Origin of the sequence: Rhizobium cerradonense (assembly GCF_030182455.1) — a bacterium.
Classification (GTDB): domain Bacteria; phylum Pseudomonadota; class Alphaproteobacteria; order Rhizobiales; family Rhizobiaceae; genus Rhizobium.
On record NZ_JAQJCK010000026.1, the window covers coordinates 1 to 53,065 of the forward strand.

49 protein-coding genes and 5 pseudogenes are annotated in these 53,065 nt (G+C 56.1%); 28 read left to right on the top strand and 26 right to left on the bottom strand.

Features of this window, described 5'->3' with window-relative positions:
* The coding region (locus tag PH547_RS30550) for a LexA family protein (RefSeq protein WP_285170285.1) at positions 1–263 on the top strand (263 nt) is incomplete at its 5' end.
* A 120-nt stretch (positions 264–383) separates the two neighbouring features.
* On the opposite strand, the gene PH547_RS30555 is transcribed toward PH547_RS30550, so the two are convergent.
* From PH547_RS30555 to PH547_RS30575, 5 genes are all read right to left on the bottom strand, one after another.
* Positions 384–1,535 carry a KamA family radical SAM protein gene (locus PH547_RS30555; RefSeq protein WP_210320778.1) on the bottom strand — a complete coding sequence of 384 codons (1,152 nt, stop codon included), beginning with the start codon at positions 1,533–1,535 and terminating at the stop codon, positions 384–386.
* A 666-nt stretch (positions 1,536–2,201) separates the two neighbouring features.
* Positions 2,202–3,095 carry a MurR/RpiR family transcriptional regulator gene (locus tag PH547_RS30560; protein WP_184805595.1) on the bottom strand — a complete coding sequence of 298 codons (894 nt, stop codon included), beginning with the start codon at positions 3,093–3,095 and terminating at the stop codon, positions 2,202–2,204.
* A 787-nt stretch (positions 3,096–3,882) separates the two neighbouring features.
* A complete protein-coding gene (ectB, locus tag PH547_RS30565) occupies positions 3,883–5,157 on the bottom strand; it encodes a diaminobutyrate--2-oxoglutarate transaminase (protein ID WP_184805598.1) in 1,275 nt (424 codons plus the stop codon).
* A gap of 249 nt (positions 5,158–5,406) precedes the next feature.
* Positions 5,407–6,390, bottom strand: coding sequence for a helix-turn-helix transcriptional regulator (locus tag PH547_RS30570; RefSeq protein WP_184805601.1), 984 nt, complete (start codon positions 6,388–6,390; stop codon positions 5,407–5,409).
* A gap of 353 nt (positions 6,391–6,743) precedes the next feature.
* Positions 6,744–7,523, bottom strand: coding sequence for a hypothetical protein (locus PH547_RS30575; protein ID WP_246802341.1), 780 nt, complete (start codon positions 7,521–7,523; stop codon positions 6,744–6,746).
* Between the two features lie 357 nt (positions 7,524–7,880).
* Between PH547_RS30575 and PH547_RS30580 the strand changes: the two genes are divergently transcribed.
* Positions 7,881–8,711, top strand: a complete 831-nt coding sequence (locus PH547_RS30580) for a winged helix-turn-helix transcriptional regulator (RefSeq protein WP_246802342.1) — start codon at positions 7,881–7,883, stop codon at positions 8,709–8,711.
* 293 nt (positions 8,712–9,004) lie between these two features.
* On the opposite strand, the gene PH547_RS30585 is transcribed toward PH547_RS30580, so the two are convergent.
* The 12 genes from PH547_RS30585 to PH547_RS30640 all read right to left on the bottom strand — a co-directional run bounded on the left by PH547_RS30585 (position 9,005) and on the right by PH547_RS30640 (position 20,873).
* A complete protein-coding gene (locus PH547_RS30585; protein WP_184805604.1) occupies positions 9,005–10,018 on the bottom strand; it encodes a 1-aminocyclopropane-1-carboxylate deaminase in 1,014 nt (337 codons plus the stop codon).
* A 358-nt stretch (positions 10,019–10,376) separates the two neighbouring features.
* Positions 10,377–10,640: an exopolysaccharide production repressor protein gene (locus PH547_RS30590; RefSeq protein ID WP_184805607.1), complete on the bottom strand. Its 264-nt coding sequence runs from the start codon at positions 10,638–10,640 to the stop codon at positions 10,377–10,379.
* 15 nt (positions 10,641–10,655) lie between these two features.
* Positions 10,656–10,985: a ferredoxin III, nif-specific gene (gene fdxB, locus PH547_RS30595; protein WP_184805610.1), complete on the bottom strand. Its 330-nt coding sequence runs from the start codon at positions 10,983–10,985 to the stop codon at positions 10,656–10,658.
* Positions 10,982–11,185, bottom strand: coding sequence for a CCE_0567 family metalloprotein (locus tag PH547_RS30600; RefSeq protein ID WP_184805613.1), 204 nt, complete (start codon positions 11,183–11,185; stop codon positions 10,982–10,984). Before PH547_RS30600 ends, fdxB begins: the two co-directional genes overlap by 4 nt.
* Positions 11,186–11,209: 24 nt before the next feature.
* Positions 11,210–11,698: a NifX-associated nitrogen fixation protein gene (locus PH547_RS30605; RefSeq protein ID WP_184805616.1), complete on the bottom strand. Its 489-nt coding sequence runs from the start codon at positions 11,696–11,698 to the stop codon at positions 11,210–11,212.
* A gap of 12 nt (positions 11,699–11,710) precedes the next feature.
* Positions 11,711–12,211, bottom strand: a complete 501-nt coding sequence (gene nifX / locus PH547_RS30610; protein WP_120670842.1) for a nitrogen fixation protein NifX — start codon at positions 12,209–12,211, stop codon at positions 11,711–11,713.
* Positions 12,177–13,568: a nitrogenase iron-molybdenum cofactor biosynthesis protein NifN gene (gene nifN, locus PH547_RS30615; RefSeq protein ID WP_120670840.1), complete on the bottom strand. Its 1,392-nt coding sequence runs from the start codon at positions 13,566–13,568 to the stop codon at positions 12,177–12,179. Before nifN ends, nifX begins: the two co-directional genes overlap by 35 nt.
* The gene (gene nifE, locus PH547_RS30620; RefSeq protein ID WP_246802348.1) at positions 13,568–15,013 is read right to left on the bottom strand and encodes a nitrogenase iron-molybdenum cofactor biosynthesis protein NifE; all 1,446 of its coding nucleotides are present in this window, start codon (positions 15,011–15,013) and stop codon (positions 13,568–13,570) included. Before nifE ends, nifN begins: the two co-directional genes overlap by 1 nt.
* A 112-nt stretch (positions 15,014–15,125) precedes the next feature.
* Positions 15,126–16,667, bottom strand: coding sequence for a nitrogenase molybdenum-iron protein subunit beta (nifK, locus tag PH547_RS30625; RefSeq protein ID WP_184805668.1), 1,542 nt, complete (start codon positions 16,665–16,667; stop codon positions 15,126–15,128).
* Positions 16,668–16,792: 125 nt separating this feature from the next.
* Positions 16,793–18,295 carry a nitrogenase molybdenum-iron protein alpha chain gene (nifD, locus tag PH547_RS30630; RefSeq protein ID WP_120764273.1) on the bottom strand — a complete coding sequence of 501 codons (1,503 nt, stop codon included), beginning with the start codon at positions 18,293–18,295 and terminating at the stop codon, positions 16,793–16,795.
* Positions 18,296–18,398: 103 nt separating this feature from the next.
* The gene (nifH, locus tag PH547_RS30635) at positions 18,399–19,292 is read right to left on the bottom strand and encodes a nitrogenase iron protein (protein WP_184805620.1); all 894 of its coding nucleotides are present in this window, start codon (positions 19,290–19,292) and stop codon (positions 18,399–18,401) included.
* A 606-nt stretch (positions 19,293–19,898) separates the two neighbouring features.
* The gene (locus PH547_RS30640) at positions 19,899–20,873 is read right to left on the bottom strand and encodes a LysR family transcriptional regulator (RefSeq protein ID WP_004126101.1); all 975 of its coding nucleotides are present in this window, start codon (positions 20,871–20,873) and stop codon (positions 19,899–19,901) included.
* A 996-nt stretch (positions 20,874–21,869) separates the two neighbouring features.
* On the opposite strand from PH547_RS30640, the gene PH547_RS30645 reads away from it, so the two are divergent.
* On the top strand, positions 21,870–22,835 hold the full coding sequence (locus PH547_RS30645) for a phytanoyl-CoA dioxygenase family protein (RefSeq protein ID WP_004126098.1): 966 nt from the start codon (positions 21,870–21,872) through the stop codon (positions 22,833–22,835).
* 194 nt (positions 22,836–23,029) lie between these two features.
* Here PH547_RS30645 and PH547_RS30650 read toward each other — a convergent pair.
* Positions 23,030–25,111 (bottom strand): annotated as a pseudogene (locus PH547_RS30650) (prolyl oligopeptidase family serine peptidase).
* A 429-nt stretch (positions 25,112–25,540) separates the two neighbouring features.
* Here PH547_RS30650 and PH547_RS30655 point away from each other — a divergent pair.
* A complete protein-coding gene (locus tag PH547_RS30655) occupies positions 25,541–26,002 on the top strand; it encodes a hypothetical protein (RefSeq protein WP_028755198.1) in 462 nt (153 codons plus the stop codon).
* Positions 26,003–26,143: 141 nt separating this feature from the next.
* A complete protein-coding gene (locus PH547_RS30660; protein ID WP_184805623.1) occupies positions 26,144–26,689 on the top strand; it encodes a hypothetical protein in 546 nt (181 codons plus the stop codon).
* Positions 26,690–26,868: 179 nt separating this feature from the next.
* On the opposite strand, the gene PH547_RS30665 is transcribed toward PH547_RS30660, so the two are convergent.
* The 4 genes and pseudogenes from PH547_RS30665 to PH547_RS30680 all read right to left on the bottom strand — a co-directional run bounded on the left by PH547_RS30665 (position 26,869) and on the right by PH547_RS30680 (position 30,356).
* On the bottom strand, positions 26,869–27,924 hold the full coding sequence (locus tag PH547_RS30665; protein WP_004126087.1) for an LLM class flavin-dependent oxidoreductase: 1,056 nt from the start codon (positions 27,922–27,924) through the stop codon (positions 26,869–26,871).
* A 246-nt stretch (positions 27,925–28,170) separates the two neighbouring features.
* Positions 28,171–29,292, bottom strand: coding sequence for an SDR family oxidoreductase (locus PH547_RS30670; RefSeq protein WP_285170288.1), 1,122 nt, complete (start codon positions 29,290–29,292; stop codon positions 28,171–28,173).
* A 19-nt stretch (positions 29,293–29,311) separates the two neighbouring features.
* Positions 29,312–29,674: pseudogene (locus PH547_RS30675) on the bottom strand (SDR family NAD(P)-dependent oxidoreductase); the annotation flags it as partial.
* A 115-nt stretch (positions 29,675–29,789) separates the two neighbouring features.
* A complete protein-coding gene (locus PH547_RS30680) occupies positions 29,790–30,356 on the bottom strand; it encodes a nuclear transport factor 2 family protein (RefSeq protein ID WP_004126081.1) in 567 nt (188 codons plus the stop codon).
* Positions 30,357–31,355: 999 nt separating this feature from the next.
* Between PH547_RS30680 and PH547_RS30685 the strand changes: the two genes are divergently transcribed.
* Positions 31,356–32,084 (top strand): amino acid kinase family protein, encoded by a 729-nt coding sequence (locus tag PH547_RS30685; RefSeq protein WP_184805628.1) that lies wholly within the window; start codon positions 31,356–31,358, stop codon positions 32,082–32,084.
* A gap of 76 nt (positions 32,085–32,160) precedes the next feature.
* Here the strand turns inward: PH547_RS30685 and PH547_RS30690 are convergent.
* Positions 32,161–32,308, bottom strand: a pseudogene (locus PH547_RS30690) (SOS response-associated peptidase); the annotation flags it as partial.
* Positions 32,309–32,385: 77 nt separating this feature from the next.
* Positions 32,386–33,249, bottom strand: coding sequence for an isocitrate lyase/phosphoenolpyruvate mutase family protein (locus PH547_RS30695; RefSeq protein WP_240535520.1), 864 nt, complete (start codon positions 33,247–33,249; stop codon positions 32,386–32,388).
* A 733-nt stretch (positions 33,250–33,982) separates the two neighbouring features.
* On the opposite strand from PH547_RS30695, the gene PH547_RS30700 reads away from it, so the two are divergent.
* Entirely contained in the window at positions 33,983–34,522 is a 540-nt protein-coding gene (locus PH547_RS30700; RefSeq protein WP_004126073.1) for a peroxiredoxin, read from the top strand.
* Between the two features lie 79 nt (positions 34,523–34,601).
* Positions 34,602–36,044, top strand: coding sequence for an RNA polymerase factor sigma-54 (rpoN, locus tag PH547_RS30705; RefSeq protein WP_120764276.1), 1,443 nt, complete (start codon positions 34,602–34,604; stop codon positions 36,042–36,044).
* A 45-nt stretch (positions 36,045–36,089) separates the two neighbouring features.
* Here the strand turns inward: rpoN and PH547_RS30710 are convergent, their stop codons facing one another.
* Positions 36,090–36,746 (bottom strand): nitrogen fixation protein NifQ, encoded by a 657-nt coding sequence (locus tag PH547_RS30710; RefSeq protein ID WP_004126068.1) that lies wholly within the window; start codon positions 36,744–36,746, stop codon positions 36,090–36,092.
* A gap of 484 nt (positions 36,747–37,230) precedes the next feature.
* Here PH547_RS30710 and PH547_RS30715 point away from each other — a divergent pair, with 484 nt between their 5' ends.
* The 14 genes from PH547_RS30715 to PH547_RS30780 all read left to right on the top strand — a co-directional run bounded on the left by PH547_RS30715 (position 37,231) and on the right by PH547_RS30780 (position 49,268).
* Positions 37,231–37,551, top strand: coding sequence for an iron-sulfur cluster assembly accessory protein (locus PH547_RS30715; RefSeq protein ID WP_004126065.1), 321 nt, complete (start codon positions 37,231–37,233; stop codon positions 37,549–37,551).
* Between the two features lie 25 nt (positions 37,552–37,576).
* Entirely contained in the window at positions 37,577–38,218 is a 642-nt protein-coding gene (locus tag PH547_RS30720; protein ID WP_120764277.1) for an iron-sulfur cluster assembly scaffold protein, read from the top strand.
* 47 nt (positions 38,219–38,265) lie between these two features.
* Positions 38,266–39,492: a cysteine desulfurase NifS gene (gene nifS / locus PH547_RS30725; RefSeq protein WP_004126059.1), complete on the top strand. Its 1,227-nt coding sequence runs from the start codon at positions 38,266–38,268 to the stop codon at positions 39,490–39,492.
* 195 nt (positions 39,493–39,687) lie between these two features.
* Positions 39,688–40,071, top strand: coding sequence for a nitrogenase stabilizing/protective protein NifW (nifW, locus tag PH547_RS30730; RefSeq protein WP_004126055.1), 384 nt, complete (start codon positions 39,688–39,690; stop codon positions 40,069–40,071).
* A gap of 181 nt (positions 40,072–40,252) precedes the next feature.
* Positions 40,253–41,104 (top strand): electron transfer flavoprotein subunit beta/FixA family protein, encoded by an 852-nt coding sequence (locus tag PH547_RS30735; protein ID WP_184805630.1) that lies wholly within the window; start codon positions 40,253–40,255, stop codon positions 41,102–41,104.
* A 12-nt stretch (positions 41,105–41,116) separates the two neighbouring features.
* Positions 41,117–42,229: an electron transfer flavoprotein subunit alpha/FixB family protein gene (locus PH547_RS30740; protein ID WP_004126048.1), complete on the top strand. Its 1,113-nt coding sequence runs from the start codon at positions 41,117–41,119 to the stop codon at positions 42,227–42,229.
* Between the two features lie 12 nt (positions 42,230–42,241).
* Positions 42,242–43,546 (top strand): FAD-dependent oxidoreductase, encoded by a 1,305-nt coding sequence (locus PH547_RS30745; protein ID WP_004126038.1) that lies wholly within the window; start codon positions 42,242–42,244, stop codon positions 43,544–43,546.
* Between the two features lie 12 nt (positions 43,547–43,558).
* Positions 43,559–43,858, top strand: coding sequence for a ferredoxin family protein (locus tag PH547_RS30750; protein ID WP_004126035.1), 300 nt, complete (start codon positions 43,559–43,561; stop codon positions 43,856–43,858).
* A 176-nt stretch (positions 43,859–44,034) separates the two neighbouring features.
* The gene (gene nifA, locus PH547_RS30755; RefSeq protein WP_004126033.1) at positions 44,035–45,783 is read left to right on the top strand and encodes a nif-specific transcriptional activator NifA; all 1,749 of its coding nucleotides are present in this window, start codon (positions 44,035–44,037) and stop codon (positions 45,781–45,783) included.
* 232 nt (positions 45,784–46,015) lie between these two features.
* Positions 46,016–47,497, top strand: coding sequence for a nitrogenase cofactor biosynthesis protein NifB (gene nifB, locus PH547_RS30760; protein ID WP_120670799.1), 1,482 nt, complete (start codon positions 46,016–46,018; stop codon positions 47,495–47,497).
* A gap of 34 nt (positions 47,498–47,531) precedes the next feature.
* Entirely contained in the window at positions 47,532–47,726 is a 195-nt protein-coding gene (locus PH547_RS30765) for a 4Fe-4S binding protein (RefSeq protein WP_184805633.1), read from the top strand.
* Between the two features lie 93 nt (positions 47,727–47,819).
* Positions 47,820–48,143 carry a nitrogen fixation protein NifZ gene (locus PH547_RS30770; protein WP_004126025.1) on the top strand — a complete coding sequence of 108 codons (324 nt, stop codon included), beginning with the start codon at positions 47,820–47,822 and terminating at the stop codon, positions 48,141–48,143.
* Positions 48,140–48,352 carry a putative nitrogen fixation protein NifT gene (nifT, locus tag PH547_RS30775; protein ID WP_004126022.1) on the top strand — a complete coding sequence of 71 codons (213 nt, stop codon included), beginning with the start codon at positions 48,140–48,142 and terminating at the stop codon, positions 48,350–48,352. Before PH547_RS30770 ends, nifT begins: the two co-directional genes overlap by 4 nt.
* A 34-nt stretch (positions 48,353–48,386) precedes the next feature.
* Positions 48,387–49,268, top strand: a complete 882-nt coding sequence (locus tag PH547_RS30780) for an SIR2 family NAD-dependent protein deacylase (RefSeq protein ID WP_004126018.1) — start codon at positions 48,387–48,389, stop codon at positions 49,266–49,268.
* A 198-nt stretch (positions 49,269–49,466) separates the two neighbouring features.
* Here PH547_RS30780 and PH547_RS30785 read toward each other — a convergent pair whose 3' ends face one another.
* The gene (locus PH547_RS30785) at positions 49,467–49,595 is read right to left on the bottom strand and encodes a hypothetical protein (protein ID WP_276307846.1); all 129 of its coding nucleotides are present in this window, start codon (positions 49,593–49,595) and stop codon (positions 49,467–49,469) included.
* Positions 49,596–49,884: 289 nt separating this feature from the next.
* Between PH547_RS30785 and PH547_RS30790 the strand changes: the two genes are divergently transcribed.
* From PH547_RS30790 to PH547_RS30815, 6 genes and pseudogenes are all read left to right on the top strand, one after another.
* Positions 49,885–50,184, top strand: coding sequence for a hypothetical protein (locus tag PH547_RS30790; protein WP_037136675.1), 300 nt, complete (start codon positions 49,885–49,887; stop codon positions 50,182–50,184).
* A gap of 51 nt (positions 50,185–50,235) precedes the next feature.
* Positions 50,236–50,736 carry a hypothetical protein gene (locus tag PH547_RS30795; RefSeq protein WP_246802344.1) on the top strand — a complete coding sequence of 167 codons (501 nt, stop codon included), beginning with the start codon at positions 50,236–50,238 and terminating at the stop codon, positions 50,734–50,736.
* 425 nt (positions 50,737–51,161) lie between these two features.
* Complete coding sequence (locus tag PH547_RS30800) at positions 51,162–51,491, top strand: hypothetical protein (RefSeq protein ID WP_246802345.1); 330 nt, start codon at positions 51,162–51,164, stop codon at positions 51,489–51,491.
* Between the two features lie 250 nt (positions 51,492–51,741).
* A pseudogene (locus PH547_RS30805) lies at positions 51,742–51,952 on the top strand (CsbD family protein).
* A gap of 310 nt (positions 51,953–52,262) precedes the next feature.
* Complete coding sequence (locus PH547_RS30810) at positions 52,263–52,538, top strand: hypothetical protein (RefSeq protein ID WP_184805638.1); 276 nt, start codon at positions 52,263–52,265, stop codon at positions 52,536–52,538.
* A gap of 346 nt (positions 52,539–52,884) precedes the next feature.
* A pseudogene (locus tag PH547_RS30815) lies at positions 52,885–53,065 on the top strand (ISNCY family transposase); the annotation flags it as partial.

Here is a 53,065-nt window from a genome sequence, read left to right on the forward strand (position 1 = left end):
CGTTTGGCAAAGAGCCTCCTGCCGGAGCGCCACAGTTCACGCAGCTGCAGGGCCAATACCTGGCCTTCATTTATGCCTACACCAGGATCTTCAAACGCTCCCCGGCAGAAGCGGACATGCGTCGCCACTTTGAGGTGACCGCACCGTCTGTACACCAGATGGTGATAACCCTGGAAAAGGCCGGTCTCATTCAACGCCAGCCTGGAGTAGCGCGAAGCATTCAATTGCTCGTACAACCCGAAGCGCTGCCAATCTTGCGATAGCTCAACCCGTCAGAATCTCTGCGGAACGGTACTAGACGCAGCACGGGCTTACGCTAAGTCTCACCTTGCCTTCCGAACGGTCGTGAGTGCCATTTGGCCTAGCTCGTCCAGCGCATGAAATCAATATTCAGCGCCGTTTCCATCTGATAAGGGTGGTAAATCGTCCAGCCAACAGGCGCCCTCAACGTATGGGCGGGAAAATATTTTCCCAACCTTTTCCTGAGCCCTGTTCTGATGATATCGCATATACACACGGCCATCGCCTCCAAGGTCAAGTATCTCGATCTTTCCCGTGTAATGGGACATGATATATTTGAATGTCTTCTGGATGCCGCTGAGACGTTGGTTAATCCCGTGCGTAATCTCTAGTCCCCGACGCAGCGGAACCTGAAAATGCGACGCACCTTTCACCGGCCGACCCTGGAAGAGATAGTATGGGCGGACGCCAATCTGATGACATCTGGCGAAGGTCTCAGCCAGGATCCCGGGATCATCGTTGACCTTAGCCAGAAGTACGGACTGATTAAGAAACTGCACGCCTTGCGCACGCAAGAGGCTGATATTGCGCTCCGCGTCTGCCGAGATCTCACCAAAGTGATCAAAATGGGTGACGATGAGTGCAGTCTTACCTGCATCATGAATCCGTTTGAATAAGGTCACCAAGGTAGAGTCTTCGAACCTTTTGGGCGCGTACGCGAGCGCTTTTGTGCCAAAACGAATGGACATCAGATGCGGGAACGGCAACAGATGATCAAGAATCTCATGGAGCCTGCTGGTGCTGAGTACGAACGGGTCGCCTCCCGATACCAGTACGTTCGTCATCTCAGGATGATGTTCAATGTATTGTGCAATTTGCCCTAAGTCAGCTGCAATTTCATCTGAGTCTTTACCCACAATGCGTTTGCGGAAGCAATATCGGCAGTACGAAGCGCAACGGTCTGTTGCCAACAACAGTCCCGTCTGGGCGTACTTGTGCTGAAATCCGGGCACGACCGTGTTATCATGCTCACCACTAGTATCCAGACTGCCGTTATTGTCGAACTCTTCGAATGAGGGTTCCACGATAAATTTCAGCTGATCGTAATAATCACTTGTAATGATCTGTTCACGATAGAATCTTGTAACACCATAACGCGTGATGTTGTTGGCTTCCAGCTCTCCCCGGGTCACTGTCCGCGCGCCCTCAACGAAATTTATGACCTTAGACGACAACCGTGGGTCCGAACTAGTGAGCGGAGCCGTTTTACTTTGAATGATTCGTGTGGTCTTCATCTAGAGCCCCAATTTCAAGAACGCGAGACGCAATGGCCGTAACGGTTTCACTATTATGCCCATGCAATCCGCGTACCGTCGATGAGATGAAGCCGGCAAAGACGCCCAGTGAGGTGGTTAAGCAGGGGTCGACAGAATCTGCCTCTTCAGAGTGTCTGTCAGGGCCGGAACAGAAGTGAGCTTGAGTGGACACGCGCAATGTAAACGATGATGTGAGCCGTTGCTTTTCGAAGCTTCAGGGAAGGTTTGCCCATAAGGTTCAGTTAGTTAACCCCAGCCTCGTACTCCCGGATGATATCGCCGGCCTTCGCATCGTCGTGATGGGGCTCGTTTGTGAATTCGATCCCTTAGCCGCGACATCTTGCCCTGGCATCTCTTTGAAAACACAGAAGCATAATCGATTCCGTATCGCGATCTGCCCAACCCGACGGCGCCCTCTACAAAGGGGCCAATGTTCGCTGCTGATTGACACTCAAAGGCAATCGGCCGCGTCTCGCGAGCAAGACCAACATCGCACACTGCTTGCCTTTGGTGTTCAGATTCCTAAGAGATGCTCGTCGAAATCGCCGGCCGGCCCCCGTGATGCAATTCGCTCGAGCGCGTGTGTTAGCGAGAACTGCGAAACGTCGCCAGGCGGAAAACGACCAGTCAATTTTCAGCTCTTCATTACTCATGAGAGTTCGGGCCGACGCCGCTCTTCAAGACATAAGTGTCGAATTCCACAACTTGTTCTTCATGATCAGCCAGAGCTCGAAGAGCGCAGCTCCCGCGTCTCGCCGCGACCAGTTCCATGAGGCATTCTACTGCGGCCAATGCCGGGGTCATCGTGTGAATAAACGAAGGAACTTCGGTGCGAACGCGGATCACAACTTTAGAAATTTTAGCGATTGGAGACAGTTCGCTGTCGGTCAAAGCGACGAGTTTCGCACCACGGGACACGGCAAATTCGGCTGCCTGTATTGTGAAGCGAGTGTAAGGGCTGACTGTGACCGCCACCAAAATGTCCTCTGGACCGACAGACCGAAGCGCATCATCGGAGGAACCGCCCATCCCATCAATCAATGTTGTGGGAGAGCCAAGCAATGATCCAACATGATGCATTAAATAGGCGACGGGAAAGCTTGAGCGACGGCCGATGCATAAAATTTGTTTCGCCTCCGCTATTAGGTCGGCTGCTGCCGCCAATGCGGCAATCGCGGACGGCTGAGCGAACCTGCTCAGATGAGCCTGCAAAGCATCCACTGTATCGCAGATGAGGACGCCATCTCCCCCGATCTCCCCTCGTGCCAATAACTCCTCTCCACTTCCAGCGAAGCATTCCGGCCGTTCCCTAATGCTATCCGCGAATCCCTCCTTCAATTTGTCGAAACCATCGAAGCCAAGGCGTTTTGCAAGCCGCGTTAATGTTGCCGGAGGCACTCTTGCTCGGCGCGCCTGCTCCCTCATTGACAGCAGTGCGACCTCTGTCGGATGGTCAACCAACCAACGCGCAGCGACCTTCATTTGCCGGGGAAATCGCTCATAGCTGTTCTTTATGAGACTTGTGGTGGGAAAATCCATTCTTATTTCCTGATTAGGCGGATGCTCAAGCAACAAAGATCTTTTTCTTGGCCTATGGATTTCAAGGTCGCCGTTTTCGCGATGCCTCAAACAGCCCGTTGGCTAGCTCATCCACGAGCTGCAGCGTTCCCGGGAGCTGGTTTGATTGAATCTTTCTTGAAGATTAGGCCATGTATGTCGACCCGAGCGCACCAATATCGTCATAAGAACCAAGACGGCGCCGAACATGGAGTTTACTCGAGTGCGACACGCGCCTTTTACGTCCCACCATTATAAACTCGTCCTTGACGTGAAGATCTACAATCAATTGCTTCGTAATAAGGAGAAAGCAAAAGATGTGCCAACTATGCAGAATCAGCTAAGAAGAGCCTATTTCCACTGTTCAACTATTTAGGTGACGATGGGGCACACGCAGGGCCGAACATGCCGTGTCGGAAATCCGACAAATCTGAGTGGCCATTGACCGGTTTTCAGCATAGTCTTAGGAGACCTCCGCGTTTCCGAAATGCGACGACGGAGACCATTGGAAAGACGTGGTCGCCAGATTTTCAGAAAGATAGTTCTGGCCTTAGCCCCATTTGGGCGACCTCGTCAGCCAATAAGCTTGGCGGTCGTACTTTTTTAGAGCGCTAACAGGTTGCGAGGCCTTGGCGCCTGCCAGACCTCCGTGCGGCCGCGCGATTCGTGGATGAGCCGGTTGGTGCGAGCTGCGGTGCCCACAAACTACAATCGATGCCGTCGCCCGATTGCTTCGGCTCTGCCATGCCTTCAAGAGCCAAGCATAACTTTACAGGCTTGAGTGCACGGACTTCTCCAGGATATCCAGCCCACGTTGCAAGGTCTGCCGTTCAGTTGTCAATGGAGGAAGAAGCTTAATAACCTGATCTTCCGCGCCACATCGTTCTACTACAAGCCCTTCTTCAAAGGCTTTACGCACGATTTGCGCCGCCAATTTGCCGGTACTGCAGTCGAGCCCCAGCATCATGCCCCGTCCACGCACGCAAATGTTGGAATTTTGGTTGCTTTGGGCGACCTGCTGAAGGCGCTCTTTTAGAAGGCATCCTGTTTCGACAACTTCTCTAGATAGCTTTTCATTTGTCCAGTATTTTCGCAAAGCAGCGGTCGCTGTCACGAGTGCGAGATTGTTGCCCCTAAAGGTTCCACTGTGTTCGCCTGGTCGCCATACGTCAAATTCGGGTTTGAGCAGTAAGAGCGACAGCGGCAGCCCACAACCGCTGAGAGACTTCGACAAAAGAACAATGTCCGGAGAAATGTCCGCAAACTCGAAGCTGAAAAAATCGCCAGTTCGTCCGCAGCCCGCCTGAATGTCATCAACAATCAGGAGGATGTCGTTCTTCCTGCAAAGCCGCTCTAGCGACTGCAGCCAGTTTCTGCTCGCAGGATTGATGCCACCCTCACCCTGAACGGTTTCGAGAATAACAGCTGCAGGCAAATCGACGCCACTGCTACCATCCGCAAGCACTTTGTCCAGATATTCCGTCGTATCCTGATCAGGCCCCCAATAACCGTCGTAAGGCATGAAGACCGCGCCGGAAGGGGGAAGACCTGCGGCATTTCGGAAGTATCGATTACCAGTTACAGCAAGCGCGCCCAGGCTCACCCCATGATAACCGTTGGTGAATGAAACGATGCTATGACGTCCAGTGACCTTGCGTGCAAGTTTCAAAGCCGCCTCGACGGCGTCGGCGCCAGTGGGACTGACAAACTGGTATTTGTATGTAAGACCACGCGGGCGCAATATCAGCTCGCCAAAGAACTCCATAAACTCTCGTTTCGCCGACGTAGCCATGTCTAATGCGTGGACAATCTGATTTGATTGCAGGTATTCCACGGCAGCACTTACGATATCGGGGTCGTTGTGACCGTAGTTAAGGGCACTCGCGCCGGAAAGAAAATCAATGAACGCACAACCATTTTCGTCTTCGAGGATGGCTCCTGCCGCTTTCGTGAACACCACGGGGAATGATCGTGAATAGGATCGCACGTTCGATTCATGGTTTTCAAAGGCAGATAGGGAATTGGAAATGCTGTCACTACTCACGATTATCTCCTCAACCAGCAGCCATGACCCAGCAGCGCCCGTACCCTTGACGCCAATTACCGCGAAATCTCAGCAATGCCTCGAAATCCGGCGTCCATTTGGAAAGCTTTTGCAACTCTATACGACCATTGCTAACTGTGCTCCTACCTAGAATGATAGGTTCCTACTTGCTTATAATTGGCCTGTAGCAGGAAAACAGAGCTGCGGCAGCGGCAGCACTGCCGCCTAGAGACGAACGAACATCGCCTCCTACAGCTCGATAAATCCGAGATTTATTGCCTTAATAGCCGCAACCGTTCTGCTGGCAGCGTCCAACTTTCGCATGACGTTTTTAATGTGAAAATTAACAGTGTTTTCGGATATACTCATGATAATTCCTATGTCCCATGACGACTTTCCGCGTGCCACCCAGAGAATACATTCTTTCTCCCTGAGCGAGAGCTCGGGCACGTTCTCCAGGGCATCCGAATTCGCCACATTTGTAAGTCTCAGGTGGAAATGTATTGCCGCAAGTTGTAAGTAGGCGATTGCTCTTTGGTGGAATTCACGCTCTACTTGCTGGGCAAAGCTCATGATGGCGAAGCTTCCAGCCGAGCTGCGCAATGGAATAGTAATGCCTGACCTTACGCCAAAGCTTGCAGCCTCGTCGAAGATGCGCCGTTCGCTTGGAGTTGTGCTCGGGCCAACGTATGCCTCCCTCCATTGAATAGGGCCTGATCGCATTCGACTTTCCTCGATAATAGGAGCTTTCCGATCATAACCCATTTCGAGACATCGCTTCTGCCAGTCATCAGGATAGTTCAGGATCTCAAATGAAGGGCATCGAACCGGCTGTAGAACCTTGCGCTCGGTTGTAAGAGGACCGTAGGCTATCCACGCGCAGCCAAGATTCAGAGCAAAAGCTGATAAGTGCTCAAATAACTGTTTAGACTGAGCGATGGTGTGTGTCTGGTCAAGAAATCGGCCGAACTCGACCGCAAGTTCCCCTCGATTTAAAGCTTGAGAAGGTGGCGAGAGGTCCGAGGAATTCAGATCGGTAACTCGGCCGGTCTGCTTACTGACTTGAGTAGAACCGCAACCGTCCCGAAACAATCGACGCTCTCTCTCGGGTAAATAATGGCACGCCATGCTGTCGTCAGATGACGTCGCTGGCCGTGAGCGGCTACGGCTCTCCGAGCCTCCGGCGAACGTGATCGCTAGAGCTTTGGAAGCGGGCTGCGGAAGAGCTGACATCCTGCTTTCCTCTCGTTTTTCCGAGGGGTCGGAATTGCTGTCCGTAGTTCAAGAGTCGTGCCAATCTTGAAAGAACCCACAGAGCCTCTACCAAATTTTTTTACCGTTTATGCGAAATGCAGCATCGAATCAGCCGAGTACGGCGCGCCCTGAGTCGGATAAGCCTGACAATAGTTCTTTATGAGTCACCAACCTTGTGACGCCCAATCTGCGTCAGGCACCAAGCTTTGCATTTCGACAACAGGAACCGCATCTGGGTATCAAAGATTGCATTGCGTGCGCGGAAGGAACAGGGTTGCGGCCAGGTTCTTCAGTTGCGGCACTTAAAATCTGGCTGCATGGATGTTGTTGGTTCATCGTATTTCGCCCGGTTCGGCACACATGACATAGATTGGATCGCCGTGAAGCCCAAATGCTGCTTCAAAGAACTCCGGATCGTCATGCGAGCGAAGTTGCCGCCTCCGCGCAATCCTCCGAACCAACGCCGCATCAAATTTATAAACGCCGACGAGGCTCAAATCTGCAGACGCACTTTTATGGCTGTTGGAACCTTCGGGTACAATTGCTGTAAGGCGTTGCGCTTTGCCTGTCAGCACTCGTAGCGATCGTTTGCCGAGTGACTGGCTCACAACGACAACGTTGCGATATGATGAACGTACCAAGCGCTCCAGCATAGTGAAATTGATCACCATTTCCGCGGTAAATATTAAAATGATCCCATCGACATCAGCGACTTCCTCGGCCGCTGTCACATCAATAAGACGCCCGGGATATGGCGTGCGCAGGGGGCGTACGCGGAGCTCCATACCATACAGCTCGTGACAGAAACGATGGTCGACCTCCCCCATGCCTCCTAGTCCAAGGATAATCGTCTTTTGCACGCCAACACGTGCCAATTGAGATAATAAATGTTGCAGAACGGACGTGCCGCCGACCATAACTGCGCTGGCTGGGAAGCGCTCTTTGCCAGTTAATCTAATATGTCGGGGGCTTGCGATAACGATCGCACATTTCTCCATCAGCAGTGCCCTCGGATCGTGCACAGAAGGTGAGACTAACTCTGCAACGTACTCGGTCCACTCCCTAATCAGATAGTTGACTGGTTGGTGGATCAGCGCCTCTTCCGGGCTCATGTCCAAACGCTATTCGCAGCCATCGGCGACGGCGAAGCATCAAGGTCAGAGGGTCGAACAGGTGATCCGCGTCAAGCGTGTGTGGCTGTTCTTTCTGCCGCTGACAGATCCATTTCTTCACGAACCGAAAGCGCGTGTTAATGCAAGGTCGCTGGCTACCGATCCGGTTGTGGTATCTTTGCTTTAGGGACAAAGCGCTCAAGTCCGAGACTTCAAACATGTGCGCTCAGTTTTAGAGCCATGGCACTGTTTCAAAACAATCTTTACATTGGCACGATGTGTGCATGGCTATCCGCAAAATTGCCGACTGAGGAGTGAACTCCCTCCAGGATCAAGCCCATTCGCCGACGTGCCGTGATGGAAGGCTTCGGCGTGAGCCGCAGTTCTACAAACTGGATTTTGGAGATAAGTGCAAAACTTTGTTGGCGAAAAAATCTGAAGGTCGGTCGAACTTTCATTCGAGGATTTCACGCGATGTCGAAGAACGAGACTAATCGGGATTTCCACTCAGCGGCGGTGCTGATCACTGCACCAGACGATTGCTCTGGTCAGTTCTTGGAATGCGCATGTAAGTACATCAATACCAGCCATGGGAACGCCCTCGCCAAACACTTCCAAGAGGCAACGCCAGACGTGGTGTTTCTTAGGACGCATTTCCCTGACGTTGAGACGCAGACGCTCTGTATTCGGCTGCGTCTTTCTCGCCGGGCGCGGTCAACGTCGATCATTGCGATTGCGGCGGTTGCTGACGAAGTAACTCAAGAAGACACGGTCGCTTTCGATGACAATGAGCATGTTAGCCGATCGCGAGAGATAGCGCTGACGAGCATCGGCAGAATCTTGGACGGCTCGTGTCGGAGTTCCATTCCCAGCCATCAAGAACTACTTGCCTTTCACGACATTGAATTGGATATGGCCACGCATCGTGTGCGCCGAAACGGCCGGTCGGTTCATCTAGCTCCAACCCAGTTCCGCCTGCTGGAGCACTTTATGAGGAACCCATACCGAGCGTACTCGCGAGATGAACTAAAGAATGCAGCTTGGCCTCATGCCGTTCATATCGGGCCTCGCACTATCGATGTTCATATCGGTAACTTGCGCGCGGCACTAAATAGGGATAGCGACCGCGATCTGATACGGACTGTAAGATCTGTCGGCTACGCGCTTTCCGAAAAACCGGATTCGTAATTGCGGAATCGTCCTGAAGCTGACCGTGTAAGCGGCGCCAATTTGGCTGCGTCTTAATCAGTCAAAATAGGCGCACCCAACAGAGTAGGCATTATAATCAAAAATGCGCTTGATATTAGCAATTTCAGGCGGAGGTTTTTTAGTTGCCAACGGTAGCCATTGTTGCTGATGTCAGCGCACCTTCATATTCCTGAGATTAAAAAAAGGGCTGTCACCGGCAGAACTATGGCTTGTTGGCGCATCGGTAGAGCCTTCAAGTTTCGGGGCACACATGGAGACTCTTTCCTTCGGGATCAGCCGTCGCGAAACGTGTCGCTGTACGCATTGATTGCCGGAGCGCCGCCGAGATGCGCGAAGAGGATTCTCGACCCCTCTGGAAAGAAGCCTTTCTTGACGAGGTCTATCAGGGCTTGCATCGATTTGCCTTCATAGACGGGATCAGTGATTATGCCTTCCAGCCGCGCGCAAAGGCGAATGGCCTCGTTTGTTTCCTCGGAAGGAATGCCATAACGGGGGTGCGCATAGTCCGCGAGTAATACCACATCATCATTGGCGATTTCTCTTCCGAGTTCGACGAGCTTTGCAGTTTGCAGGGCGATGTTGAGCACCTGCGACTGGGCTTGGAGGGGAGTTGCCGAAGCATCGATGCCGATCACATTGCGCTGTCGTCCATCCTTTGCGAACCCAACGACCATGCCGGCTTGCGTCGAACCAGTCACCGTGCAAACCACGATATAGTCAAAGGCAAAACCAAGCTGTTTTTCCTGCGCGCGCACCTCCTCGGCAAAACCCACATAGCCGAGGCCGCCATATTTATGGACAGACGCACCGGCTGGGATCGCGTAGGGTCTGCCGCCCCTTTGCTTAACCTCGTCGAGCGCCCTTTCCCAACTGCTGCGGATGCCGATATTGAAGCCGTCGTCGACTAGCCGCACCTCTGCTCCCATGATCCGGCTTAAGAGGATATTGCCGACGCGATCGTAAACAGCGTCCTCATACGGTACCCAATTCTCCTGCACCAGAAGGCATTTCATGCCGATCTTGGCGGCTACCGCAGCGACCATGCGTGTGTGGTTGGACTGCACGCCACCAATGGAAACAAGCGTATCGGCATTGGACGCGATCGCGTCCGGGATGATGTACTCGAGTTTGCGGAGCTTGTTGCCGCCGAACGCCAGCCCCGAGTTGCAGTCCTCGCGCTTGGCATAGATCTCCACCTTGCCTCCTAGATACTCACTGAGCCGGTCAAGCTTTTCGATAGGGGTAGGTCCGAAGGTAAGAGGATATCGTTCAAAATTTTTCAGCATTCTCTCTTCCAGTATGTCTTTAAATCCAAGTCAGCTATGCACGATCCTTAAGCTGTTGGCGGCACTCTCCCCCGTTCGAAACAATACCATTCCCCTCGCCTTCGTTGGTCATCGAGACGACGCGAGCCCCACGCCAGTGGTCTGCGCTTCAGCGTCAAAGCGACCGAACAGCAGGAAACTCGTCAGGTTGCGACACCGTGGAAACGATCGCCGACAGCCACCGCGTAGTGGCTCCAATAACGTCATGCTCGATGATCAATGTCTTCTAAGGCGCCCGAGGCTCACAACTGATCTATTCCCGGCCCTCAAGAGCAGCAAACCGCACCATCGAGCCAAGCTGGGAGGACATCGGAGTCCTTCAGTCTTTCTCTCCGCAATGCTTTGGCCGGTAGCGCATTTCCTCGAGATCATCAAAACGCAAGGCCGGCTGGCTCCTCTTTGAAGCGCAACTGGCCCGCCAGATCAAAAAAAGCACGCTTGCGAAATAAACCACCTGAAGAAGGAGCCAAATTTCCAGCGTCGTGACCATTGCTCTGCGGATGGAATGTGAAACGAAGTAAGTGCCTAAAAGGCTGACGCACATGACCAGTTGCAGGAGACGACAGAAAATTGCAAAAGGCACCGCCGTTCTCCAGGTTTATGCGCCAGCACATGAAGCGAGCTTGTCAGCCGCGATATGAATTTGACAGTTCTTCGGGCAGACGCGGGCGCAGGCACCGCAGCCGATACAGCGCCCTGCTTCGTCCACGACCATGATCATACGATTGAGTTCACCATCGAAGTCGTCGTCTTCGTCGTCGCAGATACCGAGGATTTCACCCGCCTCATTGGCGCCGTAAAGATGCATGACATCGCGCGAGCAGACCTTGAAGCAGCGGCCGCAGCCGATGCAGGTTTTGCCATCGATAGCGGTAAGATACTCCGGCACCCAGGTGAATCCATCACGGGTAACGAAGGTCTCCGTCATCGTGAATCCTCCAAGGCGGCAAGCTCTTTCTTTGCCACATTCAACTCGGCGAATGCCTCGAACGTTTTTTCTGAGATCGTCTTGATCTTGGGCCAGTTGACCGGCAGGTCCTCGGCAAGGTCGTGCAACTCCATTTTCGCAGTTGCCGCTCGTGACTGCAGTTTACGGACCTTCTGAAGCTGCTCCACAATGTCTGACATCATCTCTTTCCTCAAAAACTGATTTCATGGCGCCCGCGCCACGTCGGGATAGGATTTAATGGCGGTGACAGCATCATCGACCAATTTCGTGCCGGCCTCGGTGAGCTTGCGAAGCGTCTCGAAGCCGAACCGATGCACGTCTCGGAGCGTCTTCGACAAAACGACCAAACGCCCTGTCGTGAGAACCACTCGCCCGAAGCCCTCGGGGTTCATCGTCACGATCGAGGAGGCGACGAGGCCGGAGTGCCCCTCGATTTCAAGCCCGACGCAGGTGTAAAAGATTTGAAGCCTCCAAATCACGTCCGGATCGGGGTCGCCGATGATCGGCATCTGCCGGCGCTGCTCCTTCGTCACAATGAAATCGGCAAGCAGGTCAGTGTCCGATTTTCCGTCCCACGACCCATGAGTATCCTGCGCCCTCACCAAGCGAACCAGGCGTTTCATGAACGGGGTCGCCATAGCGTCGCTATCATCATTTGTGAGTGTGTTCGCGAGGTTGCTGGGCGGCGTCATCGCCGATCTCCTTTAATCTTCATCGTCGAAGAACGGCTTGGCGAGACCCATGCCGGCATCTGCAAGCACCTTGCGCAGCCATGGCGGCGGGGCAGTTTTCAGCATGGTCTGGGTGCGCGTCAGCACCTCCTCGATGGAAGATGGCTCGGGCACCTTGATCGGATGGATTTTTGCCGCGACGACCTTCGCGGCGGAGGGTCCGCCGATCGCCAGGCAGAACAGCAGATGACATCCCTTCAACGCCTCGACCCTCATCGCGATGCGATCGGTGCCGCCGTCGTTCGTGTGCTTGCCGCTTTCGTCAGTTGCCTCACCAAAATCGACGGCTTCGACGATTTCCCAACCGGTTGGGGTGACGTCATAGACTGCAAAAAGCTTGGCAGATCCGAAATGGGCATTCAGCCTCTTCAGGTCCTGCGTCGCGATCGCAACGCGCAGAACTCCCTTCGGGCACTCTGGCGCAGGGGCAGGCCCCTCGTCAGTGACGAGTGAAAGACGTCTGACGGCCGTCATTTTTTGCCTCCATGTCTTGCAAGGGATTGAGCGCTTCGGGGCTCGGCCGGCGGCAGTTCGACTGGAAAATGTTGGCGGCCTCGAACAGGAAGTTGCGCGCGCCCTCATAGAGAATGGTTTTCTTATGCTGGCTGCCCAGCCGATCGAAGATCGGAAACCCGACCCTCATCAGCGGAACGCCAAGCCGCTCGGCCGCCTGACGGCCGTGGGAATGGGTCACGATCAAGTCACCGCCAGCGTGACGCGCCATGGTTTCGAGATCGGAAAGGTCGCCGACCTGCACAGCGTCGGCTGGCACCTTCTGCAGAATGCAGCTGGTACCGGTGGTCGTCACGGCGGCGACTATTTCGGCGCCCATCCCTTTGAAGAACGTCGCAAGTTGAAAAAGATGATCTGGCTCCGCCGCAATCGCAATGCGCTTTCCGCCGAAATAAAAATGGCCGTCGAGGAGTGCGTCCTGCAATTGTGCGCGGCGGCGGCGCACCGTGGCCGGCACGGGATTGCCGGCGATCATCGCCAGCATCGTCATGAAACGGTCGATTGCTTTCAAGCCGACAAGCTGCTCGAAGAGGACATAAGGCACGCCGGTCTTCGCCTGCAGGGCCGCGGCGGCCGTGCGCATATGCTCGCCAATCGCAACCGCCTGGAAGCAGGTGCCGAGTTCGCGGATTTCCTCTACCTTCGTGCCGCCATAGGTAGTCGGCACCCAGCGGTCGTCAGGAACCGTGCCGTCGAGCGAGCCCGAGACGTCCGGCAGGATCACCGGCTTCAGACCAAAGCTTTCGACCGTTTCGCGCAGAAGCTCAATATCGGCGACCGTCAGGTGCCAACCGGGGAGGATCGCAATCTTCTTCAGATCGCGGGGCCGGCCGCCTGGGGTCGTAATGCCTTCGATCATGGAGGTGACTGCCTTTGCCCAACCCTCCTCGATCGCACCGTCGAAATCGGGTGTGCTCGCTAGCACGACCTCGGTACCTGCTAGCTCTTCGGCACGCTCCAGCTTGATATTGACAAGATCGCCCTCGAAATTCTCGCCGCGGGTTTCCACCAGCGCCGTCGTGCAGATCCCGATCAGCTTCGGTTTAGCGCGTGTTTTGATATTGAGGAGCGCCTCTTCCAAATTGCCGGCGCCGCCGAGGATCGTCGCGACTGCGTCCATCGCCGTTGTCTGCAGGGGGATGGCTTCCTTGAAATGGCGCACGAAGAGCACCAGCGCGAAGCTGGTGCAGCCTTGGCTGCCGTGGAACAGCGGTATCGCACCATCGACGCCAAGATAGGCTAGAGCGGCACCGAGGGGCTGCGACGATTTCAGCGGATTGACCGCCGCCGACTTGGTCTGCGGGAGAATGCAGGCCATCAGCTTTCCTCACCACCCGCGGAAGCCGGCGGCGGAGGCGCCGACGAGATCTGTGAGGCGGGGAACGTCTCGCTCTCGCTTTGCGTGCTTTGCAGTTCTTCCTTCATTGCGGGCTGGGCGTCCCATGGTGCCGGCTCCCGCACCTCGCTCCAGATCGGGTTGTGGATAGCAAGATCGATCTGGCGAACGAGCTCCACCATGCCCTCATAGCCGGCATAGGGATGATGGCGCTCCTGGTTGATATCAAGCCAGGGCGTTTTTGCCTTCAGCGCGACATATTGCGTACGCCCACCAGACAGCATGATGTCGGCTTTGTGTTCTGCGAGAATGTCGTACATCTCCCGCGATCCCATCGACTCGAACATGCGGTGATCCTCCTTCAGAATTTCCTTGATGCGCTCCTTGTCTTCGGCCGTCGATTTCTTGGTCGAGGTGCCCACAATTTCGACGCCGATCTCCATCAGCGCGTGGGCAATCGACCAGGCCTTCACACCGCCGGTATTAAGCAGCACACGCTTGCCTTGAAGCCGCGACCGGTATGCCGCGAGCTTTTTCCAGGCGATCGCCTCCTGCTCTGCGATCAGCGCCTCGGTGCGCTCAAGAATCTCCGGATCGGCGCCCTTCCTGACGAGCAGCTCAGCGATCTGCCGCAGCGATTGCGACGTGTCGGTAATGCCGTAGAAGGACCCTTCGAAGAACGGAATGTCCCAGAGTTCCTCCATTTTGCGGGCAAGATTTATGAGTGCGGTCGAGCACACCATCATCGCTGCCCGGGCACGATGCGCTGAGGCAATGTCACGATAACGCGCGTCACCGGGGATGCAGGCGCGCACGCGAATGCCAAGCCGATCAAGAAGCGGCTTTACCAGCCAGAACTCGCCGGAAAGATTGAATTCGCCGAGGATATTGATGTCGTAGGGGCCGGCATCATCGGGCTCCACCGTGCCGATGACATGATCGAGCAGCGCCTCGCCGGCGAGCTTGTTTCCAAGATTCTTGGAGCCGGAAAAGCCGGGCGCATTGATCGGCACCACCGGCAAGCCGAATTTTTCCGCAGCGCGCTTACAGACCGCTTCGATGTCGTCGCCGATTAGCGCCGTAACGCATGTCGAATAGACGAAGATCGCCGGTGGCGCGTGGGTTTCCTTGATCTGGCGGATCGCTTTGAAAAGCTTCCGCTCGGCGTGGCCCATCACCACGTCGAGTTCGGTAAGATCGGTGGTGAAGCTCGTGCGCCAGAGCATCGGGCCGGACGAAGCCGTACCACGGTTATCCCAGGAATTGCCTTCGCAGGCGAGCGGAGCATGGATCAGATGCGCGACGTCGGTGATCGGCTGCAGCACGATCTTTGCGCCGTCGAACGCGCAGCCACCGGCTGCCGCCCCGGGGGTGAGCGGCTTGGAACAACCCTTCTTGCGGACATTGGCATCTTTGCCGCGGTTCATCTCGCAAGCGGGTTCCTCGAAGACGTCCTGGATCCTGGCATCGAGCGACCGGCTTGCGCCGGCCTTAGATGTCGATTGCAAGACACTCGGCGGCGGAGCCGAGCGTTTGCCGTTAGCGTGTGAGGTCATAGGAATAGTCCGTGACACCTGTTTGGCTCGTCTCGCGGTCGAGTTTGTCGAATATCGTGTCGAGAATTGTCGTTAAGACACGCAGCCCGCCTTGGTAGCCCATCAGCGGGAAGCGATGATGATGGTGCCGGTCGAAAATCGGAAACGTCAGCCGGATCAGCGGCGTGCCGGTGTCGCGCTCCAGATATTTGCCATAGGAATTGCCGATCAACAGGTCCACCGGTTCGGTGAAAAGCAGTGAGCGCAGTGCCCAGAGGTCCTTGCCCGCCCAGACCTTGGCATCCTTTCCGAACGGCGAGGATGCAAGCAATGCCTTCATTTCGCTTTCCCACGCAGATGTGCCGTTGGTCGCGAGGCAATGTGTGGGCTCGCCGCCGGTTTCCATCACGAACCGGGCCACCGCATAGACAAAATCTGGATCGCCGTAGATCGCGTATTTCTTTCCGTGCAGCCAGGCTTGGCTGTCCGCCATGGCGTCGACGAGGCGCCCACGCTCCAGTCCGATCGCGGAAGGGATTTCCTTGCCGGAAACCTCCGAGATTTTCACCAGCAATTCGTCGGTTGCTTTAACGCCAAGGGGATAATGGAAGGAAGCCGTCGGCTGTCCGAACTCCTTGCAATATTCCAGCGTCTTGCGGGTGTTGTAGTGCTGCAGCGATAGTGTCGCTTCGGCGCCAAGAGCTTCCTTGACGTCTCCGATCGTCGTGCCGCCATCATACATGCGATACATGCCATCCGAGGGAGTATCGAACTGGTCGGATGCGTCCTGGATGAGGGTATACGATACGCCCATGAGGTTCAGCAGGCGCTTGAGCTCGCGGTTGTTGCCGACGCAGAAGCCGTCGAACCCGGGTATGATGTTGATGGTGCCGTTCGGTTCCTTGCGCTCCCTGCCCTTCCAGAAGTGCTCCAGGATGCCCTTGACCATGCCGTCATAGCCATCGACATGGCTGCCGACGAAGGCGGGCGTGTGGGCGAAAGGAACATCGAAGTCTAAGGGGACCGAGCCTTCGCTCTTGGCGTTTTCGATAAAGCCGTGCAAATCGTCGCCGATAACCTCCGCCATGCAGGTGGTCGAGACGGCAATCATCGACGGGTCGTAGAGCGCATAGGTGTTGGCGAGCCCGTCGACCATGTTCTTCAGTCCGCCAAATACCGCCGCGTCCTCAGTCATCGAGGACGAAACCGCCGACGAAGGCTCCTTGAAGTGTCGCGAAAGGTGCGACCGGTAATAGGCAACGCAGCCCTGGCTGCCGTGGACGAAGGACATGGTCCGCTCGAAGCCCGCAGCCGCAAAGACGGCCCCGAGCGGCTGGCAGGCTTTGGCGGGATTTATCACCAGGGCTTCGCGGGCAAGATTTTTCTCCCTGTACTCCCAGGTCTTGGTGAACTCGCTTTGATCGGCAACGACCTGGTCCGGGTGCGGACATTCGAAATTCAGCTTCTTTTCGGCAAGCATTCGCCTGTATTCCGGCTCGCGGAACAGAGGCGCGTGGTCGAGAATTTTTTCCGCCGACTGCGGCATGGTAATCGCCTTTCGTTTCATCGTGCCGCACCAATGGCGGCAAAGGACGTCGAGATGTTCGAGGTGTCAGGATCAAATCCGCGGCGAGAGCCTAGCCTGCCCCTGCTCCAAGACAGGCCAGGCCCTCATTCGGCCGCAACCGCCTCAGCCGGCGCGACCTTTCTCTTCCAGGGGGCGTCGTAAAGATCCCAGACTGGATTGTTGATGGCGAGGTCCATGTCTTTGGCAAAGATGGCAAAGCCGTCGTAGCCATGATACGGGCCGGAGTAGTCCCACGAATGCATCTGGCGGAATGGAATGCCCATCTTCTGCACCGGGTACTTTTCCTTGATACCGGAGCCTACGAGATCGGGGCGGATCCCCTCAATGAACTTTTCCAGTTCATAACCGGTCGCGTCGTCGTAGATGAGCGTGCCTTTTTTCACGTAATGGCCGGTGCGCTGATAGTCGTCGTTGTGGGCGAACTCGTAGCCGGTGCCAACGATCTCCATACCGAGATCCTCGTAGGCCGTGACCACGTGACGAGGGCGCAAACCGCCGACGTAGAGCATCACGGTCTTGCTTTGGAGGCGTGGTCGGTATTTGGCGATGATGGCGTCGACCAAAGGCCGGTACTTGGCAATGACTTTCTCGGTCTTTTCCTCAATTTCCGGCCCGAAATGCTTGGCAAGCTTGCGCAAAGAGGCTTCGATCTGCGACGGACCAAAGAAATTGTATTCCATCCATGGAATGCCGTACTTTTCCTCCATGTGCCGACAGATGTAGTTCATCGACCGGTAACAGTGGATGAGGTTGAGCTTGGCCTTCGGCGCCCGCTCCACTTCGGCAAGCGTGGCGTCTCCAGACCAGTTGCCGACCACGCGCAACCCCATCTCCTCCAGGAGGATGCGCGTGGCCCACGCATCGCCGCCGATATTGTAATCGCCGACGACGTTGATGTCGTAAGGACCCGCCTCGAACTCGACATCCGTTTTCTCGAAAACCCAGTCACGGATGGAATCGTTGGCGATATGGTGGCCAAGTGATTGCGATACGCCGCGGAAGCCCTCACAGCGCACCGGCACGATCGTCTTGTCGTGTTCCTTCGCCTTCTTGCGCGACACAGCCTCGATGTCATCGCCAATCAGACCGATCGGGCATTCCGATTGGATGCTGACGCCTTTGTTCAGCGGGAATAATTCCTCGATCTCATCGATGATCTTGTCCAACCTCTTGTCGCCGCCGAAAACGATGTCTCTTTCCTGGAAGTCGGAGGTGAACTGCATCGTCACGAAGGTGTCGATCCCTGTCGTGCCGACATAATAATTGCGACGCTGCGACCAGGAATATTGGCCGCAACCAACCGGTCCATGGGAGATGTGGACCATATCCTTGATCGGCCCCCACACGACACCTTTGGAACCGGCATAGGCGCAGCCGCGGATGGTCATAACGCCCGGAATGGATTTGATATTCGATTTGACGCTGCATTCGGAAAGAACGTCGTCCTCCTTGTCGGTCGCGTCTTTGCCCGTTGCAACGCCGAGGTGCTTGTTGCGGCGCTTCGCCGCCTTGTCCGGATATTGCGACAGCACGTCCGCTATAAGCTTTTCATGCAAAGCGCCGTTTTTCTCGTAGTCGAGGCTCATAGGGCCTGCCCTCTTTTAAGGTTCGGATGTCGCCTCGCGCTGAGGCGCGTTCTCGGGAAGGACGCGCCGGGTCAAGGGCCGGCGCGTCCGTCGAAAGCGGCGGTTATTGGGCGGCCGCCACCTTCGATTCCTTGGCCTGAAGTTCCGCAAGCATCTGCTCGTCGGTCTTCATGATGCCGAAGTCGAGCAGCATGTCCTCGAGCTCTTCCATGGTGATCGGGGTCGGGACGGTCCCTTGACCCGAATTGGCATGAATTTTCTCAGCCAGGGTGCGATATTCTCCGGCCTGTTTGGAATCCGGCGCATACTGGATGACCGTCATCTTCCTGAGCTCGGCGTGCTGGACGATGTTGTCGCGCGGCACGAAATGGATGAGCTTGGAATTGAGCCTGGAGGCCAGGGCCTCGGCGAGGTCGATCTCGCGGTCCGTCTGGCGCTCGTTGCAGATCAGACCCCCGAGCCTCACGCCGCCTGCATGGGCATATTTCAGGATGCCCTTGGCGATGTTGTTTGCCGCGTAAAGCGCCATCATCTCGCCGGACATGACGATGTAGATTTCCTGGGCCTTGTTCTCGCGGATCGGCATAGCGAAGCCGCCGCACACGACGTCGCCGAGCACGTCATAGGAGACATAGTCGACATTGTCGTAGGCGCCGTTTTCCTCAAGGAAGTTGATGGAGGTGATGACGCCGCGGCCGGCGCAACCAACACCCGGCTCCGGGCCGCCGGACTCTACGCACTTGATGCCCTTATAGCCGATTTTGAGCACGTCCTCGAGTTCGAGGTCCTCCACCGAACCTTCCTCTGCCGCTAGATGCAGAACGGTGTCCTGCGCCTTCGAGTTCAGGATCAGGCGGGTGGAGTCGGCTTTGGGATCGCAGCCGACGATCAGGATCTTCTGCCCGAGATCGACAAGGGCTGCGAGCGTATTTTGTGAGGTGGTGGACTTGCCGATGCCCCCTTTGCCGTAGAATGCGATTTGACGCAAATCTGACATGTTGCCTTCCTTCTTTCGTTCCATCCATCGCGGAGTACGGTCGGCAGCTCGCGCCGCCCGCCAAGAAGCGTTTCAAAACGCGTGCCAAGTTGGCGGCCGACTTGAAGGGAAACTCTCTTGATTGTTTTTCAGCTATTTAGCTGCGCCAGACATGCGCTCCAACTGGACAAGCCTTTGTCGCGGGCCCGACAAATCGGACGCAATGTGTCGCAGTAAACTGATAAAGCCTGGCGATCGGAGGGTGCCGCAGGTTGGCCAAGACCACAGCGGGACCAAAGAATTTTTAAAATTGGAGACAATCCCACATCAAATCGTGCCACTGGCGAAGCACCCGGGTTGGCCTCAAAACAATGCCAAACCAGTTGAGACCCCAACTGCTTGTTCGGCCGCATCATGCCCCAGGATCGAAAGCGGCATATCCATGCGGCGCGACCCACACGAAACGGATAGGACAGCCTTGGCAATTTATGCGTTTAGAATCAGCGGTAAGCGCAGGGATCCAGGTAAGCTGCGCAATATTCCTGGCGGCCGGTCGCGGACAAGCTCGCATGCCCAATGGCTTGAAAAGTTTGAATGCATCGCAGCCGCATCAAGCGAGCCGGCCGTTTATCCGGCGTAAACTTTCGGACGAGTGGGCTTCATTGTCGGAGCATCTTGACGTTCCGCAGCCGGCGGCGAAACCATCCGGGCAGCCTCCCGAATTAATGTCTCCCGCATCCAAAGGCTTGCCGCATCGCTATTGTGGAGCGCGGGCCATTGGACGGCCTCGGTCAATGTGGCGATCGGAAGCGGAAGCTCCATGATGCGCAGGGGCGTCGTTTTCGCACAGTGCTGCGCCAGCCGCAAAGGCATTGTCCCTATACGGTCGGTACCTGCTAGCATGGGCGGTATCATGCTAAAGGATTGCACCACGACCTCGATACGTCGCTTGAAACCCCGCTCGCGCAAATACCATTCGTCAATGGCAGGCCTAAGGCCACTTCCAAATCTGACCGCAACATGGCCCATCGACATGTATTGCTCGAACGTGAACGGCTCTGATAGCTGCTTGTTCGTACTACACCCTACGCACACGAATATATCGTCGAACAGTGCAGCATGAGGATGCTTCGACATGAACACTTTCGGCATAATGAGGAAGTCGACGTCGCCGCGCTGGAGGAGCTCATCGAAGTCGTCTGAAACAGGTAGAAACTCGAAGCTGATGGCAGGAGCTTCCTGCGCCATACGCTCGACGACCTTTTCAAGAAACACGAGTGTCACGTAGTCGGATAGGATGATCTTGAAGCAGCGATCCGAATGAGCCGGATCGAACGGTTCCCAGGCAATAACGGAGAGCTGGATATACAGCAAAGCCTCTCGGACGGCCACGGCGAGCCTTTCGGCACGTGGCGTTGGGACAAGTTCACGGCCAACCATCGTAAAGAGATCGTCGCGGAAATAGCTTCGCAGCCGCGCGACGGCCGCGCTCATCGCGGGCTGGCTCAGATTGATGCTTCGTGCCGCTGCTGTGAGGTTGCGCTCGGTCATGAGGGCGTCGAGCACGACAAGGAGATTTAGATCAAGACCTTTAAAGCGCATGTTTTCCTTCATCCACGGCGTGGAGGTGTGCCATACACGCCATCGATCATCGTGCCTATTGAAAGAATATAAGTTGACCGAAATCAAGTAAATCGAGTGCACAGTTGCATTGGCTCGCCCGAACGGTCGCATAAATCGGCCTTGGGGATGTTTGGGGTTTACTCTCGTTGCGCGTCTTGGCAACTCTCTTAACCGGGCAACCCCTTTGGGGGCGGTCGTGAGACGACAAGACGTGGAACCTTCCACGCATCGTTGCATGGTATCGGACAAAATTTCGGGCCGACCCAGGAGCTCGGCATAAAGGCCTCCACTCACGTCATCGCGGCAAGAGCAATCGCTTGGTTCGAATATCAGAGCGAACGTGGCAAGCACCCGCCGTTGCCGAACACGCCGCCGTACGGGATCCACGCGAAGGAGATCGGCTATCAGCGCGTTTAATATCCGCTCATCCCCATTCCTTAACGCCTTGGCGATCTGACATCCGGTGGGGAGTCTTCAACAGGAAACTGCCGTACGGAAATGCCGGTGTAGATCGGCATCATGAACGGGTCTCAGTCCCTGAAACTGCGGAGCTGTGTCTTGATTTATCCATATCGTAAATAAGCGTTATCTAAACAATAAATTTGCAAACGAAGTCAAGAATCGGTTCCTATGCCTCCACATTGATCGTTCGAAAACAAACTTTAGGGAAATTGATGTTCAGTCATGCAATCAAAGCCGGTGCTCCCGATTTCCGCTCATTGGGCTAGGTCCGACTGCGCCTAATGTCAAATCTGGTTTCAATAAGAGGACCAACGAACACATTCCCTTGAACGAATCCTCCCCTGGACAAGGCCAGCAAAGGCGGCGTGCGACAGCACACCGCCTTTGCACATTCCGTTGATCCGTTACTGGATTTCATAGCATCAACAGGAACACGTTTTGTCGAGACTATCCGTATCGAGTGCAGGTTCTTGCCCGCAGGAGGAACTTCCATCATCCATGAAAGGCGATCGAATGCTCAGCTCCGCAAACTCCAACCCGAAGGACCTCGAACAGATCGCGCGCAACGGCGGGGTATTTCGTCGGATGGTGTCTCGAATTCCAACCTATCTCACTGATATGCGGGAGAACCCGGCTTGGCTACCAATGTTCCTGCTGGCACGCACGATGCCGTTCCGCAAGGCACATTGGCTGACCGCAAGACAAGCGCCGCGGCAGGAAAGTCGCAAGCCCTCGATGTTTGGTGACCTCAAGGCAGAGACGATCGCAGCCGAATTGAGAAGTACGGGCCTTTTTGCCGGCTTGACGCTTCCCACCGCAATCTGCGAGGAAATTGCCCGTTTTGGACATGAGACGCCTTGCTTCGGCAATTTCGACCGAAGGTTCGACTTCTTGGCCAGCGACCATGTCGAAGCCGAGGGGTGGTTTGGCAGGACGATACTAAGTGGCCACCATTACGAACGGGCGTTACGATGTGATGCCGTCGTTGCCGTTCAGCAAGATCCGCTGCTTCTCGACGTGGCAAGGCATTATCTCGGCGGCAACGCGAGATTGATCACCACGCGGACGTGGTGGAGCTTTCCGACGAAAAACGCTTCGGATGCGGATCTGAGCCGCGCTTCCTTCAAGTTTCACTTCGATCTTGATGATTGGCGGATGCTGAAGTTTTTCTTTTATCTCTCCGACGTCGATGGCAATTCCGGTCCGCATGTCTACGTGCGCGGCAGCCACAACCGTCGGCGCTTGAGGCATCAATTGACTCTGCTCGTTGGCCATCCGGCGCACGAGGTGCTTGATTTCTATGGCGCAGAAAATGCCATCACTTTGACCGGCAAAGCGGGTTCAGGTTTCGTCGAGGATCCTTTCGGCTTTCATATGGGTACCTTGGCAAAGCAGAGGCCGCGACTGATGATGGAGGTCGGTTTTGGCGTCTCAAAACCATCAAAACGCCGTTTCCATGGAGAGCCGGTTCTTCGCTAGACGAGCAACCGTTCCGGCGCGGATCCAAGTTCTGACAGGCCGCTTTCGCCTGTTGGAATGCACTCCGACTGCCTTCCTGGCAGGCCCTCTTCTGCCATGCAGTTGCCGCGCGGCGACCTAAGGGTCGATGATACCGTTTATGATGGAGGGAGTGCCTCGCCGCTTCAAGTCGATCTGCTGCTTTCCTCAACCAGTCACAGACGTTCCGAAAAGCCGATCGCATCGCGAAGGAAACCGTAACCTAGGGCTAGGAACGCCGCCTGCTCGCGATCGTCCGCGCCGGCACCATGACCACCGACCTCAGCTTCGTAGAAGTAAGCGGGGCAGCCGAGTGCCTGCAGCTTTGCAGCCATCTTACGTGCGTGCCCCGGATGGACGCGGTCGTCCCCTCTTCGGGTCGCGAGCAGGATGGGCGGGTAGAATTGCCCGGCTTCGGCCGTGTGATAGGCAGACATTTGACTGAGAAAGGCCCAATCCTCCGGCTTGTCGGGATCACCCTTTTCGTCAATCCGGCTCGCGCCCGCGAGGAGCTTGGTGTAACGACGCAGATCGAGAACGGGTACTGTGCAAAAGAGTGCGCCGAAACGCTCCGGATATCGAGTTAGCATGTTGGCGATCAGGAGACCGCCATTTGAACCGCCCTCGGCAGCGATCCGTCCGGGACGCGTGACACCCCGGCGCACCAGGTCGGCGGCCACGGTGGCGAAATCGTCATGGGCAAGACGCCTTTTCGCCCTTTTTCCAGCCTCGCGCCAGCGCGTACCGAACTCGCTGCCGCCGCGGATGTTGGCCACCACGCTCGTGCCGCCGGGTTCGAGCCACAGCTTGCCTATCGCGGAGTTGTAATGGGGCAGAACCGATTTGCCGTAGTCGCCACAGGCGGTGAGGTGGACCGGCGCATTTCCGTTTCCGTTTTCCGGCCCGACCTGTGTATAGGGGATTATTTCACCATCCGTCGAACCCGCCTCGTGACGCGTGACCAGCAATCCTGATGCATCGAATTTGTCTGGATCGCGTTTCAGGACGACGGGGGCGCCGAGCCGCGGCGCCCCGTTAAGATTGAACAAGAGAAGCTGCGGCGGCGTCACTGGATCTTCAGCCGAGACGAGGACTTCCCCATTGCTCTCGTGAACTTCCGCATCTAAGGGCCAGGCTCGAACAGTCGTCGCAGCGGGCATGGTGTCCAACGTTCGGTGCGTCCAATCCTGTCGTCCAGGCGTGAACATATCGAAGCGAGGAACGAGATTGTCGAGGAGGGATACCACGAGCTTTCCATCGTTCCAGAAGAAGGACTGCAGGGCGCACCTTTCGTCCGGTTCAAACAGCGTAGCAAAGTTACGCGCGCCGGCGATGAACGAGGACAGGGAGATGCCGATCAGTGCGTCAGCTGAATGGGTCTTTCCTCCGACCGTCCATGCGTTACGCAACTTCACAGCCAGCCAATCACCGAAGACGTTCCAGCTAGCATCTCGAGGAAGATCGATCTTGGTCTTCGGACCGCTCCTGTCGCCGATCCAGCCGACCGTACTGAAAAAGCCCCGCTCGATGAACCAAACGCGTTCGCTTGCGGCGGTACGATCCAGAAAGCCGAACACGAGGATGGAATCGGGACCCGCCTCGAAGATAACCGGTGCGGCGAGCGGATCGGAGTCACGCGTCCATAACCGCACTGTGCGCGCATAGCCGGAGCGCGTGGCCATGCCATCGCCGAGAGCGATGGAAAGCAAAAGAGTGTCGTAATCGAGCCAGGCAACATTGCCTTTGGCCTCCGGGAGATTGAAGCCGTCGGTAACGAGGCTTCGCGTGGTTAGATCGTACTCGCGATGCACGACCGCATCGCTGCCACCCAGCGACAGGTGAAGGACGGCGCTTTCGCATCTGCCCGGTTCGATCGAGGCACTGTCCCATATTCAGTCCTTTCCCTCGGCCTTGGCAAGGGCATCCACGTCGAGAACGATCTCCCACTCCGGCTCCGCCGCCATGTAGGCGGCGAGTGTTGTTCTGCGCCACACGCCTCTCGGGTTTTCGGCATCGCGCCAGAAATTATAAAGGTATCGGTCCCGGCGCGTGATCCCCGCAATCTTGTCAGGGCAGTCGAAAATGCCCGCGAGCGTGTCGCGGTCTCCTTCGAACGGCGGCCCGCCAAAACGCGAAAGCGTTCGCGCCGATTGCTCAGTGACCCAAATCAAAGCTTTCTCGCCATCGATGTCTTCGAGCCAGAGATAAGGGTCGTCATCGGGGGCATTCAGTGTCGGCCGAGCATCGATAACACTCATGTGCGAAAAACTCCTAATCGGGAAGAACTCCGTTGTGCGGGGAGGTAAGTCTGTGATGGCGGGCACGATGGCCGTACGATCTGTCCCGAGAACGGATGGTATTGTCCTTGCCTGGTTTTGTGTTGCCGAGCCTCCGAAGGTGAGAAACACGTGGCTGTCTTAGCCGACCAAATGGATTTAGCCCTGCCAGAAATCGTTACTGCTCCCGTGGCCGCTGGGCGATGATCTCCGCAAACGGAGCAATCGTCAGACGGTTCGGTCTAGGCTCGCGGAAAGCTCGCACAGAACTAGGGCTCCACTCACCTCCGCAGGAAAAATCGTAGCTGGCGCGGCAAAGAAAAGGCGGTCCTCAATTTGGCGCCAGAACGGCTGTTTCACCGCCGCACCTGCGCGACTCTAATCCGACTAATGCGAAAGTCGGGTAAGCACATGTTCATTGAAACCAGCGGGGTTCATTGGCGACTATTGGTCGAGCCGAGTAATTATGAGAACGCCGCCACTCCAGCAATCGAGCGTTCCGATGCCAGGCAGGTAACGGTCCTTTTGGACTTAATGCGGATCTGCGCCAGACTTGGCATGATGCCTTTCTCCTCCTTTCATCGGATCGATCTCGTCACAGGTCATCGTTTCTATCACCTCCTGGCAAAGGAACTTCAAAAGCCGTGCCAGCTGCGCAAAGAGCGTGAAATGACCGCTATCCCAACGGTTCAAGCATGGATGCGTCAGTTGGCGAACACGTCGGTGTCGCGGACGGAACAAATCCGACATCGTCCCCCGAAGCAAAAACATCGCGAAGATTTATTGAAGTTTCAGGCGAGCGCGTGCCGGTTCATCACAGACCCGGTAATCGCGCCAATCGGCCAGAAAGCGGCAATACCGTCGGGAAGCTGACACACGGTTGACAGTGGCCGAGGCGCTGTTTGGCAAGCTGTTTGCTTGCAGAGCTTGGGGCAGCAAAGTCGACAAAGCATGGTCGGCAGCCAGTGGCGACATTGGGTTCTACTAATCAGCCCACAGGAGGAGCGACGGCGGATGACATGCATTGTCGGTTTGATCAGCGACGGATCTGTTCACATCGGCGGCGATAGCGCTGGTGTGGCCGGCTATTCGCTTACCCTCCGAGCCGATCGCAAAGTTTTCCGCAACCAGGACTTTCTCTTCGGGTTTACCTCTTCGTTCAGAATGGGCCAGCTATTGGCACATTCGCTCAAGCCGCCCAAAAGAGATCCTGAAACGGATGTCTATGCCTTCATGGTGACGGATTTCGTCGACGCGCTTCGCCAGTGCCTGAAAGATGGCGGCTACGCACGGCGGCAGGACGAAGTCGAGCGCGGCGGCACCTTCCTCGTCGGCTATGCCGGAAGGCTTTTCAGAATTGACGATGATTACCAGGTTGTTGAGCCGGTCGATGGCTTTGACGCCTGTGGATGTGGTCAGCAAATAGCACTGGGCGCGCTCTATGCATCATCAAGCTCACCGCCTCGCGAAAGGTTAGAGATGGCTCTGAACGCCGCCGAGCGTTTTTCCGCCGGGGTACGCGGCCCATTTCACTTCGAGACACTCAGTCTCGCTGGGTGATGATGGTCACTACGGCAGTTTATTGTAGCGAGTTCGCCAAAGTCTAAATCGCCGTCTCTTCTGGCCAGAGATCCGGATCGTCAGCGAGGGCCGTTCGCCGTGAACCGAGACCGACTTCAGTGATATCCAGACGGTTCATCATCAAAAATTGCTCTGTGATCTCGGAAGGGGTTATCCGGTCATGGCTGCGCATGACCGAGCGACTTGTTGACAGCCGGGATGATCTTGTCTCCCCAGAGTTCGATTTGCCGCAGCATCGCCTGATGATCGAAATCGCCCAATTGGCAGTGAATTGCGATCTGGGACGGCTTCAGCACACTGATCTCTTCGAGCAGGCGATCGATCACCCGATTCACACTGCCGATTGGTAGATTGTCGCGCATCGTCTGAAACGACAGGTCCTGCTTGGTCGGGGTTTCCTGCAGAAGATAGCCGTCCTCGGTTTGTTGGCGGCGCTGATGAAGCGCTTCCGATAGCCGGCGCTGGAAACGGGCGTTGTCGAGATAGCTGTTGATCTCCGTTTCGTTATCGCTGGCATAACAACAACGCAACAGCGAAATCTTGGCATCCGCGGCATCCTTACCTTTTGCGAGTGCCGCGTTCTCGACGCTCTCGCGAAGCTTGCTTAAAGCGCCCAAGCCATCGTGGAATGCCGTGACGAAAAGATTGTGTCCTTCCCGATAGGCCCGGCCCATGTTGTATCCGGACGCCGTAGCGATCCAGATTGGGGGGGCCGGCTTCTGGATAGTCCGCACCGAAATCGCCGTCGGTGGTACCTTTAAATATTGGCCATTGTGCTCAAAAATCTTTTGCGTGAGGCCCTTGAGAAGGACGTCCAGATATTCCGAAAAGACAGCGGGCGCCTCATCGATATCGACACCAAAGCGGTCAAACTCAAACTGCTGATATCCAGAGCCGACGCCAAGCTCCAGGCGGCCGCTCGAAACGATATCGGCGAAACCTATCTCGGAAAGCAGGCGCTGCGGTTGATAAAGCGGCAATACGCAAACACCAGTGCCGAGGCGGATGGAGTTCGTCCGGCCGGCGCAATGGGCCACCATCATCAACGGCGATGGAACGAGGCTATAGTTGTTGAAGTGGTGTTCGGCAAACCATGCGGTGTTGAAGCCAGCTTGCTCCGAAAGGACTGCCTGTTCGATTGAGTTGCGGATGATTCTGTCGGCCGATTGATGATAGCCCCGCTGGGAGGCAAGGATGAAGGTCGCAAATTCCATAACGTTTCCTCATTCACGTTGGGTCCATTCGCGAATGGTCAGCGGGCATGTATCCGTGGCTACTGATCCAATCGGCTTTTTTGATATTCGGGGCTTTGAAACAAAATCGCTTGCCGTTCCCCGGCCGCAAGTGCTCCTTAAAACTGTCAAATTCGATGACGTTCCGGATGCCGTTTGGCACACAGTGTCGTTTTCGATTTCCCGTGAATGCTTCCGATCGTGGGTAGAATACAACATTGTCCGAAGTCAGCCGGCGCCGACGTAGAGGGTCGATCCGTTGATGTATGAAGCATCTGGCGAAGCTAGGAAGAACGCGGCGTTTGCCATGCCTTCGAACTGCCCCCCGCCAAGGGCTGGGTTGCGGCGGCTGATCGCGTTCTGTGCGCTATCAGGTGTGTGAATGAAGCCAAGAGCAATCGTCGCAGTCCGAATGCCAACCGGCCCGAGTTCGGCCGCCATGCAGCGGGTCAGCATTTCCAAGCCCGCCTTTGATGCGCCATATGCATGGCGCTGGGCAATCGTCAGGGAGCGGTTGATGGATCCGATATTCAGGATTACCCCGTCGGGCCGCATCATTTTGATAGCCTCACGCGCGCAGGTGAAGGCACCGGTGAGGTTGACATCAATGACGCGCGCGATCTCGGCAGGCGTTTGCTCAACTCCCGACTTGCAACTGTCGGGCCAAGCGGCACTGTTGACGAGGACATCAAGCCCCCCGAACCGCTCCCGCAAATCGTCGAACAGTGCTACCACCTGCATTTCGCTTGCAATGTCCACGGATTTTCCAATGTGCTCGCCGCCGAGGGATTTTGCGAACTTCGCCGCCGCGGCGCCGTTTATGTCGGCAAGTACGACGGTATCGCCATTTGCTGCAAAGCGGCGAGCAACGGCCGCGCCTATGCTGGTCGCGCCGCCCGTGACGAGGACAATCCGCTTATTGGTTGATTGTGGCGGACGGGAAAGTTCGGCTTGTGGTATTTCGCTTACTCGCGGGTGCGCGTCGCCAGGCTGGTTGAAGGACATCCACCCGCCATCAATTGTCAGCACCGTGCCGTTGATACAGTGCGCATCCGGGCTGGCGAGAAACCGCACGGCTCGTGCAATTTCGTCCGGACGCGCCATGCGCCCCATCGGCACACGGCTGCGCACCGCCTCTAAGTTCGTCTGGCCAGCGTGTTCCAATTGCGCGACCATCGGCGTTCGCACATAGCCCGGCGCCACTGCCATCACGCGGATGCCAAGTGAAGCCAACTCGCAGGCGAGCGACTTCGTAATCGAGATAAGGCCCGCTTTCGAAGCAGCGTAGGCGTTGCGTTTTGGATTGCCAATTATCCCCCGCCATCGAGGCGACGTTGATAATCGCAGCACCTGGCTGCATCCGCCGTGCGGCTTCGCGAGCCATGAGGAAGGGCCCGATCAGATTTACCGCCAATACGCGTCGGAAGTCGTCGATGGGGGTCTGCGTGGTCGCGGCCATGCTGGGCCCCATCGCCGCGTTATTGACAAGAACGTCGATGTGGTCGAACTGCGCGTCGATCCGCTCATAAAGGGCAAGGATGTCCTCTTCCCGTGAGACATCGAATTCAAGTCCGAGATCCGCAGCGCCGAAAGCGCGAGCCAGTTCAAGCACACCGCTGTCCGGGAGGTCCGCGGCAACAACAATGTCCCCGACATTGAGATGAGCGTCGACGAGTGCGCGGCCGATCCCGCCTGCAGCGCCTGTAATGATGACGACGCGTTGCTTTCTCATGAGGAATTCTCCTGACCGTTTCCCGGACCTTTTTTCCGGACAACCATCCCGACATGGCGGTAGACAGAAAGGTCACGTTTCCATTTCGCCGCCGACGAAGATCTGAAACCGCTCATCACCGAGGCGTTTTCGCCATGTGGCCTTCACGTTTCTGAAGAAAACGACGGTTCAAGAGCGCATAGACCGGATCGATTGGATATGATGCCCCGATCGGCTGCCGGAGACCGAAACGCTCCGTCTCGGAGGTCACTGGCGCGGGCTGTTCCTCGAACCAATCGTAGACGACAGTCCGCTCGGCGATGCGCCACTCACCTTCCCTTTTCTGAAACAGATCGCAATAACGGCCGCACAAGAGAACCTGACGTAGTGTCCTTGCCCCGTCCGGTCCGCGTTGCAGCGCAGTGAAGTAACTCTCGACGGCAGCCTCCGCCGGGTCGATGAACTCGATCAGAATGTTCGTGATCTGATGGATGTTGCGCTGTTCGGTCTTGAAGACACCGCGCGCGAACTCTATGAACCCCTCTGCCGAGCCCGAATAAGCGCCGTGGTTGTCATGCGCATCCGGCCAGTACGCACTGCGCAGCGCCGCCTCGTCTGCCCGATCTATCCCGCGACAGTATCGATAAAGACAATCACGGATCGCCTCCCGATCAAGTAATTCGGTAATTTGTTCGTGGCGCATCGCTTTGTCGCTAATTTCAAGATGGGAAGAGGCATTCGTACATTGAGCGACGCCGCAACGGCGCCAGGATATTCGGAGCCGGCGGATCATCGAGGAGATGCTACACTTTGCACCTGGCACGGGGCGGCCCGCCAATATGCTTCTCATCTGTCAAACCGTCGTTTGGTTCGACGTCCGTAAGTTCGCTCAGCCGCGGCTTAAAGTTGTCGGGAATATGGCACGTCAGACCGTTCGCTCTTTTGGCTTCCATTGTTCTCTTCTTTGACAAAATCCGATTGGACGATTTGATACGGTCCGCCTTTTCTCCTGCCGACCGGATCGAATAATCGTTTACAGGTCAGCATCGCCATTCCAGCACCCATCCCATTCAAATCTCACGCCAACGCGACCCGTGTCGCCGGACGGAATGGTTTCGTTCGTCAATTTCAAATGTTTAGCGTGGGACGGCGAGAAATTGACTTAACAAAACCCGTGTCGGTTATCTGACGAATTGGACAGTGTGTGCGTTTGAATCTTCACGACGCCGCCTCTGAGGTGTTCGCTATCTTCAGCCCTAAGTCGGTAGGAAACATTGAGAAAACTTTTCGCGGGCTCGCTCTGCAAAGTTGGCATGGTTTTTGAGGTTGTTGCGACGCAGTGAGAGCCGCCGAGACATATTTCTCTCGTTGGTCGCTGCGTGGAACACTGGATCATGTAGGCCTACAGCTAAATGAAAGGCCCGTCAGCTTGAGCATCCCGGACAAAGAGCCGTAGCACGTTCGAGACGTCTCCAACATCGTTCGGTGAAGAATTGCGGAGAAATGGAGGAAGAGCGACTTTTCAAACGCGACGAAACTTCTCGACATTAGGTTCAACGTAATCGAGCTTGCTCTCCCAAATGGCGTTGAACGGATGCAGTTGTACGCTGCGGCTTTTCAGAAGGTCTCAGTTCTCCATCTGACATCGAGAAGCCCGCAAAACCTACATGGCGCCTTCACAGTGGCAGGGCGAGGTTCAGGCATGTTCACCCAAAGTCTTCCCCCATGCGGCTTTTCAATAGTTGTCAAGTTCCACGGAAGCCTCATGCATGATCTGTCGGTTTTTAGGACGGCTGTCGCCGAACTCGAGCGCTTGGTCGAGCGTGGACATCGAATTTTGGTCGTTCCTGGCGGAGACTTAAACGACAAGGCGATTGAGCGTGTTGAAGACCTATATCCTCCCCCATCGGTGATGACCCATCACGCGTGCGCTCTTGTCCAAGATGAGACAGGATATTTGCTGGCGAATCGTGCCTTCTCTTCGAAACTTGTTCCGTCTGCAACGTTGAGCGAATGTCGGAGCCTGGCAAAGGTTGGCAAAATTCCGGTTCTGCTTGCCTCGCGCATGCTCTTCACAACGGATTCGGTCGAATGGAGTTTGGACATAACGTCTAACGCTGTGGCGGCGTGGATTGCGTGGGTAACCAATGCTCCGCTAATGGCAATTCTGACCGATGTAGACGGCGTCTATCGCAATGCGGCAACTCACGATCCGGGGGCGTTGATCGAGGAAATAGATGCCCACGATCTTGCCGAGCTTGGTCATGCGTCAGTCGATGCTTGTGCAGCTCATTTCATGTCATTGCGGGGTGCTGCGGGGGTCGTTATCAACGGCACCCATCCAAACCGGCTGCGTGATTGGACCGAGGGAAAGCATGTGAGAGCGACCTACATCACCACAAATGAAAGGGTCCCATCATGTTCTGCTTAGTTAACGATAATGCCGACTTCAAACGGCCGATCGTGGTACCTTTCTGCGGCACGTTCTTTCAAAATCTCGTCACCGATCACAGTGACGGCGGCTCCGCATCCTCGATAGGCTCGATGATATCGGGGCGGTCATTCAAAGCCCACATCCTTGCCGATCGGCCACATTGTCATCAGCTCGGCGGGAAAGTGTCTCATTAAGTCGTCCGGATCGGGCTCCGCAGACACCGTACCGAGGCTGACCGCTTCAGCTTACAAATGCTAATCACGCGCGCAGAGAGATACCGATTTTCGCCGAAGACGGTTCACCATAACGCAGCGGGTCCGTCGTCGAGCTTCGCGACCTCCTGCCCAATCGGCCCGGCGCTTGCTTCGGCGATGATCCAGTTGTACGCGGCCCGCATACCTGCAATCGCTGCACGCATCGCATGGTTGACCCAGACGACATTCGAGATGCCAGCCTCATGATGCGCTGAAATGACTGTGCGATAGTAATTCGAAGGCGCAATCATGATAGGAAGCCGTTTCCATTGCTTCGCAAAGGTGAGAACCTCGTGCGTCTTCGCTTCCCCCGAGTGGATCAGGATTGCATCGGCGCCGGCGTTCGCGTAGGCGTCCGCGCGCAATAGTGCCGCCTTGAGACCGTAACCGGCGATCAAGGCTTCGGTGCGAGCGACAAGCACGAGGTCGTTTCCCGTGGCATCCTTAATCGCCTTTAGGCGGCCGGAAAACTTTTCGATATCGTCCAGCGGAGGACGATTGCCGACAGAGGAATTCATTTTCGGGAAGCTCTTATCATCGATGCACACACCAGAGGCACCATGCTGCAAGAGCCTTGCTGTCATTAACCGCGCGCCATTCATGTTCCCGAAGCCGGAATCACCGTCAGCGAGGATCGGCAGGCCGCTGGCGTCCGCCATTCGTTCCATCACCTCTATCAAATGTGTCCAGCTTGCCTCCTTGACGTCGCGATAGCCGAGGCTCTTCGAAATGCACGGGCCAGACGCCCAAATGGCCTTGAAGCCCGCCTGCATGGCGACCGCCGCGGAAAGCCCATCATGCGCTCCCATCAGGTGCGTCAGGTCTGGGGAGGAAATCAGATCGCGGAGCGATTTCGTCGGATCCTCAATCGCCCCGATGCTCTTTGGAACGAAAACCTTTTGATCCATGTCATGCTCCATCAAAAATCGGAAAGTTCCAAGCGCAGCGAACAATCAAAGACGCAAGTTGCATGCCGGATGAGCGCGGGCGGCCGCACTGCACGACTTGCCCCGGCCGGCGGCCAGGCCTTGTAATCCAATCGTCGGTCTCCCGACATTCTTGTCCCGTTTCGCACATCAAAAGGTTGGCGAATGACCCCGCGAGGGAGAACCTAATCATTCAATAGCGATGACACGGCACGAACTTTTAATCTCATTGCGACCGGACACGCGGGCGCCTTGCCGAAGAGCTGGAGGGTGGCGCACGTCCCGATCTTGATATGATCGAGAGCAACAACAGCGGCACATCAGTCGGTGCAATGAGAAGAGCTGTCTCGGCAAATCGCTATGCCTAAGAACGCGAGCACGGCGGCCACGTCAAAGCCTGCCGGCGGTGCTCGTTCAAGGATCTGACATGACTATCCGAAACGGTTCCGTCTTTTGCGAACATCGGACGCTTGCCGATAACAAGCGACCCAACCGATGTCACCGCGGCGGAGGTCATTCGAGGTGAGAAGGTTGGGTCAGCGCCCTTGTCGGAGGCGCTCCTACTCAAACCCAGGCTCCTTCCGGCAGTACAATGATTTTCTGCATTTAAGGCAAATGGCATGGCGCTTGCTTGATCAATATATATCGACCGAGATCGGATATGCAGCCGCAATCGCCAAACATCGCGTCAATTGTCGGTATGAGGAACAGTTAGATGAACATCAAAAAGAAGGTTCCCTTCGTCACATTCCGGACGCGTGTTCGCGATGAGGCCCTACCAGGGCCGAACCCTTATCGGTGGAAAGACAAGACATCCGACGACTATTTCCGCGGCAAGCGCGTCATCTTGTTTTCGCTGCCAGGCGCCTTCACCCCCACCTGCACCAACCAACAGCTACCGGATTTCGAAAGGCTTTATGGGGAGTTTCAAAAGAAGGGCATCGATGAGATTTACTGTCTCTCCGTAAACGATGCATTCGTCATGAACGCCTGGGGCAAGTCCGTAGGGCTTCTCAACGTCAAGCTCATCCCTGACGGGTCGGGAGAATTTACTCGCAAGATGGGCATGCTCGTTGCCAAGCACAATCTCGGTTTCGGAATGCGCTCCTGGCGCTACGCGGCGCTGGTCGATAACGGCGTGGTAGAGCAGTGGTTTGAGGAAGAAGGCTTCTCGGACAACTGTCAAACCGATCCCTACGGCATTTCATCGCCGCAAAACGTCCTGGAAACGCTGAAGGCCACGGCCGCAGCATAAGCACCGGAGGACTGAAGCCTCATAAAATGAAAAATTCGCGCGACTAAGTACCAAGATCGATAGGGGTTTCTCTCTTAGGATGCAGTATTTAGCAAACCTTCTCCAGCGCCAAAAGCAATCGCTGGTTATTACGCCTCAGCTCATCCAATCTATTCGCTTGCTGCAACTGGCGCATGGCGAACTGCATCAGTTCATCGAGCAGGAATTGGAGAAGAACCCGTTTCTAGAACTGGCTTCAAGTGACGGCATCGCCTCTGACGATGTCGTCTCGACCTCGGAGAACAGGCCCGATAGTGCCACACACGATGGCAAGGTTGATGCGCCGACAAGGCTCGAGGCTCCCGAGCCACTTGGAGAATGGAAATCAATTCGAAGTTCCGCCAACGCGTCGTCAGAGCACCCGCCGGGCTTCGAGGAGTTTGCTGCTTCTACTGAAACATTGCACGACGATGTCGCCCGGCAGATCGCCCTCACAGCATTCAGCTCACGAGATCGGCTGATTGCCGGTGCGCTTGCCAATCATCTGGAAAGCACTGGATATCTTCAGGTGCACCTATCAGAGCTGGCGGCAAGGCTGGGTGTCCACGAGGCTGACGTCGAGCGAGTCCTCGCGACCTTGCAGCATTTCGATCCACCTGGAATCTTTGCACGAACTCTTAGGGAATGCCTCGAGATACAGTTACGGCAGCAAGATCGGTTCGACCCTGCTATGGAAGCGCTGGTCGCAAATCTTGAGTTGGTTGCACAACGTGACTTTCGCGCATTGAAGCGGCGCTGCGGTGTCGACGACGACGACCTTCTCGACATGTTGCATGAGATCCGGACACTCGATCCGAGGCCCGGAAACCGGTTCCAATCGGGACGGCCGGAGGCCATCATACCGGACGTTCGAGTTCTGCCCTCGACCGCAGGCGGGTGGCAGATCGAACTCAATCCCGAGATGTTGCCCAAGGTGCTCATCAACCAAACCTATTTTGCCGAAGTCTCTCGTCTGACCGCGCATGATACCGGTGATCAGGCATTCCTCAACGAATGCTTCCAGAACGCGAACTGGTTGGTTCGCAGCCTCGATCAGCGGGCCAAGACGATCCTTAAGGTAGCAACTGAAATCGTCCGCCAGCAGGATGTCTTTCTGGAACGCGGCACTGCCTATCTTCGGCCTCTCAATCTTAAGACTGTCGCCGACGCGATCGAGATGCATGAGTCGACGGTGAGCCGTGTGACTTCGAACAAATACATGCTCACCCCTCGCGGCGTGTTCGAACTGAAGTATTTTTTCACGGTCGCGATTGCATCCTCGGAAGGCGGCGAGGCACACTCGGCCGAAGCGATCCGCCATCGCATCAGGGCAATGATCGCCGCGGAAACGGAGGACAGTGTGCTCTCCGACGACAATATGGTCGCCCAACTTCGGGAAAGCGGGATCGATATTGCGCGCCGCACCGTCGCAAAATACCGGGAAGCAATGAATATCCCCTCTTCCGTTCAACGTCGTCGAGAGATCCGTGCGGGATTTGTATAGGCGCCGACCAAGCGCTGACGATCTTGCACTGCTCGCGAAAGCGACTTAACGACGGGCTTCATCCGTTTCGGGGCCGAAGCACGCGTTAAAATCACTGCATTCCTGACAGCTGGGAGCGGCGCAGAGCGAGAAACCTTCAGCCTCGCAGAGCTTGCGGTAAAGGTACTTCTTCCACCTCATATTGTTGGTATTGCCTGCCGCTAGCGTCGGAAAATGCATGGCAAACAACCGACCAAGCTCGGCTCGGTCAAATAGACCAAGGTCCTGCCATAGATGGTCGTCGCGCAGGGCACGGCGGGCAATGATTTTAGCAAACCGGGCGCTGAATGGATCGTTTGGACGGGCATGCGAAAGTAGCAAGTCACGCAGGAGCTCTTCCTCCGTGCCGAGCTCTGGATCGCTCGCCTCTTCCGGAAAAAAGGCGTCGATGAGCTTGGCATGAAAACTTCGTGTCAGGATGTCCCGCAGCTCGGCGCGAGAAAGCCCGGTCGCCTCGGTCGCCGACGCCTGGCCAGCTTCAATCTCCTGAAGCGCTCGCGAAAAGACACAGGTAAGTACATAGTCGTCAAAGTCTATCTCCAAGCCCATTCGCAGCCATAGCCTGGCATTGGATGACTGTGAATGTCGCCACCGATCAGACATTAGTATCCTGGGACTGATGCTCTTTCCCTTTAAGATCTGGAATTGATGCTGATCTGACACGGCGCTTTTGCTCCTTCGTTTCATTGATCAAGGTCGCCTGCAGCTATAGCGGCCATGACGAGAAAGCTTCAAAAATTATGCCAGCCTGGCGATAAACAGCGTCGGCACAACTCTCCGGGAGTTTCTCAACAACGTGATGAGCGTGCAAATACAGATTGGCCAACGCAAAATGTCGGCTAATCGACAAACCAGACAATCGTTGTTGGTACCCAGGGCCTTTCCCGGTGCGCCTGCTACAAACCTTTTCCCAGCTACGATGACGGCAACGGCGTGAAAATGGCGCAGTGATGTCTTTGGCGGGCGTCCCCAAATCACGGGTGACTGCTCCTTTTTGATGTTGGACGTTCAGTGATGTCGGACATTGTCGGGCATGCGCATGCATATTGCCAGCGGAAGATCCGACGCCTGCTCAATGCTTTTCTCTTTGGCACGGCACATGCAAGGTCATTTGCAAATTTCCCGACGACCAATGAGAACCATATTTATGATCACGCTCACAGAGAACGCCGTTGCCGCCATGAAGATTGCGCTCAGCCGAGCGGACGAGCCGGCCGAAGGCCTGCGCATCGCGGTCGAGACCGGCGGCTGCGCCGGGCTCAAATACCTGATGGGACCGGAGAGCGGCCCACGCGAGGGCGATGCGATCATCGAAACAGGCGGGATTACACTGTTCGTGGACGTAGGCTCTCAACCACACGTCAACGGCATGACGGTGGACTTCGTTACACGGCTGGAGTCCTCAGGATTTGTCTTCGACAACCCCAACGCGGCAGAGATGTGCGCTTGTGGTAAGTCCTTTGCCTGACCATCCGGGGTTGGTGTGAAAAGTCATGCGGAAGTATCGCGGCAAGCTCAAGACATCATTTTGCGATCACAAGGGCGCCCGCATTCTGCAAACAGCCAAATCTGAAAACAAGGTCGCATCTGGGGATGCGGTTGAATTAATGATGGGATTCGATCGGCCGACGGAAGCGATCAGTGCCGCAACACTGCAGTCGCTCCGAACCCGTTTCGCGATCGCCTGCTCGTCCGAGTTCATCGAATTTATTGTGGGCAAGAGCGCCTATGAAGCCATTCGAAACATCAATTGCGACTTAACGTATGTTGTCGACCGGCCGCCATCCACCTCGCCGTCGCCGTTTGCCTCATGTGTGGCGCAAAGTCGCGCGATCCGGTCACATGCTTCACAGCTGTCGAAGAAGCGACTGTTACGGTCCCTGCGGCGCTGTTCATTGAAGGCCTCGTTAGGTCAGAGACGAGTTTGTCGGCAGGCACAAAGGAAGGCAGCGTACTCGAGGTCCAAGAAATATCTTTGTAACCGACGGGGTTTTTCGGCGGCATGTCGCCGCGGATCGAGGATGCTTGGAGCTCGCCTGAACAAAGTTCACCGGAGCCTGAAATTGCCAGATAACGTTCCTGCAGCCAATTCGACCAATCGAACGCTGCGGCGATTGTTCTTGCCCGAGCGGTGAACGACGGAGCCTACCCGAGGTCACTCCGCCAACTGAGGATCGCTTCCATGAGATCTGTCTATCTCGACAACAATGCAACGACGCGAGTTGATCCTGAAGTCGTACAAGCGATGTTGCCGTTCTTTACTGATCAATTTGCCAATCCTTCGTCCAGTCACAGTTTTGGTGCCTCGGCAAGTGCCGCGATAATGACCGCGCGCAAACGATTGCAAGCTTTGATCGGTGCAGAGTTCGAGCATGAGATCGTCTTTACCTCCGGCGGCACGGAAAGCGATAATGCAGCGATCCTGTCAGCGCTCGAAATCATGCCCGATCGCACACAGATCGTGACGTCCGCAGTCGAGCATCCGGCCGTGCTAACGCTCTGCGCGCACCTTGAGAGGACGCGTGGCATAAAGGTGCACAGGATTCCAGTCGATCGGCATGGTCGCCTCGACCTGCGCACATACCGGGCTGCCCTCACCCCACATGTTGCACTCGTCTCGATCATGTGGGCAAACAATGAAACGGGCGCGATTTTTCCTGTCGCTGACCTCGCTAAGTTGGCCAAGGAAGTTGGCGCTTTTTTCCATACAGACGCAGTGCAGGCGGTCGGCAAGCTGCCGATGGACCTGAAATCGAGTGCGATCGACATGTTGTCGCTCTCGGGCCACAAGCTGCACGGACCCAAAGGGATTGGTGCGCTTTGGGTAAAGCGCGGCGTGCGCTTCGATCCGATGATCAAGGGGGGACATCAGGAGCGCGACCGGCGCGCCGGCACGGAAAATACCGCTGGCATCGTCGGGCTCGGCAAGGCCGCTGAACTTGCGTCGAGCTTCATGAAGGAAGAGAACGGACGAGTAAGATCGCTGCGAGATCGCCTGGAAAGAGGGCTTCTGCAGCGCATCCCAGATGCGTTCGTCACCGGCGATAAGCAAAAGCGGTTGCCGAACACCTCCAACATCGCCTTCGACCAAGTCGACGGTGATGGCTTACTGCTTCTCCTCGACCGCTATGGCATCGCCTGTTCTTCCGGCTCGGCTTGCACTTCTCAGTCGCCGCAGCCGAGCCATGTCCTGACCGCGATGAACATTCCCGATATCTCGAGCCACGGGGTCATTCGCTTCTCCCTGTCGCGTGATAATTGCGAGGAGGATATAGATCGCGTGCTCGATGTCTTACCCGGAATCGTCGGCAGTTTACGAGATGGTTCTTCGTTTAAGCCGACGCCGGCAAAGCGGCGAAGACCTTTGGCTTTTATGAAGCCTACGGAGACGGACGGAAACACCTCATGAAGCGGTTCACTTTCTGAAGACTCGATCTGGCTTGACGGAACCAGGCGATGTTCGTCGCTGTTGCGAGGCAGAAGAGCTCGGACTGGCAAAGCCACTTGTAGCCGTAAGAGCGAGCACTTTTCCTGCGGGGCTTTCGCGACCGCGGGTCATCGCACCGGAGCACCACAGAGCATCGTTCCAAACGGGGAGAATGTTATGAACAGTTTTTGCAACGCCAGTCGAACCAGCGATACGGCCGAAATCCTCGCGCGGTTGAAAAATCTGTCTGCCGCGGAGGAGTTTTTCGCGCTGCTTGACGTCGCCTATGATCCGAAGGTGCTTGACGTCTCGCGGCTTCACATCATGAAGCGGATGGGACAATACCTCGCCGAAGAGGATTTCGCCGATCTCCCGGAACAGGTGATTGCTGCCAGAGCACGCGCCATGCTTGAACGCGCCTACGAAGATTTTGCGACGTCCTCGCCACTTGCGCACCGGGTCTTCAAGGTGCTCAACGATCACAATCCGGCCAAGCCTGCCCAACCGGGTCACACGTTCGTGCCATTCGATTCTATCTTGAAGCGTTTCGGCAGGGAGTGAATGCGACATGGTTCCGGCTTGAACGATGTCGCGAAGCCGACAATGGCGAGTCCAGTGTCGGCACCTCAGCATAAATCATTGAAATTTCAAAGGGATGCCACATTCAAAAACCTTGGCACAGATAGTGCTTTAGAGGACACGAAGCGCCAAACCCGCCATTTAACAGCAGCTAGGAGACCACATGCACGTCGTAGTCTGTATCAAGCAGGTGCCGGACTCCGCACAGATTCGCGTCCATCCTGTAACGAACACGATCATGCGCCAGGGTGTGCCGACCATCATAAATCCTTACGATCTATTCGCCCTTGAAGAAGCACTGCGGTTGCGTGACGTGCATGGCGGCGAGGTCACCGTGCTCACGATGGGCCCGCCCATGGCAGAGGATTCGTTGCGCAAGGCGCTCACTTACGGTGCGGATCGGGCGGTATTGTTGACCGACCGCTATTTTGCGGGATCCGATACCCTGGCGACTTCCTTTGCTTTGTCGCAGGCGATTGCAAAAATCGGCGAGACCTTCGGCGCCCCCGACATCGTTTTCACGGGCAAGCAGAGCATCGACGGCGACACTGCCCAAGTCGGGCCGGGCATTGCTAAGCGCCTCGACCTCCTGCAACTCACTTACGTTTCGAAGATTTGCTCCCTCGATCTTGATGCACGCGAAATTAAGGTCGACCGCCGTTCGGAAGGCGGTACCCAGATGCTGCATGGCAGGCTTCCCTGCCTCATCACTATGCTGGAAGGCACCAACGAAATCCGCCGCGGCTCGCTTGATGACGCGCTACGTGCCGCACGCAGTCAGATCGTAAAATGGAGCGCGGGCGACGCCGGCATCGAGGACCTCAGCAAGTGTGGACTGCGTGGTTCGCCGACGGTCGTCAAACGCGTCTTTGCCCCGACAGTAAGGACGGAAAAGGCAGGGCAAATCACCACCACCGATAAGGCGCTCGGCGATCTTGCTGATGAGTTGATTGTCGAAATCTTCGCCCGTCAGCCGGCGCTCGAACACGAACTCGCCTTCGACGCCAGCGCATAACGGCAAGGAGCCATGACGTTGACCGCAAATCAAGAAATACCGCGCCCAGCCGTCGGCCGCGCGGGAATGAAGAAAGAACTGCCCGATCATTTCAAAGACTACCGCCATGTTTGGGTCTTCATCGAAGTGGAGCGCGGAAATGTCCATCCCGTCTCCTTCGAACTGCTGGGAGAAGGCCGCAAGCTGGCGGACAAGCTTGGCGTCAAACTCGCAGGTGTCGTGCTCGGACCTCCGGGGGACGCCACGCAGCTGGCCATCGCAGAGGCGTTTGCCTATGGCGCCGACGTTGCGTATCTGGTGGAGAACCCCCTGCTCGAAGACTATAGGAACGAGCCCTTCACCAAAGCTCTGACAAATCTCGTCGCCACTTACCAACCCGAGATCCTGCTTCTCGGTGCGACGACGCTTGGTCGCGACCTTGCCGGTTCCGTGGCGACGACCTTGTTGACGGGGCTCACCGCGGACTGCACCGAACTCGATGTGGATGCGGACGGTTCGCTTGCCGCAACGCGGCCGACTTTCGGCGGCTCTCTACTATGCACAATCTACACGCTCAACTGCAGACCGCAGATGGCGACAGTGCGGCCAAGGGTCATGGCGATGCCGCAGCGCACGAACAAGCCTATCGGCTGCGTCATTCAGCATGGGGTCCTGATGGTCGAGGAGGAGATCGTCACCAAAGTCCTCGGGTTCATTTCCGACGTGCAATCGACAAATTCCAATCTCGCCTATGCCGATGTGGTGGTGGGCGGCGGCCTCGGTCTTGGAACATCGGAGAACCTGAAGCTGGCGAAGAATCTCGCGCGGGTAATTGGAGCCGAATACGGCTGTTCACGGCCGCTGGTCCAGAAAGGCTGGATGCCGGCTGATCGGCAGATCGGGCAAACGGGTAAGACTATCCGGCCGAAGCTCTATATAGCGGCCGGGATTTCCGGCGCCATTCAGCACCGGGTTGGCGTCGAGGGCGCTGATCTCATTGTGGCGATCAACACCGATCCGAACGCGCCGATTTTCGACTTCGCCCACGTTGGCGTCGTGACGGATGCGATCCGCTTCTTGCCGGCCCTCACTGATGTTTTCACCCAACGGCTGTCGCCGCACAGTCGCGATAAGCTTGCGAATTAGGGGGCACGGGTTATGAGCGGGGAAAAGTTTGACGCCATCGTGATTGGCGCGGGCATGGCCGGGAATGCGGCTGCTTACACCATGGCGAGCCGTGGCTTGAAAGTCCTGCAATTGGAGCGTGGCGAGTATCCGGGCTCAAAGAACGTCCAGGGCGCAATCATGTACGCGAACATGCTGGAGAAAATCATCCCGAATTTTCGAGATGATGCGCCTCTTGAGCGGCATCTCGTCGAGCAGCGCTTCTGGATGATGGATGACACATCCCACGTTGGGATCCAATACCGATCGGATGATTTCAACGAGTCGACGCCAGAGCGCTATACAATCATTCGCGCTCAGTTCGACCGTTGGTTTTCGCGTAAGGTGCGTGAGGCGGGAGCGACAGTCCTTTGCGAGACGACGGCGACAGAACTTGCCCAGGAAGGGGGCAAGGTGATCGGCGTGCGCACTGACCGTACTGGCGATGTCATACTTGCGGACACGGTCGTTCTTGCGGAAGGCGCCAATGGGTTGCTCGGCGCCCGGGCCGGTTTGCGTCAGACGCCGACTTCGGAGAGCGTGGCTCTCGCTGTCAAGGAAATACATTTTCTGCCAGAAGACGTGATCGATCAGCGCTTCGGTCTTCATGGCAACGAGGGTTGTGTGATCGAGGCGGCCGGCACCATCTCCCGCGGCATGGCCGGGCTCGCCTTCCTTTATACCAATAAGGAGTCGATCTCTCTTGGCATCGGTTGCCTCGTCTCCGACTTCGCCGCAACGTGCGAAAGCCCTTACGAGTTGCTCGAAGCGTTCAAGAACCATCCGTCGATCAAACATCTGATCGCGGATTCGGAAGTCAAGGAATATGCAGCTCATCTCATTCCCGAAGGTGGGTACAAGGCAATTCCCGCGCTCTTCGGCGATGGCTGGGTCGTTGTCGGCGACGCAGCACAGCTCAACAATGCCGTTCACCGCGAAGGTTCCAATCTCGCCATGACGTCAGGTCGCATCGCCGGGGAGGCTATTTTCGAGGTCAAGAGCCGCGGAGGTCGAATGACCAAAAGAAACCTCGCACTATACAAGACGATGCTGGACGATTCCTTTGTCATTAAAGATCTTAGGAAATACAAAGACATGCCGGCCCTACTTCATACCAATTCCCGCAATTTCTTCATGACATACCCGAAGTTGATGTCTGAAGCTTCGAAAAATTTCATGCGTGTCGATGGTACGCCGAAGATCGAAAATGAAAGGGCGACAACGGCCGCTTTCATAAAGGCGCGTTCGCGCTGGGGGCTGGTCAGCGACGCGGTGCGTCTGGCATTGGCTTGGCGTTGAAGGAGAAATAGGATGACCGTTGCAGTGACGAAGTTGCGTGTTGAGGACAAGCTTTTCCAGAATCGCTATCTGGTTGATCAGGGACGCCCGCACATTAAGGTGCGGCCGCACGAGCATCCGAGTGCAAACCTTTTGGCGCTAACACGCATCTGCCCGGCAAAATGCTATGAACTGAATGACAAAGGCCAAGTGGAGATTGCCGCCGACGGCTGCATGGAGTGCGGCACATGCAGGGTGCTGTGTGAGGCAAGTGGGGACATCACGTGGAACTATCCACGAGGCGGCTTTGGTGTTCTCTTCAAGTTCGGGTGAACAATTTATTGTTAAACTTTTGAAAAACACATTATGTCGTCACAGCCAGGCGCTGCATCAATTTTGACAGGAACCAGCTTGCAATTTCAGAAACTACCATTAGAGTTTCCGCTTATACAAATAAGCACAAACAGTGGTTGGAATGGGGGCATTCTACACAGCTAGGGGTGTTGAAAATGACCCGCATTCTACGCGATTGCGTCGATGAAGTTGGACCTTTGCCCGGGGTATCCAGCAAAACGCCTGAAGTCGGAATCTCCTGCAGCGGGATCTACGAAATATCGAAGCTCCTAACGGCCGCTGCCCCGCTGGAGATCACGCTTGTCAAGGTCGCCAATATCCTCCCCACGTTTTTGCGAATGCGTCATGGGGCAATCGTTATATGGGCGAGCGAAGGGGAGCCGGAAATTACCGCGTCGGCCGGCGTCGCCGATTCTCGTCAATCCGGCGCACGCCACACCATCCCACCGGCTGCAATGGATCAGATCGTGACGACCGGACAGCCGCTGGTGATAAGGGAGACCAGTAAATCCGAACTTTTTCGGGCTGACCCTCAGCCGTCTTTGAGCAGCGACACGATCCCCATCACATTTATCGGGGTTCCTTTGAGGGCTGCGCACAAACTGGTCGGGACGTTATGGATCGACCGCTTCAGGGACAGCGCCACTGAACTGCGTCACAACGAGGATATTCGCTTCCTTACCATGGTCGCCGATCTTATCGGCCAGACGATCGCGTTCCACCGAGCCCTGAGCACGTCCGGTCCGCAAATCATCCAGCTGCACCGGAAATCCGCCGAAGGGGGACGGAATGATCCGAGCCAAAACTCAAGAGCCAAAGTCGACTGGATCGTCGGAGAAAGCCCTGCAGTCAGGCGGGTGTTGGAAATCGTCTCTGCGGTGGCTATGACGAATACCACAGTGCTTCTGCGGGGTGAAAGCGGCACTGGCAAGGAATTTTTCGCACAGGCCATTCATGAGCTTTCCCCTCGCCGCAAGAAGTCTTTTGTCAAATTGAACTGCGCCGCACTGCCTGAAGGTGTCCTGGAATCGGAACTCTTCGGACATGAAAAGGGCGCTTTCACCGGTGCTGTATCGCAGCGCGCGGGGCGTTTCGAATTGGCAAATGGCGGAACGCTGCTCCTTGATGAAATTGGCGAAATTTCGCCTGCCTTTCAAGCCAAGCTTTTGCGCGTGCTGCAGGAAGGCGAGCTGGAGCGGGTTGGCGGAACCAAGACCCTCAAAGTCGACATCAGACTCGTATGCGCAACCAACAAGGACCTCGAGGCGGCTGTTGCAAATGGCGAGTTCAGAGCCGACCTTTACTATCGCATCAATGTCGTGCCGATCGTCTTGCCACCACTCAGAGAGCGGCCCGGAGACATTTCGCGCCTTTCAAAAGTCTTTCTCGACCGTTTCAACCGGGAGAACAATCGCGAGCACGCCTTCACGGCGCAGGCGCTAGACCTGATTTCGCAATGCTATTTTCCTGGGAACGTCCGCGAGCTGGAAAATTGCGTGCGTAGGACGGCGACGTTGGCGCGCTCGAAGACGATCGTTCCCTCGGATTTTGCGTGCCAGAACAACCAATGTCTTTCGGCTCGTCTTTGGAAAGGCGACGGCGGCGGCCGCGAGGGTAAGCCTATCGATGAGCTCACTCGGGGTGGAACAACGCCGGCAGTATCGCCGCTCTCTACCCAACCAGGCAGCGTCTCGCATCCCGAGGTAGCGCCCTTCAAGGCCTGCGACCCCAATGGTCCGGCTTGCCCAGCCCTATCACCGCGCCTCACAGAGCGGGACCGGCTGATCGAGGCAATGGAGAAAGTCGGATGGGTTCAGGCCAAAGCGGCTCGTATGCTCGGCCTCACGCCCCGTCAGGTCGGCTATGCTCTGCGCCGGCACAATATCGAGATGAAAAAGTTCTAAGCCTATGTCGTTCGTCAGGTCGGAAATGCGCTCTCGGCACTCTACGTGACAGAGGCGCGTCGCATTCGCGACGAGATCCATGTGCCGATTGTCATGAACGAACGAAATCGTGCGGGAGCAAGTGTATGCAATCCAACGCGAAACACTAAAACGCCGGACATAAGACAATCCCGGGCCCTGGCATAGGTCTTGCAGTTTGAACTGCAATCTTCACCAGCAACGGAATTGCTAGATGACCGCATCGATGATTTCGCTTGATAGCTCGGCCAGCGCCAAAACGTCCGACAATAGGCTGACCAATGCGAAGTCCGACAGCTGCAAATCCTCATCCTGCGGCTCAACCGCAAAACCGGATGACATGGATCCAGCGACATGGGAGAAGATAAAGGATCATCCCTGCTACTCGGAAGAAGCACACCACTATTTCGCGCGCATGCACGTCGCCGTCGCACCGGCTTGCAATATCCAGTGCAACTACTGCAATCGGAAATATGACTGCGCAAACGAAAGCCGGCCCGGTGTCGTCTCGGAAAAGCTGACGCCAGAGCAGGCGCTGCGCAAAGTTATTTCGGTCGCCAACGAAGTGCCGCAGCTTTCGGTCGTCGGAATCGCCGGTCCGGGCGATGCCTGTTACGACTGGAGGAGAACCAAGGCGACCTTCGAAAAAGTTGCCGCGGAAATTCCCGACGTCAAGCTGTGTATCTCCACCAACGGGCTAGCATTGCCAGATCATGTCGATGAGCTTGCACGCATGAATGTCGATCACGTGACCATCACAATCAACATGGTCGACCCGCAAATCGGCGCAAAGATATATCCCTGGGTCTTTTACAATCACCGGCGCTACACCGGCATCGAAGCCGCCGAAATCCTGCACAAGCGACAGATGTTGGGTTTGGAAATGCTGGCGGCGCGGGGCATCCTCGTCAAGGTCAATTCGGTCATGATACCCGGGGTCAATGACGAGCACCTGATCGAGGTGAACAGATGGGTGAAAGAGCGCGGCGCGTTCTTGCATAATGTGATGCCCCTGATTTCGGACCCAGCGCACGGCACTTACTATGGCCTGACCGGACAGCGCGCTCCGCGGGCAATCGAATTGAAGGCGCTTCAAGGTCGTCTCGAAAAAGGCGCCAAGCTGATGCGTCATTGTCGGCAATGCCGGGCCGATGCCGTCGGTCTGCTCGGCGAGGATCGTGGCAAAGAATTCACGCTCGACCACATTCCCGATGCAGTCTCGTACGACGAGCGCAATCGCGAGGCATACCGGGAAGTAGTGGCGCGGGAGAGAGGCAATCACGCAGCAGCCAAGAGCGAGGCGATCGAAATGGTCAAAGCAGCCGGCCCCGACGGGTCGCTTCACGTCGCGGTGGCGACCAAGGGCGGCGGCCGCATAAACGAACATTTCGGCCATGCGAAAGAGTTCCAGATTTATGAAGCCTCTCCGAGAGGAATCGCCTTCGTGGGGCATCGCAAGGTCGAGCAATATTGCCGCGGCGGTTGGGGTGACGACGCTACACTCGACGGTGTGATAGTTGCGCTCGAGGGGATCGACATCGTGCTCTGCGCAAAGATCGGAGATTGCCCTAAAAAGCGGTTGGCGGACGCGGGCATTCGAGCAGTGGACTCTTATACCTATGAGTACATCGAAACCGCCATCAGCATGGTTTATGCCACCGAGTTTGGAGTCGACCTGCTGACAGGGACGGCGTGAATTTTTTTTAGTTTAACCTCCTCAGGAGTTGAAAATGGCCTTCAAGATCATCGCATCCCAATGCACCCAGTGCGGAGCCTGCGAGTTCGAATGTCCATCAGGTGCGATAGAACTGATGGGCGAGAACTACGTGATCGATCCGAAGAAGTGCACAGAATGCGAGGGAGCTTTCGAGACGCAGCAATGCGCATCGGTATGTCCGGTACCGAAGACCTGCGTTCCAGCCTGATCGCCTGTTCGCTGGCCGCCGAAGGCAATATCTCGTCCAAAGGTTTGACCTCCGCGGTTAAGCCGAGCAGTCTCAAGAAAGTGAGGCACCACCGTGGGCATAGGACGCGAACAAGAAGTGGAAATCGGCTGTTCACCGCAATTTCTACCAGGCGAGCGGGTTCGTGCCACGCGCCACATAAAGAATGACGGCACCTATCCCGGCAAAGACGTTGGCGAAAACCTGGTGCGAAAGGGCGATGAGGGTTATGTGCGCGACATCGGCACCTTTCTCCAGCAGTTCTATATCTATGCGGTCGAATGGGTGGATCGCGGCACCATCGTCGGCATGCGCGCGCGTGAACTGACGAGCCTCGACAAAGCCGCAGCAAGCATTGCCGAAACGACTACCAGCGCCAGGGAAGGAATAGCCCCGTGAAAGTGATGATCCGCAGAACCGGAACCGGCTTATCGGCATATGTTTCCAAGAAGGATCTCGAAGAGCCGATCATTGCTATGGAAAATGAAAATCTATGGGGCGGCTGCGTGCTGCTTAGGAATGGATGGAGGCTAGCCCTGCCCGATCTGCCAAAGGACACGCGCCTGCCCATTACGGTCGAGGCAAAGAAGATATCTGAGGAGGACTAAACGCTGCTAACGAACGACAAAAAGCGACAGCGGCATGCCCGTGCTTCCTAAATCCGATCATCTTTTGGTCTGCCGGGGCGATTACGCCGAAAAGCAACTTTATTTGCTGAAGGAAGCGCTCGCCGCAGACGCAATAATCCCATATCTCGGTCCCGGGCTTCTCCGGCAAAGTTCGGCGGCACCGCCTGTACCTGATGGTCCAGAAGGCGTTGCAGCAGCTCTTAACACACGGGCGACAGCACCTTCCAAGATACGCAGCAACATGTGGTCGGTCGCACAGTTTATCGAGCAGCGCAGGCATCGTCGGACGCTTCAAGCCTGGATGGCGGAGATATTCGCCTCATCCGCGCCGCTGACCGGCCTCCATGCCTGGCTTGCAACGCTGCCACTCTCGCTCATCATCGACAGCTGGTACGACGGGACGATGCGCGCGGCTCTCGTGGCGAATGGCCGAACAGACGTGGTCGAGATACAAGGCGTTACGCGGGCAAATGAGAACCGCGATATATGGACGAGAACCTACGATTTGTCCGGAAAGGAACTCAGGCCCGGTCCGGCAGCAAAAACGGTGTTGTATACGCCTCATGGAAGCGTTCGGCCCGCTGCTAATTTTCTCGTGTCAGATGCGGACTATGTCGAAGTTCTGACAGAGATCGATATCCAGACGCCGATCCCCGAAGCCGTCAAAGCACGGCGCACCAACCGCGGCTTTTTCTTTCTGGGCTGCCGCTTCGACGATCAGATGTTGCGCATCTTTGCCCGCCAGATCATGAAGCGCTCCAACGGCCCACACTTCGCTGTGATTGATGCCAAAACCATGACCAAGAACGAACGCCGCTTCTGCACGGAATGCGGCATCACCCTGATTGACCTGCCGATTGGTGAAGTTGCGGCTGCTCTTGTCAATCCGGCATAGCCGCAAGCGTGAGCCAGGGAGCGCTTCGCAGCGGCACCGATCGCTTGCTCAAACTGAGAGCGAGTGACGAAGAGCGTGATTTATGGGCACGAGAGACTGCACCATCATTGTTGGGACGACGGCTAGAATCCCCAAAATCAACATCCCGACAACCGTCTTGGCCAGGCCCGAGCGTTAGGTCAGGCGGGGGCTTAATCGCTACACGAAGAACTTACAGCAAAGCGCAATGGCAAAAACCCCAAACGGCCATGCAATGACTAGCATGGCGCTGGCCCACTCCTGCTCGACGGGCGGCAGATTTTCTTTGTCGTTTGCCGCTGATTTCATGGTCCCCTCCACGATTAAGCTCAAATCCTATCAGGCATTTTAGCCTTGTCGCATCAAAGATGATGTCAGCGCGTCACACGGCCGGCATCTCCTAAATCACCTCCATCATTCCACCTTTCCGGGCCCGCCTTGCGTGGGCTTTTATGGGTGCGGCGACGATATCGTTAGCCGTCTGGAGGCCCGCGGTTTCGTCCCCAGAGATTGTATCGACAATATCGAATATTTTTGGATTACCGAACACGGTCTCGAAGCATATAAGGCTACAGCCACATCCCTCGGAGACGCCCAAATGATCGACGAGACGAGAGAATACCTACTGGATCACCGCGGCAAGCTGTTGTTCCAGATCGAGCGGGCGAAGCACCACCTTGCCGGTCTTGAAGCTGACGAGATCAAGATTATCAACAGCAGGGCGTCCCTGCCGGCGGCCGATATCGCCAGTATCACCGGGGACTTGGCCGAGCACCTGAGAAGCGAGATCGAGGCGCTCTGTTGGGCGATCGACCACATTGACCATGAGCTGGAATATCTGCACGGCGATGATGAATTTGAGCCGTTCACAGGGCGCCACGCTCGCACGCATAGTTGACTCGACTCTTAGATCATTCCCGATAATCATTGCGGTAATTGGGGGATTGCTATGCATCACGCCGTCGTCGTTGCCGCACTGTCGCTCATCATGGTCCCTTCTGCCTTTGCGGCCAGCGACAACGATCTGACGCTCTCGATAACCATGAGCAAAGGAAATCCACCGTCTTTTAACGGGATAACCAACCTGGTGGACGGCACATTGATCTCATTCACAGTCAGGGGTGATTTGCCAGGTTGCATCCAGCGATGTGGCTACGAGGGCGATGCCAGGACGGAAGGTGGCCGGTTCCATGTGGAGATCATCTCAGATCGATACCTTGAAGACGATAGCTATACCATTGATGTGGTCACAACTGATCAAAGCCGTCGCCTCAAGTTTCCGACGTTGGACCCGACCGACAACAACCACATGATTAGATGGACAGCTCGCCTCGAGGTCGACGCCGACGAGTCCAAGATTGTGCCCGGAACGGCTCGGCTTCTTCCATTCTTATACGATGCCAAATACTTGCGAGATGAATCCGATCACGGACATCAACCAACCCAATGAACTGCGCGCAATATTAGCGCAACTTCACCGCAACGCCTCGTGGTCAGGAACCTTTGCTGCAGCTAAAGGTTACGTCCCAGAGGAGTACTCAGATGAGCAACGACATCAACAAGCGTGCCCCAGATCTCAGAACGACACCGGTACGTCGCCAACCTTGGATGCCATGGGTTGTCATTCTCGGGATTATTGTAGTCGCAGCTCTCGCCTGGGCTTTCTGGCCCCACACCAGCACGACAAATCCCAACGCCCCAGCCCAGACGACAACGACACAGCCGACCACCACAACGCCGCCCGCGACAACGCCCGCTCAGCAGTAAAGTGGCGGCGCCGAGAAGATGCTCAAAGAAATGATGCCTCAGGTTGCGAGAATGTTGCCTGGAGTGTAAACGTGCGTTGTATACTCATGCACGATCGGAGAGCAGCGGATGGTTTCGGATTCTCCCGAGATGGGGTCACCGGTATCCAGCCCGGCGGAGCGGCATGATGAGGATGGTTCGCCGTTTTCCCAATATATTCGAAACCATGAGGCAATCTTTGGTCTGCGTGACCTAGAGATTTGTCAGCTTGCTTTCGAGCAGATTTTCTCAAGATTGAACCTAATGAAAGATGTAAATGAAGCCCAGCGACTGGCACCAATCGTTGTCACTCTTTATAAGCAAGGCATTCATGACGAACGCCACCTCGCCAGACTTGCTGGTGCATGGCCACTTTTAGCGAACCCCTTCTTGGTAAAATACTTTGCCATTGATCCGTAGTCGGACGATTGGGGCAAGAAGCCCTTGATTATGAAATTTCCAGATAGCGAAGCGATAGGAAGCATTGGCAGAATCTATCGTTCAGGGCTTGATTCCACTTCTGCATGCTTGAAACAAAGCGGAGGCCTAACCCCAGCTTCCGCGCGCTCGCTTTGCCCAGCTTCGCGCGGCGGCCCCTCCAACTATTTGGCGAACAAAGATAGCCGATCTACATTACCGCTGCAGGGACAACCCTTACGATGAGAACATCATGGATGGGAATAGAGTTGAAGGAAATTGGAAGCAGATCAAGGGCAAGGTGAAAGAGCAGTGGGGACAGCTCACGGATGACGACCTTGGATCTAATCGACGGACGCCGAGATCAGCTCGAAGGCAAGATCCAAGAACAACGCTACGGCTTGGAAAAAGATCGGGCGCGGCGCGACATCGACGATTGGTACAATCGACAGACCTGGGAGTAACAGGCCGCGTTGTACCATCGGACTGCATGACAACGGTATTTCGTACAGCAATGCCCAAGCACACCCACAAAAAGCCCCTATCCGAATAGGGATAGGGGCAGAGTTTCCATCAAGTGCTCGTTTCAATTACGGTCGTGGGCACGGCCGACTGTTGAATTAGAACATGGTAATGTCATCAATGATATACGCCCTTTGAGGAGGCACTCCTCGACAAATTTCCTTGTATAATCGGCCGTATTGTAGATCGGCGGTGACCTGCCACTCTGCGGTCTATGACAACAAACCTTAAAGACTTGTCGGTTTGCCTGCGTTGGGCGGCTTCATCCTCGCGGGTTCTGGCGCCACCGGTCTTGATGATGTCCTCGCGCCGACGGGCGAAGTTTTCCGCGGCGGAATGGAGGTATTGCGGCATGCTGCTTCCGAATGCCTTCGGCCCGACCCTTACGGGCTGCGCGATATCCGTCTCCATCGCCTCGATCAGGCGCTCCAAAATCATCTCTCCCAGGAGTTACGCCATTCATTGCATCCGTTCACGACGTACATGGCGTCACGCCAGATCGTTGCCGGCTCGTCCTTCTTGAAATAATCGATGATCCATTGGGTAGCGTGCAGCATGCCGGTAAGCTCGATGACATTGTTCGCGGTCTCACCGAGCCTGCGGACAATGCAGCGATTTCCCGGCCGTCCTTGTAGACGACGACCTAACCGCCGCTTCCAGGATTCGGTTCGCAGGCCCCATCACGCCGAATGGTATTCGAATGGGCTATTAAGTTCTGCCTGGCGACTCTAGCTAGTTTCCGTCCACGAACATCAACTTATTGATATTATTAAGTGAATCTGAATTTTGCGCAAGCAAGGCCCGGCGGTTTCAGGTATACTTTGGGCTCATGCCACTGATTCCGAAGCACAATCTGCAACCGCCGGAGCCGACAATGCGCCAGGAACGCACCGTCCAAGCCAGTATATTCGATCTTTTCGCCACGCACGAGATCGGCCACGAACTGAAGTCGATGTCGCAGTGGCTGGACGAGCACCACGATCTGTTTGGCTTGGTGGGGCGGGATCTGGGTCGGCACGGCGTCAAGGCCACCGGACGGCAAGGGCTGCCGGCCG

What these genes read in the sequence shown, in the direction of transcription:
- PH547_RS30555 (WP_210320778.1), bottom strand. Translation starts at nt 1,535, where the DNA reads ATGAAGACCACACGAATCATTCAAAGTAAAACGGCTCCGCTCACTAGT.
- PH547_RS30560 (WP_184805595.1), bottom strand. Translation starts at nt 3,095, where the DNA reads ATGGATTTTCCCACCACAAGTCTCATAAAGAACAGCTATGAGCGATTT.
- PH547_RS30570 (WP_184805601.1), bottom strand. Translation starts at nt 6,390, where the DNA reads ATGTCAGCTCTTCCGCAGCCCGCTTCCAAAGCTCTAGCGATCACGTTC.
- PH547_RS30575 (WP_246802341.1), bottom strand. Translation starts at nt 7,523, where the DNA reads ATGAGCCCGGAAGAGGCGCTGATCCACCAACCAGTCAACTATCTGATT.
- PH547_RS30580 (WP_246802342.1), top strand. Translation starts at nt 7,881, where the DNA reads ATGGAAGGCTTCGGCGTGAGCCGCAGTTCTACAAACTGGATTTTGGAG.
- PH547_RS30585 (WP_184805604.1), bottom strand. Translation starts at nt 10,018, where the DNA reads ATGCTGAAAAATTTTGAACGATATCCTCTTACCTTCGGACCTACCCCT.
- fdxB (WP_184805610.1), bottom strand. Translation starts at nt 10,985, where the DNA reads ATGACGGAGACCTTCGTTACCCGTGATGGATTCACCTGGGTGCCGGAG.
- PH547_RS30600 (WP_184805613.1), bottom strand. Translation starts at nt 11,185, where the DNA reads ATGTCAGACATTGTGGAGCAGCTTCAGAAGGTCCGTAAACTGCAGTCA.
- PH547_RS30605 (WP_184805616.1), bottom strand. Translation starts at nt 11,698, where the DNA reads ATGACGCCGCCCAGCAACCTCGCGAACACACTCACAAATGATGATAGC.
- nifX (WP_120670842.1), bottom strand. Translation starts at nt 12,211, where the DNA reads ATGACGGCCGTCAGACGTCTTTCACTCGTCACTGACGAGGGGCCTGCC.
- nifN (WP_120670840.1), bottom strand. Translation starts at nt 13,568, where the DNA reads ATGGCCTGCATTCTCCCGCAGACCAAGTCGGCGGCGGTCAATCCGCTG.
- nifE (WP_246802348.1), bottom strand. Translation starts at nt 15,013, where the DNA reads ATGAACCGCGGCAAAGATGCCAATGTCCGCAAGAAGGGTTGTTCCAAG.
- nifK (WP_184805668.1), bottom strand. Translation starts at nt 16,667, where the DNA reads ATGCCGCAGTCGGCGGAAAAAATTCTCGACCACGCGCCTCTGTTCCGC.
- nifD (WP_120764273.1), bottom strand. Translation starts at nt 18,295, where the DNA reads ATGAGCCTCGACTACGAGAAAAACGGCGCTTTGCATGAAAAGCTTATA.
- nifH (WP_184805620.1), bottom strand. Translation starts at nt 19,292, where the DNA reads ATGTCAGATTTGCGTCAAATCGCATTCTACGGCAAAGGGGGCATCGGC.
- PH547_RS30640 (WP_004126101.1), bottom strand. Translation starts at nt 20,873, where the DNA reads ATGCGCTTTAAAGGTCTTGATCTAAATCTCCTTGTCGTGCTCGACGCC.
- PH547_RS30645 (WP_004126098.1), top strand. Translation starts at nt 21,870, where the DNA reads ATGCTCAGCTCCGCAAACTCCAACCCGAAGGACCTCGAACAGATCGCG.
- PH547_RS30655 (WP_028755198.1), top strand. Translation starts at nt 25,541, where the DNA reads ATGTTCATTGAAACCAGCGGGGTTCATTGGCGACTATTGGTCGAGCCG.
- PH547_RS30660 (WP_184805623.1), top strand. Translation starts at nt 26,144, where the DNA reads ATGACATGCATTGTCGGTTTGATCAGCGACGGATCTGTTCACATCGGC.
- PH547_RS30665 (WP_004126087.1), bottom strand. Translation starts at nt 27,924, where the DNA reads ATGGAATTTGCGACCTTCATCCTTGCCTCCCAGCGGGGCTATCATCAA.
- PH547_RS30680 (WP_004126081.1), bottom strand. Translation starts at nt 30,356, where the DNA reads ATGCGCCACGAACAAATTACCGAATTACTTGATCGGGAGGCGATCCGT.
- PH547_RS30685 (WP_184805628.1), top strand. Translation starts at nt 31,356, where the DNA reads ATGTTCACCCAAAGTCTTCCCCCATGCGGCTTTTCAATAGTTGTCAAG.
- PH547_RS30695 (WP_240535520.1), bottom strand. Translation starts at nt 33,249, where the DNA reads ATGGATCAAAAGGTTTTCGTTCCAAAGAGCATCGGGGCGATTGAGGAT.
- PH547_RS30700 (WP_004126073.1), top strand. Translation starts at nt 33,983, where the DNA reads ATGAACATCAAAAAGAAGGTTCCCTTCGTCACATTCCGGACGCGTGTT.
- rpoN (WP_120764276.1), top strand. Translation starts at nt 34,602, where the DNA reads ATGCAGTATTTAGCAAACCTTCTCCAGCGCCAAAAGCAATCGCTGGTT.
- PH547_RS30715 (WP_004126065.1), top strand. Translation starts at nt 37,231, where the DNA reads ATGATCACGCTCACAGAGAACGCCGTTGCCGCCATGAAGATTGCGCTC.
- PH547_RS30720 (WP_120764277.1), top strand. Translation starts at nt 37,577, where the DNA reads ATGCGGAAGTATCGCGGCAAGCTCAAGACATCATTTTGCGATCACAAG.
- nifS (WP_004126059.1), top strand. Translation starts at nt 38,266, where the DNA reads ATGAGATCTGTCTATCTCGACAACAATGCAACGACGCGAGTTGATCCT.
- nifW (WP_004126055.1), top strand. Translation starts at nt 39,688, where the DNA reads ATGAACAGTTTTTGCAACGCCAGTCGAACCAGCGATACGGCCGAAATC.
- PH547_RS30735 (WP_184805630.1), top strand. Translation starts at nt 40,253, where the DNA reads ATGCACGTCGTAGTCTGTATCAAGCAGGTGCCGGACTCCGCACAGATT.
- PH547_RS30740 (WP_004126048.1), top strand. Translation starts at nt 41,117, where the DNA reads ATGACGTTGACCGCAAATCAAGAAATACCGCGCCCAGCCGTCGGCCGC.
- PH547_RS30745 (WP_004126038.1), top strand. Translation starts at nt 42,242, where the DNA reads ATGAGCGGGGAAAAGTTTGACGCCATCGTGATTGGCGCGGGCATGGCC.
- PH547_RS30750 (WP_004126035.1), top strand. Translation starts at nt 43,559, where the DNA reads ATGACCGTTGCAGTGACGAAGTTGCGTGTTGAGGACAAGCTTTTCCAG.
- nifA (WP_004126033.1), top strand. Translation starts at nt 44,035, where the DNA reads ATGACCCGCATTCTACGCGATTGCGTCGATGAAGTTGGACCTTTGCCC.
- nifB (WP_120670799.1), top strand. Translation starts at nt 46,016, where the DNA reads ATGACCGCATCGATGATTTCGCTTGATAGCTCGGCCAGCGCCAAAACG.
- PH547_RS30765 (WP_184805633.1), top strand. Translation starts at nt 47,532, where the DNA reads ATGGCCTTCAAGATCATCGCATCCCAATGCACCCAGTGCGGAGCCTGC.
- PH547_RS30780 (WP_004126018.1), top strand. Translation starts at nt 48,387, where the DNA reads ATGCCCGTGCTTCCTAAATCCGATCATCTTTTGGTCTGCCGGGGCGAT.
- PH547_RS30785 (WP_276307846.1), bottom strand. Translation starts at nt 49,595, where the DNA reads ATGAAATCAGCGGCAAACGACAAAGAAAATCTGCCGCCCGTCGAGCAG.
- PH547_RS30790 (WP_037136675.1), top strand. Translation starts at nt 49,885, where the DNA reads ATGATCGACGAGACGAGAGAATACCTACTGGATCACCGCGGCAAGCTG.
- PH547_RS30795 (WP_246802344.1), top strand. Translation starts at nt 50,236, where the DNA reads ATGCATCACGCCGTCGTCGTTGCCGCACTGTCGCTCATCATGGTCCCT.
- PH547_RS30800 (WP_246802345.1), top strand. Translation starts at nt 51,162, where the DNA reads ATGGTTTCGGATTCTCCCGAGATGGGGTCACCGGTATCCAGCCCGGCG.